The 57,140-nt window shown below is 70.9% G+C and carries 52 protein-coding genes; 20 read left to right on the plus strand and 32 right to left on the minus strand.

Annotated elements, in window-relative coordinates; translation table 11 throughout:
• Positions 1-133: 133 nt before the first annotated feature.
• Positions 134-3,316: a beta strand repeat-containing protein gene (locus H4696_RS34090; RefSeq protein WP_225955873.1), complete on the plus strand. Its 3,183-nt coding sequence runs from the start codon at positions 134-136 to the stop codon at positions 3,314-3,316.
• Positions 3,317-3,522: 206 nt separating this feature from the next.
• Here the strand turns inward: H4696_RS34090 and H4696_RS34095 are convergent, their stop codons facing one another.
• Positions 3,523-4,293, minus strand: coding sequence for a dioxygenase family protein (locus H4696_RS34095; RefSeq protein ID WP_086864091.1), 771 nt, complete (start codon positions 4,291-4,293; stop codon positions 3,523-3,525).
• A 68-nt stretch (positions 4,294-4,361) separates the two neighbouring features.
• The gene (locus H4696_RS34100) at positions 4,362-4,748 is read right to left on the minus strand and encodes a helix-turn-helix domain-containing protein (RefSeq protein ID WP_086864090.1); all 387 of its coding nucleotides are present in this window, start codon (positions 4,746-4,748) and stop codon (positions 4,362-4,364) included.
• A gap of 66 nt (positions 4,749-4,814) precedes the next feature.
• Between H4696_RS34100 and H4696_RS34105 the strand changes: the two genes are divergently transcribed.
• Positions 4,815-5,267: a MarR family winged helix-turn-helix transcriptional regulator gene (locus tag H4696_RS34105; protein ID WP_086864089.1), complete on the plus strand. Its 453-nt coding sequence runs from the start codon at positions 4,815-4,817 to the stop codon at positions 5,265-5,267.
• Here the strand turns inward: H4696_RS34105 and dnaB are convergent.
• From dnaB to H4696_RS34165, 12 genes are all read right to left on the minus strand, one after another.
• Positions 5,264-6,691 carry a replicative DNA helicase gene (gene dnaB, locus H4696_RS34110; protein ID WP_086864088.1) on the minus strand — a complete coding sequence of 476 codons (1,428 nt, stop codon included), beginning with the start codon at positions 6,689-6,691 and terminating at the stop codon, positions 5,264-5,266. The two genes, H4696_RS34105 and dnaB, sit on opposite strands and share 4 nt — an antisense overlap.
• Before the next feature lie 506 nt (positions 6,692-7,197).
• A complete protein-coding gene (locus tag H4696_RS34115) occupies positions 7,198-7,986 on the minus strand; it encodes an ESX secretion-associated protein EspG (protein ID WP_086864087.1) in 789 nt (262 codons plus the stop codon).
• Positions 7,987-8,071: 85 nt separating this feature from the next.
• Positions 8,072-9,415, minus strand: coding sequence for a hypothetical protein (locus H4696_RS34120; RefSeq protein WP_192782682.1), 1,344 nt, complete (start codon positions 9,413-9,415; stop codon positions 8,072-8,074).
• Between the two features lies 1 nt (position 9,416).
• On the minus strand, positions 9,417-10,013 hold the full coding sequence (locus H4696_RS34125) for a DUF3558 domain-containing protein (protein ID WP_086856488.1): 597 nt from the start codon (positions 10,011-10,013) through the stop codon (positions 9,417-9,419).
• Entirely contained in the window at positions 10,010-10,363 is a 354-nt protein-coding gene (locus H4696_RS34130; RefSeq protein ID WP_086856489.1) for a hypothetical protein, read from the minus strand. The genes H4696_RS34125 and H4696_RS34130 overlap by 4 nt, the downstream gene beginning before the upstream one ends.
• Before the next feature lie 128 nt (positions 10,364-10,491).
• Entirely contained in the window at positions 10,492-10,953 is a 462-nt protein-coding gene (gene rplI, locus H4696_RS34135) for a 50S ribosomal protein L9 (protein WP_003098743.1), read from the minus strand.
• A gap of 14 nt (positions 10,954-10,967) precedes the next feature.
• Positions 10,968-11,216, minus strand: a complete 249-nt coding sequence (gene rpsR, locus H4696_RS34140; RefSeq protein ID WP_003098744.1) for a 30S ribosomal protein S18 — start codon at positions 11,214-11,216, stop codon at positions 10,968-10,970.
• 42 nt (positions 11,217-11,258) lie between these two features.
• Complete coding sequence (locus tag H4696_RS34145; protein WP_086856490.1) at positions 11,259-11,771, minus strand: single-stranded DNA-binding protein; 513 nt, start codon at positions 11,769-11,771, stop codon at positions 11,259-11,261.
• Positions 11,772-11,788: 17 nt separating this feature from the next.
• Positions 11,789-12,115 (minus strand): 30S ribosomal protein S6, encoded by a 327-nt coding sequence (gene rpsF / locus H4696_RS34150; RefSeq protein ID WP_176742059.1) that lies wholly within the window; start codon positions 12,113-12,115, stop codon positions 11,789-11,791.
• A gap of 102 nt (positions 12,116-12,217) precedes the next feature.
• Positions 12,218-13,138 (minus strand): hypothetical protein, encoded by a 921-nt coding sequence (locus H4696_RS34155; RefSeq protein WP_086856491.1) that lies wholly within the window; start codon positions 13,136-13,138, stop codon positions 12,218-12,220.
• Between the two features lie 87 nt (positions 13,139-13,225).
• Entirely contained in the window at positions 13,226-14,140 is a 915-nt protein-coding gene (locus tag H4696_RS34160; protein ID WP_192782683.1) for a hypothetical protein, read from the minus strand.
• Between the two features lie 123 nt (positions 14,141-14,263).
• Positions 14,264-15,052 (minus strand): hypothetical protein, encoded by a 789-nt coding sequence (locus tag H4696_RS34165; protein ID WP_086856492.1) that lies wholly within the window; start codon positions 15,050-15,052, stop codon positions 14,264-14,266.
• Positions 15,053-15,167: 115 nt separating this feature from the next.
• On the opposite strand from H4696_RS34165, the gene H4696_RS34170 reads away from it, so the two are divergent.
• On the plus strand, positions 15,168-15,941 hold the full coding sequence (locus H4696_RS34170; RefSeq protein WP_169734820.1) for a deoxyribonuclease IV: 774 nt from the start codon (positions 15,168-15,170) through the stop codon (positions 15,939-15,941).
• Here H4696_RS34170 and H4696_RS34175 read toward each other — a convergent pair.
• A complete protein-coding gene (locus H4696_RS34175) occupies positions 15,938-17,488 on the minus strand; it encodes a glycosyltransferase family 87 protein (protein WP_086856494.1) in 1,551 nt (516 codons plus the stop codon). The two genes, H4696_RS34170 and H4696_RS34175, sit on opposite strands and share 4 nt — an antisense overlap.
• Positions 17,489-17,536: 48 nt before the next feature.
• Positions 17,537-18,595: an ROK family transcriptional regulator gene (locus tag H4696_RS34180; RefSeq protein ID WP_086856495.1), complete on the minus strand. Its 1,059-nt coding sequence runs from the start codon at positions 18,593-18,595 to the stop codon at positions 17,537-17,539.
• Positions 18,596-18,651: 56 nt separating this feature from the next.
• On the opposite strand from H4696_RS34180, the gene H4696_RS34185 reads away from it, so the two are divergent.
• Positions 18,652-19,695 (plus strand): Gfo/Idh/MocA family oxidoreductase, encoded by a 1,044-nt coding sequence (locus H4696_RS34185; protein ID WP_086856529.1) that lies wholly within the window; start codon positions 18,652-18,654, stop codon positions 19,693-19,695.
• Positions 19,696-19,729: 34 nt separating this feature from the next.
• Here the strand turns inward: H4696_RS34185 and H4696_RS34190 are convergent, their stop codons facing one another.
• The 4 genes from H4696_RS34190 to H4696_RS34205 all read right to left on the minus strand — a co-directional run bounded on the left by H4696_RS34190 (position 19,730) and on the right by H4696_RS34205 (position 27,895).
• A complete protein-coding gene (locus H4696_RS34190; protein ID WP_249026847.1) occupies positions 19,730-22,057 on the minus strand; it encodes a transglycosylase domain-containing protein in 2,328 nt (775 codons plus the stop codon).
• A gap of 78 nt (positions 22,058-22,135) precedes the next feature.
• On the minus strand, positions 22,136-24,562 hold the full coding sequence (locus H4696_RS34195; protein ID WP_420831521.1) for a transglycosylase domain-containing protein: 2,427 nt from the start codon (positions 24,560-24,562) through the stop codon (positions 22,136-22,138).
• A gap of 137 nt (positions 24,563-24,699) precedes the next feature.
• Complete coding sequence (locus H4696_RS34200) at positions 24,700-27,432, minus strand: transglycosylase domain-containing protein (RefSeq protein ID WP_169734821.1); 2,733 nt, start codon at positions 27,430-27,432, stop codon at positions 24,700-24,702.
• A gap of 67 nt (positions 27,433-27,499) precedes the next feature.
• Positions 27,500-27,895, minus strand: coding sequence for a DUF5318 domain-containing protein (locus H4696_RS34205; RefSeq protein ID WP_086856498.1), 396 nt, complete (start codon positions 27,893-27,895; stop codon positions 27,500-27,502).
• Between the two features lie 246 nt (positions 27,896-28,141).
• On the opposite strand from H4696_RS34205, the gene H4696_RS34210 reads away from it, so the two are divergent.
• The 4 genes from H4696_RS34210 (at position 28,142) to H4696_RS34225 (ending at position 31,216) form a co-directional block, all read left to right on the plus strand.
• A complete protein-coding gene (locus tag H4696_RS34210) occupies positions 28,142-28,687 on the plus strand; it encodes a PadR family transcriptional regulator (protein ID WP_086856499.1) in 546 nt (181 codons plus the stop codon).
• 72 nt (positions 28,688-28,759) lie between these two features.
• Positions 28,760-29,848, plus strand: a complete 1,089-nt coding sequence (locus H4696_RS34215; RefSeq protein WP_086856500.1) for an inositol-3-phosphate synthase — start codon at positions 28,760-28,762, stop codon at positions 29,846-29,848.
• Positions 29,849-29,939: 91 nt separating this feature from the next.
• Positions 29,940-30,470 (plus strand): RNA polymerase sigma factor, encoded by a 531-nt coding sequence (locus H4696_RS34220; protein ID WP_249026848.1) that lies wholly within the window; start codon positions 29,940-29,942, stop codon positions 30,468-30,470.
• Positions 30,467-31,216 carry a hypothetical protein gene (locus H4696_RS34225; protein ID WP_143264923.1) on the plus strand — a complete coding sequence of 250 codons (750 nt, stop codon included), beginning with the start codon at positions 30,467-30,469 and terminating at the stop codon, positions 31,214-31,216. Before H4696_RS34220 ends, H4696_RS34225 begins: the two co-directional genes overlap by 4 nt.
• On the opposite strand, the gene H4696_RS34230 is transcribed toward H4696_RS34225, so the two are convergent.
• Entirely contained in the window at positions 31,203-31,847 is a 645-nt protein-coding gene (locus H4696_RS34230; RefSeq protein WP_086856502.1) for an HAD family hydrolase, read from the minus strand. The genes H4696_RS34225 and H4696_RS34230 overlap by 14 nt on opposite strands.
• Before the next feature lie 67 nt (positions 31,848-31,914).
• Between H4696_RS34230 and H4696_RS34235 the strand changes: the two genes are divergently transcribed.
• The 5 genes from H4696_RS34235 to H4696_RS34255 all read left to right on the plus strand — a co-directional run bounded on the left by H4696_RS34235 (position 31,915) and on the right by H4696_RS34255 (position 38,230).
• Positions 31,915-32,436, plus strand: a complete 522-nt coding sequence (locus tag H4696_RS34235) for a MarR family winged helix-turn-helix transcriptional regulator (protein ID WP_249026849.1) — start codon at positions 31,915-31,917, stop codon at positions 32,434-32,436.
• Complete coding sequence (locus H4696_RS34240) at positions 32,433-33,650, plus strand: MFS transporter (RefSeq protein WP_086856503.1); 1,218 nt, start codon at positions 32,433-32,435, stop codon at positions 33,648-33,650. Before H4696_RS34235 ends, H4696_RS34240 begins: the two co-directional genes overlap by 4 nt.
• A 141-nt stretch (positions 33,651-33,791) precedes the next feature.
• On the plus strand, positions 33,792-35,855 hold the full coding sequence (locus H4696_RS34245) for a PhoX family protein (RefSeq protein WP_086856504.1): 2,064 nt from the start codon (positions 33,792-33,794) through the stop codon (positions 35,853-35,855).
• Between the two features lie 88 nt (positions 35,856-35,943).
• Positions 35,944-37,539 carry a DUF7850 domain-containing protein gene (locus H4696_RS34250; RefSeq protein WP_086856505.1) on the plus strand — a complete coding sequence of 532 codons (1,596 nt, stop codon included), beginning with the start codon at positions 35,944-35,946 and terminating at the stop codon, positions 37,537-37,539.
• A gap of 13 nt (positions 37,540-37,552) precedes the next feature.
• Positions 37,553-38,230, plus strand: coding sequence for an SDR family oxidoreductase (locus H4696_RS34255; protein WP_086856506.1), 678 nt, complete (start codon positions 37,553-37,555; stop codon positions 38,228-38,230).
• On the opposite strand, the gene H4696_RS34260 is transcribed toward H4696_RS34255, so the two are convergent.
• From H4696_RS34260 to H4696_RS34270, 3 genes are read right to left on the minus strand one after another with little or no spacing between them, the layout of a single operon-like run.
• Positions 38,227-39,534 carry an amidohydrolase family protein gene (locus H4696_RS34260; protein WP_086856507.1) on the minus strand — a complete coding sequence of 436 codons (1,308 nt, stop codon included), beginning with the start codon at positions 39,532-39,534 and terminating at the stop codon, positions 38,227-38,229. The genes H4696_RS34255 and H4696_RS34260 overlap by 4 nt on opposite strands.
• A 23-nt stretch (positions 39,535-39,557) precedes the next feature.
• On the minus strand, positions 39,558-40,211 hold the full coding sequence (locus H4696_RS34265; protein WP_086856508.1) for a response regulator: 654 nt from the start codon (positions 40,209-40,211) through the stop codon (positions 39,558-39,560).
• Entirely contained in the window at positions 40,208-41,995 is a 1,788-nt protein-coding gene (locus tag H4696_RS34270; protein WP_086856509.1) for a sensor histidine kinase, read from the minus strand. The genes H4696_RS34265 and H4696_RS34270 overlap by 4 nt, the downstream gene beginning before the upstream one ends.
• 173 nt (positions 41,996-42,168) lie before the next feature.
• Here H4696_RS34270 and H4696_RS34275 point away from each other — a divergent pair, with 173 nt between their 5' ends.
• Both H4696_RS34275 and H4696_RS34280 read left to right on the plus strand, forming a co-directional pair.
• Positions 42,169-42,870: an ABC transporter ATP-binding protein gene (locus H4696_RS34275; protein ID WP_086856530.1), complete on the plus strand. Its 702-nt coding sequence runs from the start codon at positions 42,169-42,171 to the stop codon at positions 42,868-42,870.
• Positions 42,867-45,116: an ABC transporter permease gene (locus H4696_RS34280; protein WP_086856510.1), complete on the plus strand. Its 2,250-nt coding sequence runs from the start codon at positions 42,867-42,869 to the stop codon at positions 45,114-45,116. Before H4696_RS34275 ends, H4696_RS34280 begins: the two co-directional genes overlap by 4 nt.
• A 39-nt stretch (positions 45,117-45,155) precedes the next feature.
• On the opposite strand, the gene trmB is transcribed toward H4696_RS34280, so the two are convergent.
• The 6 genes from trmB to H4696_RS34310 form a co-directional block, all read right to left on the minus strand.
• The gene (gene trmB / locus H4696_RS34285) at positions 45,156-45,851 is read right to left on the minus strand and encodes a tRNA (guanosine(46)-N7)-methyltransferase TrmB (protein ID WP_086856511.1); all 696 of its coding nucleotides are present in this window, start codon (positions 45,849-45,851) and stop codon (positions 45,156-45,158) included.
• Positions 45,852-45,860: 9 nt separating this feature from the next.
• Positions 45,861-46,412: a hypothetical protein gene (locus H4696_RS34290; protein WP_169734822.1), complete on the minus strand. Its 552-nt coding sequence runs from the start codon at positions 46,410-46,412 to the stop codon at positions 45,861-45,863.
• Between the two features lie 178 nt (positions 46,413-46,590).
• Positions 46,591-47,346, minus strand: coding sequence for a hypothetical protein (locus H4696_RS34295; RefSeq protein ID WP_086856513.1), 756 nt, complete (start codon positions 47,344-47,346; stop codon positions 46,591-46,593).
• Positions 47,343-48,257 carry an ATP-binding cassette domain-containing protein gene (locus H4696_RS34300; RefSeq protein WP_086856514.1) on the minus strand — a complete coding sequence of 305 codons (915 nt, stop codon included), beginning with the start codon at positions 48,255-48,257 and terminating at the stop codon, positions 47,343-47,345. The genes H4696_RS34295 and H4696_RS34300 overlap by 4 nt, the downstream gene beginning before the upstream one ends.
• Before the next feature lie 100 nt (positions 48,258-48,357).
• Positions 48,358-49,107, minus strand: a complete 750-nt coding sequence (locus tag H4696_RS34305; protein ID WP_086856515.1) for an ABC transporter permease — start codon at positions 49,105-49,107, stop codon at positions 48,358-48,360.
• 17 nt (positions 49,108-49,124) lie between these two features.
• Positions 49,125-50,063 (minus strand): ABC transporter ATP-binding protein, encoded by a 939-nt coding sequence (locus H4696_RS34310; RefSeq protein ID WP_086856516.1) that lies wholly within the window; start codon positions 50,061-50,063, stop codon positions 49,125-49,127.
• 197 nt (positions 50,064-50,260) lie between these two features.
• On the opposite strand from H4696_RS34310, the gene H4696_RS34315 reads away from it, so the two are divergent.
• From H4696_RS34315 to H4696_RS34325, 3 genes are all read left to right on the plus strand, one after another.
• Positions 50,261-50,848, plus strand: coding sequence for a TetR/AcrR family transcriptional regulator (locus H4696_RS34315; protein WP_086856517.1), 588 nt, complete (start codon positions 50,261-50,263; stop codon positions 50,846-50,848).
• Positions 50,845-51,756 carry an SDR family NAD(P)-dependent oxidoreductase gene (locus H4696_RS34320; RefSeq protein ID WP_086856518.1) on the plus strand — a complete coding sequence of 304 codons (912 nt, stop codon included), beginning with the start codon at positions 50,845-50,847 and terminating at the stop codon, positions 51,754-51,756. The genes H4696_RS34315 and H4696_RS34320 overlap by 4 nt, the downstream gene beginning before the upstream one ends.
• 229 nt (positions 51,757-51,985) lie before the next feature.
• Complete coding sequence (locus tag H4696_RS34325) at positions 51,986-52,849, plus strand: endonuclease domain-containing protein (protein ID WP_249026850.1); 864 nt, start codon at positions 51,986-51,988, stop codon at positions 52,847-52,849.
• 17 nt (positions 52,850-52,866) lie between these two features.
• Here H4696_RS34325 and H4696_RS34330 read toward each other — a convergent pair whose 3' ends face one another.
• Together H4696_RS34330 and H4696_RS34335 are read right to left on the minus strand one after the other, a co-directional pair.
• On the minus strand, positions 52,867-53,523 hold the full coding sequence (locus tag H4696_RS34330; RefSeq protein WP_086856519.1) for a response regulator: 657 nt from the start codon (positions 53,521-53,523) through the stop codon (positions 52,867-52,869).
• Positions 53,520-54,689, minus strand: coding sequence for a sensor histidine kinase (locus H4696_RS34335; RefSeq protein WP_420831573.1), 1,170 nt, complete (start codon positions 54,687-54,689; stop codon positions 53,520-53,522). Before H4696_RS34335 ends, H4696_RS34330 begins: the two co-directional genes overlap by 4 nt.
• 191 nt (positions 54,690-54,880) lie before the next feature.
• On the opposite strand from H4696_RS34335, the gene H4696_RS34340 reads away from it, so the two are divergent.
• A complete protein-coding gene (locus H4696_RS34340) occupies positions 54,881-56,389 on the plus strand; it encodes a dynamin family protein (RefSeq protein WP_225957661.1) in 1,509 nt (502 codons plus the stop codon).
• A 60-nt stretch (positions 56,390-56,449) separates the two neighbouring features.
• Positions 56,450-57,097, plus strand: coding sequence for a hypothetical protein (locus H4696_RS34345; RefSeq protein WP_086856532.1), 648 nt, complete (start codon positions 56,450-56,452; stop codon positions 57,095-57,097).
• Positions 57,098-57,140: the final 43 nt, after the last annotated feature.

Below are 57,140 nucleotides of genomic sequence, written 5' to 3' on the forward strand. Positions count from 1 at the left end.
GACACGGCGGTGCGCTTTTGTGCGCCCGCAAGAAGTTCCTTCCCCCTCGGGTGCGACTCGGACCCCGTTTCGACTTCGACGAGCGCACCCCCATAAGCCCGCAAGGGAACCCGAAATAAAGGAGAAAAACCCCATGCAGACGTGGGCAAAGCGCGGACTCCAGACCGCACTTGTCACGGGTGGGTTGCTGATGCTGGGTACCGGCATCGCCTCGGCCGACGAGAACGTCAACCCGGACGCCCCGGCATCCCCGCTCGACCTCAACGTGACGGCTCCCATCCAGGAGGCCAACAACGCGGTCGGCACCCCCTTCGGCCAGCTGGACCTGCCCGCCGGGCAGACGGAGCTGAGCACCAAGCCGGTCACCAACGCGGCGAACGAAGCGGCGAAGCAGCTCGACGAAGCCAGCCCGATCAGCCAGAGCACCCTCGGCGGTGTCACCAAGGCCGACGGTGCGGGCGCCTTCACCCCGAGCCACAACAACCTCAAGGGCAACAAGGTCACGGGCGACGTCGTCGTCCCGATCCAGATCGTGGACAACGCGGTCGGCGTGATCGGCGACGCGAACGTCCAGGGTGGCGACCACAGCCAGACCTGGGAGCACAACCAGGACATCGCGACGACCGGTGAGGACTCCAGCCTCGCGGGCAACGCGGTCGCCCTCGACTGGGCCCTCCCCGTGCAGATCGCCGGGAACGGCGGCGGCGTCGCCGGCGGCACCGGCCGGGTGACCGGTGGGTCGGCCAGCCAGAGCACCACCGAGACCGGGAACGTCGACACCAACGGCGACGGCTCGGCCCTCTCCGGCAACGTGGTGGCCGGCCAGTTCGCCACCCCGGTGCAGGTGACCGGCAACGCCGCGTCGTACCTGCTCGGCAACGGCCAGAGCCACGGCTACTCGGCCGACACGGTCGCCACCTCGGGTGGCTCGCTGTTCAGCTCCGGCGACAACAGCGCGGGATCGGGCAACGTGGTCGGCGCGCCGATCGCCCTGCCGGTCAAGTTCAACTGCAACTCGGGCGCCGTGTGGGGCTCGCTGTCGAACTCCGACGGCTGCAACACCTCCGCCGACGCCACGGCCGGGGACACGCGCGAGGGCAGCCTCGGCATCCCGACCTACCTCGAGACGAGCGGCAACGACTCGTTCCTGTCCGGCAACGGCGGGGCGGCCTCGCTGTCCCCGATCGCGAACGTCGCGGGTGTCGCGGGTTCGTGGATCGGCAACGCCTCGGCGGGCATCCCCGAGACCGGCAGCTCCTCCAGCACGGTCGACTCGGGCGGCTTCGTCAAGACCGCCGGTGACAACGCGAGCGGCTCGGGCAACGTCCTGAACCCGTCGGTCGCGCTGCCGGTCGAGGCCTTCGGCATCGGTGGCACCTACATCGGCCAGGCCAACGCCGCACACGACAACACCACCGACGCCAACGCGGGCAACGGCAGCTACACCCGGGGCAACGACTCCGTGCTGGGTGGCAACATCGTCAACACCCAGACCGCGGGCGCGCCCGAGGTCTTCGGCATCGGCGGCAGCCACATCGGCAACGCGACCGGCACGGCGACCGAGGACAAGACGGTCACCGCCGGGGCGTACGACGGCACGCAGGGCAACGACTCGTCCGGCTCGGGCAACGTCGTCCAGGTGCCGGTCGGCCTGCCCGCCGAGGTCTTCGGCGTGGGCGGCTCGTTCATCGGCCAGGGCTCCGGCTCGGCCGAGGAGACCAAGGTCGTTTCCGGTGGCGGCGGTGGCTCCACCCACGACGACAACGGCTTCCTGAGCTCCAACCTGGGCACCGTGCCGGCTTCGCTGCCGGTGCAGGTCGCCAACATCGGCGGCGCGTTCGTCGGCCAGGGCCACGGCAAGGGCTCGACCGACACGACGTCCAACGCGGGCGGCGACGTCACGGCGAACGGCCCCGCGGGCGCCGGCGCCGGCAACATCATCGAGGCCCCGGTCTCGCTCCCGGTGCTGGCCGCCGGCAGCGGTGCCGCCCTCGCGGGCATCGGCACCGGTGAGAACGACAACATCACCGACTCCTCGGCGGGCGGCGACGCCCTCACCGACGGGCAGGACGGTGCGCTGACCGGCAACATCGTGAAGGCGCCGGTCGCCGGTGTCGCGCAGGTCTTCAGCGACGGCGTCGCGGGTGCGGCGCTGGGCCACGGCCTGGGCACCAACGACACCTCGTCGGAGGCCGGCGGCGACGCCACCACCAACGGTGACGGTGGCGCGGTGGCCGGCAACATCGTCGGCGCGGACGCGCTGCCGGTGGCGCAGGTCTTCGGTGACGCGGTCAGCGCCGCGGGTGTCGCGACCGGCACCGGCACCAGCATGACCCAGGTCGAGAACGCGGGCGACGACACCACCTCCGGTGTCGAAGGCGCGATCTCCGGCAACATCCTCGACCTGCCGGTGACCGCGATCGCGCAGCTGTTCGGCGACGCGGTGACCGCGGGCGGCGTCGCGCACGCCGTCGGCGACAACACGCTGACCACGGAGAACGGTGGCGAGCCGACCACCGAGGGTGACGGGTCCAGCCTGTCGGGCTACAACTTCTACCACGACATCGTGGCGCCGGTGCAGATCTTCGGGGTGCCCCTGGAGCTGCTCGGCGTGGCCACCGCCGACGCGACCGACATGACGAGCATCGACGGCGAGGCCACGGAAGCGGCCGACACGATCGCCAACCCGGTCGAAGGTTCGGAGCTGGGCGCGGGCGAGCTGCCCTCGCTGACCGGGCTCGCCAGCGGCCTGCCGACGGCGGGGCTGCCCACCCAGGGCCTGCCCGCGCTGCCGACCGCCGCGCCGCTCGGCGCCGAGCGCGCCGACCTGCCGACCGGTGGGAACCCGCTGGCCGGGCTGACCCAGCTGGCGCACCTGGGCGCCGTCCCGGCGATGCCGAAGCCGGCCCTGCCCAACACCGCGGCGCTGCCCGCGGTGACCGGGCTGTCGGCGCTGGGTGGGGCCCTGCCGGGTCACACCGAGCGGGCGGACCTGCCGACCGCCGGCCTGCCGATCGCGGCCCCGGCCCTGCCGGCCGTGCCGGCCCTGGGTGCCCTGCCGGGTGCCGAGCGTGCCGACCTGCCGACCGGTGGCCTGCCCGTCGCGCTGCCGGCCCTGCCCGCCCTGGGTGGCGTCCCGGCCCTGCCGGTCGCCCTCCCGGTGACCCCGGCGCTGCCGGCCGCCCCGGCCCTGCCGGTGAACGCCAAGCTGCCGGTGCTGGACAGCGCGGCCCCGGCCGCGCAGGTCCCGGCCATGTCGGGTCTCGACTCGACCGGCTTCCTCGCGAAGCTGCTGGGTCTGGTCAAGCGCAAGTAGTTCGGTACTGCCGGGCGGGTTCGGTCAGAGCCCGCCCGGCCACTGACCCCGCTGTCACGGGCAGGCGTTCCACCGCGCCGCGAGGGTGACCTCGCACGGAACGCCCCCACCCGCGATCGCGGTCATCGAAAAGGCTCTCCTTCCCTGGAGAGGACGAACCCCAGGAGCCGACCCGGCCCCTGGGGTTCGTTCGTGTCCGCGGGAAGTCAGGAGAACTGCAGGGAGCGCTTCGCCAGGCCGTGCCAGAAGCCGTCGATCACGGTGCGGCCGGAGCCCTCGTCCGAGCTGGCGCCGAGCGAGACGAACAGCGGCGCGAAGTGCTCGATCCGCGGGTGCGCGAGCGCCGCCGCGGGTGCCTTGTGCCGGAAGTCGAGCAGGGTGTCGACGTCTCCGCTGCTCAGAACCTCGTCGCCCCAGTGGTCGAACTCGGCCGACCACGCCGGCGGGGTGCCGTCGGTGGCGCGGGCCATGCCGCTCAGGTTGTGGGTGAAGAAGCCGCTGCCGACGATCAGCACGCCTTCGTCGCGCAACGGCGCGAGCTTGCGGCCCAGGTCGAACAGCTCCCGCGGGTCGAGCGACGGCATCGAGACCTGCAGCACCGGGATGTCGGCGTCCGGGTACATCTCGACGAGCGGCACGTAGGCGCCGTGGTCGAGGCCCCGCTCCGGCGCGTCGTGCACCGGCGTCTCCGTCGAGCGAAGCAGCTTTCGGACCTTCGCGGCCAACTCCGGTGCGCCCGGAGCCGCGTACTTCACCTGGTAGTAGCGCTCGGGAAAGCCCCAGAAGTCGTACACGAGCGGCACGGTCGTCGTCGCGCCGAGGGTCAGCGGCGCTTCCTCCCAGTGCGCCGACACGACGAGGATCGCGCGGGGCTTCGGCAGGTCAGCCGACCAGTTCGCGAGCTGGTGGGTCCACGTCGTGTCGTCGGCGAGCGGCGGGGCGCCGTGGCTGAGGTAGAGGACCGGGGTGCGGGTCATCGAGCGCTCCAGTTATTTGAAAGTTCAACTACTAGAGTACTCGACGCCGGACGTGCCCGGGATATTCCTCAGGCGAGGTTGGCCGCGCACCGCTCCAGCGTGCGGATTGTCGTGCGGTAGTCGTCGTCGCCGATGCCCGCCATGGACTTCGCGCGGAACTCCTTGATGCGTGCTTCGACGCGGGCGTGGGCCTCGCGGCCGGCCGTGGTGAGGGCGCCGTCTTCGGCGACCCAGCCGCGGGCGCGCAGGTCGGCCACCTTCGGGGCCATCGAGCCCTCGGCGGCGACGAACGGCGCCATGGCCGCGTCGACCTCCTCCGGCGTGCGGGCGCCGAGGGCCATCGTGTTGAGTACCTGCCAGTGCCGCCGGGTCAGCGATTCCGCTTCGAGGACCCGGGCCATGGAGGACTCGAGGAGCTCGTCGAGGTGGCGCAGCCACCAGCCGAGGGGTTTCATGAGGACTCCGATATGTCGTTGAACAACTACATGTAAAAGTACATGTAGTTCGGAGGTGGAGCAACCATGACGGACGCGGTGGCCGACGTCGAGCGCGCCATGATCGCGATCCGCCGCAGCCAGCAGCGGCGGGCCCTGAGCCGGATCGGCAAGGCCAGGGGCCGGGGCGCGCACGATCCGGTGCACGAACTGCTCGACGTCGTCGAGGAGCTCGGCGACCGCGGCGAGCCCAGCACGGTGACGGCCTTGAGCGCGGCGATGGGCGTCGACCAGCCCCGCGCGAGCCGCCTGGTGGCGCGCGCGGTCGAGCAGGGACTGCTTCGCCGCGAAGCCGATCAGCGAGACGGGCGGCGTGCGGTGCTCGTGCCGACCGAAGCCGGCCAGGCGCACCTCGACGAGCTGCACGCCTTCCGCCGCTCGGTGTTCGCCGAGGTCATGGCGGATTGGCCGGACGAGGACCGCGACACCTTCGGCCGCCTGCTCACCGCGTTCGTCCGCGGGTACGGCGCCCTCGGTTAGTCGTGCGAGAGGTCGACGAAACGGCTGTAGTGCAGCTGGTGCGCGACGGTGATCGTCGCCGTCGGGCCGGCACGGTGCTTGGCGATGATCAGGTCCGCCTCGCCGGCGCGCGGGTCGTCGCGCTCCCAGGCGTCCGGGCGGTTGACCAGGATGACGAGGTCGGCGTCCTGCTCCAGTGAGCCGGACTCACGCAGGTCGGACAGCATCGGGCGCTTGTCCGTGCGCTGTTCGGGACCACGGTTCAGCTGGCTGATCGCGATCACCGGGACCTCGATCTCCTTCGCCAGCAGCTTCATCTGCCGCGAGAACTCCGAGACTTCCTGCTGCCGCGACTCGACGCGCTTGCCGGAGGTCATCAGCTGGAGGTAGTCGAGGACGACGAGCTTCAGGTCGTTGCGCTGCTTCAGCCGCCGCGCCTTGGCCCGGATCTCCATCATCGTCATGTTCGGCGAGTCGTCGACGAACAACGGCGCCTCGGAGACCTCGCTCATCCGGCGGGCCAGCCGCGTCCAGTCGTCGTCGGACATCTTGCCACCGCGCATGTCGGCGAGGCGGATCTTCGCCTCGGCCGAGAGCATGCGCATGACGATCTCGGTCCGGCTCATTTCCAGGGAGAAGATGACGCTGGTCAGGCCGTGCCGGATCGACGCCGAGCGCGCGAAGTCCAGGCCCAGTGTCGACTTGCCGACACCGGGACGGGCGGCGACGATGATCATCTGACCCGGGTGCAGGCCGTTGGTCAGCTCGTCGAAGTCGGTGAACCCGGTCGGGATGCCCTGGGACTGGCCGCCGCGCGAGGCGATCGCGTCGATCTCGTCCATCGTCGGCTGCAGCAGCTCTTCCAGCGCGACGTAGTCCTCGCTGGTCCGGCGCTCGGTGACGTCGTAGATCGCGGCCTGCGCGCGGTCGACCACCTCGTCGATGTTCGCGCCGTCGGCCGCGGCCGCGCCGTAGCCGTACTGCACGATCCGGGTGCCCGCCTCGACCAGCCGGCGCAGCACCGCCTTCTCCGAGACGATTTCCGCGTAGTACCCGGCGTTGGCCGCCGTCGGCACCGTCGCGATCAGCGTGTGCAGGTAGGGCGCGCCGCCGACGCGGCCCAGCTCCCCGCGCCGCTCCAGCTCGGCCGACACCGTGATCGGGTCGGCCGGCTCGCCGCGGCCGTAGAGGTCGAGGATGCAGTCGTAGATCGCCTGGTGCGCGGGCCGGTAGAAGTCGTCGGGGCCGAGGGCCTCGATGACGTCGGCGACCGCGTCCTTGGACAGCAGCATGCCGCCGAGCACGGACTGCTCGGCCGCGATGTCCTGCGGCGGCTGGCGGTCGAACCCGCCGCCACCACCACCGCCACCGCCGTCGGGCGGCGGCTCGTTCGGACCCGGGTCGGACTCCGCGTACATCGGACCACGGTCGTCGGTCAGCGCCACCGCCCCGGACACCTCCTCATCGTGTCGAACACCCGTTCGATTATGCCGGATCTTCGCTCTCGAAGCACGCGGCTCGTCCCGTGCTTCCCCATCACCCGGACCTCGTCACCCGATGATCGACGACAACGTCGACCGGCTGGTGCAGACACGCGGAGCGCCACGGTGAGTACAGGCCCGAGGCGGCACGCTAGATCCCCCAGGAGGCGGATGGCAATTCCGGGTGGGGACCCTTCTGTGGACAACCTGGGGATGAATGGGGGTAACCAATCACAGGTGCCGCGAGAGCTGTGGACAAGTTGGGGACAAGCGTGATCGGCTTCGCGGAAACCGCAGGTCAAGGGCTGTGTACAAGCTGTGGAGAAGTGACGCAAAACTCGTGCGGCGTGTCGCGCGAAGTCCGTCGTTCGGCGTGTCGTGGACCAGCTCGGACCCATTGAGCCCCACGGCCTGTGGATGAATATCACGGACAGTAGAGCGGCCACCCGGTGGGCTGAACGGCGCCGGCGTCAGGCCGCGGTGAGCCGGCCCTGTGCGCTGCGTAACCGGTCAGCGAGAACGCGCTGGTCGGCCGGGGTGAAGGCGATCCGGTTCTCCCCACGCCCCGGAATCTCTTCGGTCAGCCACCGGCCTTCCGACGTATCGATGTAGTTCACCGGGCGTTCGATCCGGTGGCGCGCGCCCGTCCGGTTGCGCGCCGCGACGTAGAGGCTGCCGCTGCCCATTCGGCGCAACGCGAGGATCCGGCGGAGCTCGTCGGCCTCCTGCGACCCTTCGGCCGGGCGGTCGTTGCGGAGCACCGCGAACTCGCCTTCGTCGCCCCGGGCGGTTCCTTCGATCTGGCTCTTCGGCACCGCCAGCGGCGTCCCGCGGCCGGGTGCCAGCTTCGGGATCTGGCCGAGGAAGTCGTCGAGCAGCTCGCCGGGCCGGGACGACGCCAGCACGACGGCGTCCAGCTCCTCGTGCTTGGCCAGCACGAACGCCTCACCGCCGGCACTGCCGCCGAGCAGCCGGTAGCTGACCGGCTTGCCCTGGAAGCCGCCGTCGATCCAGCCGTAGTACTCCAGCTGCGGCCGCGCGATCGCCTCGACCGTCGCGACGAAGCCGGGGTGCATGCCGCGCGGGCCGAACAGCCCGGCCTTGGCGAGCTCGGCGTTGACCCGCTCGTCCTCGGCGCGCTGGGCCTCGTCGCTGTACCAGGTCGGCGTTTCCACCAGCACCGTGTGCGGCTCGCCGCCCCGGCGCCGGATCAGGTTGACCAGGGTGCCGGTCGAGATGGTGACTTGCCTGTCCAGCACCGCACTTCCCCCATTGAAGACAGTTGGTGAACCCGAAGGAGCCGGGCGCGCTCATCTTGGCACGCGCCCGGTGCTCCCGCGTGCGCTACTCGCCGATGACCGGCGGCGCGGTGAGTTCGTCGGTTCCGAAGATGTCGTTCGGGTCGTCGCCGAGGAGGTACTTCGACGTGCGTTCCTCGTCGCCGCCGCCCTGGCCCTTGGCGCCGTGGCCCATGCCGCCCATGCCACCCATCCCGGTGGCACCGGCCCGGCCGGCGCCCGCACCGCCCGCGCCCATCGCGCCACCACCGGCGCCGGCACCCATGCCGCCCCGGCCCGCGCTCGCGCCACCGGGCTCGGCCGCACCGGTCGAGCCGCCGGGCCCGAAGCCCACGCCGCCCGGCCCGAAGCCCGACGGGTCGCCGATCCCGCCCGACCCGCCGGGGCCGAAGCCCCCGCCGCCGGGGATCGAGAAGTCGCCTGCGCCGCCCGAACCACCCGGGCCGAACCCGCCGGCACCGGGGATCTTCGGCGGCGTGAAGCCGGACGAGTGGGTGCCGTCGGAGAAGTTCGGCGGGGTGTAGCTGCCGCCGGGGATCTGGGACGGGTCGAACTTGCCGCCGGGGACCTGCGAGGGATCGAACTTCGGCGGGGTGTAGTTGCCGCCGGGGATCTGGGACGGGTCGAACTTGCCGCCGGGCGTGGTCGGCTGGCCGCCGAAGGAGGGCACGCTGCCCGCACCTGGCATGTTCACGCCGGGCATCGAGCCGGTACCGGTGCCGGTGCCGTTGCCAGTCCCGTCGCCGTTGCCGTCGCCGCCCGGCTTCTTCTTGCCGTCCTTGCCGCCGTCGACGTTGACGTTCTCCTGCTGCCCCTTGAGCGCGGAGTACGTCGGCATCTTCTGGCCGTTGTCGTTGCTCGCCTTGTAGTAGGTGTTGAAGGCGTCGACGTTGGCCTGGCCCTTGGCGTTGTAGTCGCGGATCGCCCGGTCGGTGTCGGTCGTCCACGGCGTCACGGCGTTGAGCAGGTTGTTCTTCGGCGGGTCCTTCGGGACCTCCTGGACCTGCGTGTGCACGGTGGTGAAGGCGGTGTGCTGCTCGCCGAGGTACTTGTCGGACTCGGTGAGCTTGGTGCCCGAGTCCTCCATCCACACCCGCAGCGGGTGGGCGCCGGCGTTCTGCGCCGCCTCGGAGCCGCCGCCCGTCCAGGCCGCGTCCATCTCCTTGGCCAGGCTGTCGATGGTGCTGAGCCGCTCGGCGTAGGCGCCCCTGAGCCGGTTCGCCGCCGACTGGCCGTTCGCGATCGAGCCCGCGCCGGGACCGTTGGTGATCTTTTCCCAGATGTCGTAGCAGTCGATCTTCCGGTCGCCCTGCGTCGAGGTGTGGTCGTCGGAGTGCGTGGTGGCCATGTTGTAGGCGGCGAAGCCGCCCAGCAGCACCAGTTCCAGCATCTCAGCCTCCCAGGGTGTGGATCATCGACTCGCCGAACTTCATCGCGACCGAGCACGGGTCCGAAGCGCCGGCGCCGTTGTCGTACTGCACCAGGATGTTGACCGCCAGCTCGTCGGTCACCGCGACGAACAGGCCGCACTTGCCGTTCTTGCGGTCGTCGACCGCGGCGGCGTAGACGCCCGGGTAGCCGGCGGCCTGGGTTTCGCCCCAGTACGCGTCGTTGGCCTTGGTGTCGTAGACGTCCTGGAGGCCGTTCTTGTTCGCGGTCACCGTGGTCACGTCGATCTGGTTGCCCGGGTCGGCCGCTTCGGTGAACGTGCAGCTCGGGCCGTTGCCGGTGGTCCGCGGTTCGCCTTCGCCGAACCCCAGGTCGGAGCGCGCCGACGCCGAAAGCGTCGCGCAGGCGTCCGAGGTGATCGCACCGGTGTTCAGCGGACTGGGCACCCGCGGCGCGGTGTCGGCCACGGAGCGGGTCTCGCTGCTCGATTCGGCGGTCGACGGCGCGGCGTTGGCGGTGCCCCTGGTCTTGCCGGCGCACCCGGCGACGGCGAGCACGGCGAAAGCCAGTGCCGGGACGGCGAGCAGTCGTCGGTTCACGTGGGCTGGTTCCCCGTCTTCGCCATGTCGGCCTGGGTGTCCGACTCCTTCGTGGTGATCTTCTGCTTCGCGGCGGTCAGCGCGTCGATGTAGTTGGTGACGTATTCCTGCATCTTGCGGTTCTGCTCGAGGAAGGCCTTGCCGGACGGGTTCGCGAGCTTCTCCCAGTCTTCGCTGGCGAACTCCTTGCCGGGCGCCTTCACGTTCGCCATCAGGTTGGCGTCGTCGTAGTCGCGCTTCAGGTCGGCCCGCAGATCCTGCCACTTCTTGATGACGGCGTCGATCTTGTCGGCGTCGAACGTGAAGCCACCGCCACCGGCCGGTGCTGACATGTTGACTTCATTGGCCATCCGGATCCATCCCCTTCGCGTCCCCGCCCATTCTCCTCCGACGCCGCCCGCCTGTCCGGGGTTCCCCCCGAAACGCGTGAAGGCGGGCCGCCCACCAGGGACGACCCGCCTTCCAACGAGGTACTGCCTTACTGCGCGACGGCCTTGACCTCGAGCCGCACGTCGACCTTCACGTCCGGGTGCAGCCGGGCGCCGACCGAGTGCTTGCCCACGGTCTTGATGTGGTCGCGGAGCTCGATGACGCGCTTGTCGAGCAGCGGGCCACCGGCCGCCTTGATCGCGTCGACGATCTCGCCGGCGGTGATCGAACCGAAGAGCTTCTTCGAGCCCTCGGCCGCCTTGCCGGTGAGCTGGATGGCACCGAGGCCCTCCAGCGTCGCCTTGATCTCCTTGGCGTGGTCGAGGTCGCGGATGCGACGGCTCTCCTGCGCGCGCTGGATGGTGCGCACGTTCTTCTCCGCGCCCTTGGAGGCCACGATCGCGTAGCCCCGCGGGAGCAGGTAGTTGCGCGCGTAGCCGTCCTTGACCTCGACGATGTCGCCGGGGCCGCCGAGGTTGGCCACGTCCGTGGTGAGGATGATCTTCGCCATTTCAGTGCCCTCCCTTAGCGCGCGGTCGAGGTGTAGGGCAGCAGCGCCATCTCGCGGGAGTTCTTGACCGCGATGGCGATGTCACGCTGGTGCTGGCTGCAGTTGCCGGTGACGCGACGGGCACGGATCTTGCCGCGGTCGGAGATGTACTTCCGCAGCAGGTTGGTGTCCTTGTAGTCGATCAGTTCCGGGCGGCCCTTCTTCTCGGCCTTGCAGAACACGCAGACCTTCTTCTTGGGCTTCCGAATGGGTGGCTTGGCCACTGTCTACTCCTGGAAATTCAAATCTGGTGGATGTGTGCGAGATCAGAAGGGGGGCTCGTCCGAGAAGCCGCCGCCACCGCCGCCGGCCGGCGGGGCCGAACCCCACGGGTCGTCGGCCGGTGCGCCGCCGCCACCGCGGTTGCCACCGCCTCCGCCGCCGCCGCCGAAGTCACCACCGCCGCCGCCACCGCGGCTGACCTTGTTGACCTTGGCCGTGGCGTAGCGCAGCGAGGGGCCGATTTCGTCGACCTCGAGCTCGACGACGGTGCGCTTCTCGCCTTCCTTCGTCTCGAACGACCGCTGCTTGAGGCGGCCCTGCACGACGACGCGGGCGCCGCGGGTCAGCGACTCGGCGACGTTCTCCGCCGCCTGCCGCCAGATGTTGCAGCGCAGGAACAGCGCCTCGCCGTCCTTCCACTCGCCGGACTGCCGGTCGAGGGTGCGCGGGGTGGACGCGACGGTGAAGTTCGCGACCGCCGCACCGGACGGGGTGAAGCGCAGTTCCGGGTCGGACGTCAGGTTGCCGACCACCGTGATGACGGTGTCTCCAGCCATCGGGGTTCCCCTCGGGCTCAGGCCTTGGCGGCAGCGGGCTTGGCCGCGGCGCGCTTGACCTCGCGGCGCATGACCTTGGTGCGGAGCACGGTCTCCTGCAGCGACAGCTGGCGGTCCAGCTCCTTCACCGCGTCCGAGGACGAGTTCAGGTCGAGCAGGGCGTAGATGCCCTCCGCGTGCTTCTTGATCTCGTACGAGAGGCGACGACGGCCCCAGACGTCGACCTTCTCGACGCTTCCGCCCGAAGTGCGGATCACGTTGAGGAACGTGTCGAGGGTCGGGGCGACCGTGCGCTCGTCGAGCGTGGGGTCCAGGATGACCATTACCTCGTAATGGCGTGACACAACCACTCACCTCCTATGGGCTCGCGGCCACGGACTGTCCGTGGCAGGAGGGTTTGTCCAGGTAAGGCTACCTGGGGGTACCGGCGGGACCGGACGGCGGGGTCAGCTCGCGCGCCGCAGGACCCAGGTGCGGACGAGCCCGGCGGTGACGCCGGCCAGCACGATCACGGCCAGCAGCATCGGCAGCTGCACGTCGTTGGAAGCGCCGTTCGAGGCGAGCGACTGCGCGTTGCCGGCGTCGCGGATGTCCGCGCCCTGCCCGCTCTGGTCGCCCGGCCCCGCCTGCGGCGCGGCGGCGTCACCCGGCAGGGTGCCGTTCGCCGGGTACCGCACGCCCGGGGCGACGGCCGTGCCGGCGGTCGCGGTGGGGATGCCGCTGTAGTCGCGCATCGGCGCGCTGCCACCCGTACCGCCGGTGGTGCCGGGGTTCAGGTTGGAGAGGTTGCCCGAGGTGCCGCCGGGGACGGTCCCGGTGCCGCCGCCCGGCTGGGTGCCGGTGCCGCCCGCGCCCGGCGTGCTCGGCGGGGCGTAGTTGGTGGCGACGGTGGTCAGCCCGCAGTTCTTCGCGACGTTCGCCGAGACCGCGTTGAGCACCTCGGTCTTGGTGCTGTCCAGCACGCCGAGACCGTTGGAGCCCTTCAGCGCGGTGGCGACGGCGCCGCCGATCGCGGAGCCCGCGATCGTGCCGCCGGCGGAGTTCGGCACCTGGCCGACCGCGAGCGCGCCCTTGCTCGCGATGGTGTCGGCGATGGTGTTCGGCCACACCGAGAGGGCGGTCCAGAGGTGCGAGTTGACGTAGTCCTGCGCGCCCTTGCGGACGAACTCCTTCACCGACGTGCCCTGCACGGCGACGGTGTCGCCCATGCTGCCGTTCACCGCGCCCGAGCAGGTGCCCGCGAGCGTCGTGGCGGCCGAAGCCGTGCCCGAGGAGAGGAACGCTCCCCCGGCCACGAAGGCGGCGACGGCGGTGACGGTCAGTGCGCGGCGGGTCGTCTGCCAGGTGGGGATCTTCCGCACGAGCACTGTCCTCCAAAGGGGATTACGGGGGCGTCGTTCCGGGCAACACCAGGATCAACGAAGGAGATACGCGAAAGATACTCGGCAGTCGGGTCAATTCGCAGCGGCCATTCGGCGGAGCACCCAGGTGCGGACGAGACCCGCGCTGACTCCGGAGAGTGCCAGGACCGCGATCAGCAGCGGCAGATTCGACCCGTTCGTGAAACCGTCCGATGCGGACGGTAGCGCCTCGGCGCGGCCCGCCGTCTGGACGCCGGAACTGCCGTCGGCCGCGGTGCCGTCCGGGCCGGTGAGGCCGTACTGCGGGGCGTAACCCGGGATCTGGCTGCCGTACCGGATGGCGGGCGAGGGCGTGAACAACCCGGCCGTCGCGAAGGGGATGCCGCTGTAGTCGCGCATCGGGGCGTAGCCGGTGCCGATGCTGAACGGGAAGCCGCCGAACGCCGGGCCGGCGCCGCCGCCGGAGAAGCCGGGGAGCAACGGGCTGTTGGCTTCCGGGATGCCGCCGGAGCCCTGCGGGGTGCCACCCTGCGGCGCGCCTCCGGTGCCGCCGGACGGCGGTTGCTGCGGGTTGCCGCCGGTACCGGGCTGCTGGGGGGCGGGCTGGCCGCCGCCGCCGCTCAACGCCGTCAGGCCCTGCTGGGTCCCGCTGGTCACACCCTGGACGCCCTGGTTGATCGCGCTCGCCGCGGGCGCGCCGACCACCGGCACCGGGGAGACGACGGTGTTCACCACGTTGACCGTGACCTGGCAGAGGGTGCCGAGGATCGCGTTGATGGTGCCGGTCAGGACCTTGGTGCCCTCGGTGACGACGCCCAGGTTGAGCGGAAGCCCGAGCAGCGGGGTGGTGGCCTGGATCGTGTCGCCGGGCTTGGCGCTCACGGTGCTGCCGCACGCCACGGTCTTCGTCTCGGCCGACGCCGTGCCGGGCAGGCCGAGCACGGCCGAACCAGCGAGCACGAACGCCGTCGCACCGACCGCCGTTGCCCTCCGTGTCCGCTCCTGCATGCGCGCCGCCCCTGGTGTCGTGGCCTCTTTCCCAGGACAACGACGTTAGGGCAGACGAGTAACGCCCGCTCGCTCAGAAATGTCCGGCATTCGAGTGGAAGCGGGCGTCACCCTGAGTCAAGATCAGGCGGGCTTGCGGCGGATCCAGGCCCGGACGAGGGCCGCGGCCACGATCGCGAGCGCCAGTACCGCCAGCAGCATCGGCAGTTTCGCCGGCGGCGTGAGTCCCGGCAGGGCCTCCGCCGTGCCGGACCGCTGCGCGTCGACCGTCGGGACCTGCTGGCCCGGGATGATCTGGGCGACCACCGGTGCCTGCACCAGGGTGCCCGGCAGCAGCGCGGCGTTGGTGAAGATGCCCGAGATCGCGTCGCCCGGCAGGCCCGCGTTGCCCGGGCCGGTGGTCACCGGGCCGGTGCTGTCGCCCGGCGGATTCGGCCCCGGCGGCACCGGCGACGGCGGCGCGGGCTGCGGCGGGTTCGGTGCCGGCGGGAGCGGCAGCGGCGGCAGCTCGTCGGCGACGCCTTGGGTGATGTTCCCGACCGTGTTGACCGTGCCTTGCGCGACCGGGCAGACGCCCTTCGCCGCGACGTCGCCGACCACCGGGACGTCGCCGATGCCGAGGGCGCGGACGGTGTCGCCGACCGGCAGCGTGAGCAGCGGCGCGGTGCCGTTCGTGTTCCGCGAGGTCGAGTCGAGCCCGACCGTCAGCTGGTTCGGCGAGTTCAGCGGGGCGCCGGCGTCGAGCACGAGACCGGTCTTCGCGTCGCGGGCCTGGCCGTTCTGCAGCGTGGCCGCGCAGTCGCCGCCGAGGGTCGGACTGGTGTCCGCGCTCGCGACGCCCGGCATCGCCAAGGCGGCCGTGGCGGCGAAAGTGAACCCCAGTGCGGTGATCCGTGCGAGCTGCTTCCCCATCGATGCCCTCCGGCAGTCGGACCGATTCTGGATCACGGAACGCGCTCACGGTACTCCACGAGCGTCACCAACCGGTCCCGCAGGGGAAAGGAGAACCCGGAGTAGCGTGCTCGGCATGCTGATTGGCGCCCATGTCCGTGACGACGACCCGTTGACCGCGGTCGCCGAGCGCAAAGCCGACGTCGTCCAGTTCTTCCTCTCGGACCCGCAGGGCTGGAAGGCCCCGAAGCCGCACCCCCACGGCGAGGCCATCGCGGCCGACCCCGTCGAGGTGTTCATCCACTCTCCTTACCTCATCAACGTGGCTTCGCCGAACAACCGGATCCGGATCCCATCCCGCAAGAACGTCACCCAGCACGCGGACGGCGCGGCGGCGATCGGCGCGAAGGGCCTGATCGTGCACGGCGGGCACGTCGGCGCGAACGACGACGCCGAGACGGGCCTCGACAACTGGCGCAAGCTCTTCGAGCGCGAGCAGGAAAAGGGCGGCTTCAAGGTCCCGATCCTGATCGAGAACACCGCGGGCGGCGAGAACGCGATGACCCGCGACCTCGACGTCATCGCCCGGCTGTGGGACAAGGTCGGCGAGTTCGGTGCCGGGTTCTGCCTGGACACCTGCCACGCGTTCGCCGCGGGCTGGGACCTCGAAACCGCCGTCGAGAAGGTCAAGGCCATCACCGGCCGGATCGACCTGGTGCACCTCAACAACTCGCGCGACGAGTTCGGCTCGACCCGCGACCGGCACGCCAACGTCGTCGAGGGCGAGGGCACGATCGACCCCGAGGTGCTGGTCGAGGTCGCCCGCGCGGCGGGCGCGCCGGTCGTCGTCGAGACCCCGCCCGACGGCCAGGCCGCCGACATCGCCTACCTGCGGGAAAAGCTCGGCTAGACGGCCACGGCCTTCCGGCGGCGCCGCGTGGCGTTCGGGATGATCACGTCCCGGGCGCCGTCGAGGAAGCCGCCGGCCGGGTCGTCGTCGCCGTCCATCCGGACCAGGTCGGCCGACGGGCGGTAGATCTCCCGGACGACCAGCACGCACAGCGCGGCCACGGCCAGGTCGCGCACCACGACCGTGCCGAGGAACCAGCCTTCGGGCAGGCCCTTGTGGTCGACGCCGAGGTAGTAGAACATCCGCGGCACCCAGACCAGCGCGTCGAGGAGCATCCAGCCGAGCAGCAGCCGCCAGCGCGGGATCGCCAGCACCGCCAGCGGCACCAGCCACAGCGAGTACTGCGGGCTCCACACCTTGTTCGTCAGCAGGAACGCGGCCACGACCAGGAACGCGAGCTGCCCGACGCGCGGCCGCCGTGGCGCCGCGAGCGCGAGGTACGCGATGCCCGCGCAGCACGCCAGGAACAGCACGGCCACCGTGAGGTTCAGGTACGCCGGCGTCTGGTTCTTCTGCAGCACGCCGTCGAAGCCGGCCCAGCCCGTGGTGTACGAGAGGACGTTGTACAGCGAGTCCGGGTCCATCGGCCGCAGGGTGCTCATCCGGAAGAACTCCCACCAGCCGCGGGTGGCGGTGAGGATGAACGGCGCGTTCACCGCCAGCCACGTCACGACGGTGACGCCCGCGGTCTTCCAGAACGGCGTCAGCTTCCCGGCGCGCAGGCACAGGAAGAACAGCACGCCGAGCAGGAACAGCGGGTAGAGCTTCGCCGTCGCGCCGAGGCCGAGCAGGAGCCCCGCGAGCAGCGGCCGCTTGCGCGCCCAGGCCAGCAGGCCCGTCGCGGTGAACGCGGTCGCGATCGCGTCGAAGTTGGTGAACGCGTGCACCAGCACCAGTGGCGAGATCGCCACCAGCACCATGTCCCACGGCCGGCGTTTCATGGTCCGCCCGGTGGCCCAGACGGTGACGAGCCAGGCGAGCGCCAGGAAGAACGCCGTGATGTCGAAGTAGATGGCCACCGGCAGCCCGCCGGGCAGCCAGCCGGCCTCGGCGACGTGGTACCAGCCCGCCGCGAGCTTGGCGTTCGCCCACTGGAAGAGGCCGGTGAGCACCGGGTACTCCATGTACCGGGTGCCGTTCTCCGCCGTCTGCGAGTTCTCCTTCCACGACGTGTAGTACGGGAAGGTGCCCGGCCGGTCGAGCCGCTCGGAGCTGTAGAGCGGCACGATGTCGGAGTAGCACATCGCAACGAACGGGCGGCCCGCGCGCCAGTCGAGCTGGGTGGCGCCGCTCGAGTCCTGGTACTGCTGGATGCAGGAGCCCTTGCCGAACCAGCAGAGCATCAGCGCGAGCGTGGCGAGCAGCAGCCCGACGCGCTGGGGCGACCAGAACCAGTGCCTGCCGATCGCCGCGTGCTCACCGAGCGGGCCGCCGACGGGTCTGGTGACCGCCGCCGCGAGTGGCTCGTTCCAGCTCGGGACGACCCGGTCCGCCCGGGTCAGCGTCACGGGGCCGGGGTCCGGCTCGCGCGTGGTCTCCTCTGGCACGAGGCGGATCGTATCGGTGATCGCGGAGCACGGCGGTGAAGCCGGTGATCATGCCGGATTCGCGTAGTACGAGGCCAGGACCTCGGCGGCGGCGCCGCGGGTGACGAGCTCCTCGCCGGAGGTGTCTTCGACGACCTCGATCCGCTGCCAGTGCGGCAGCGGCAGCAGCTCCTCGAGCCGGTCCGAAACGGCGTCGCGGTGCACGCCCGGTTCGTCCCGCACGGCCCGCCCGGCCAGCACGATCCGCTCCAGGTCGAGCACCTGGACGAGGTCGGCGAGCCCGATACCGAGGAAGCCGGCCGCGGCCCGCGTGTCGGGTGCGCGTTTGGCCATGATCTCGACGCAGCCGTGCCGCCCGCAGGCGCAGACCGGCCCGTCGTAGGCGATCGTGGTGTGCCCGAACTCACCCGCGTTGGTCCGCGGGCCGCGGTAGAGCCGCCCGTCGATCAGCAGGCCGACGCCGATGCCGGTGCCGGCGAGCACCACCGCGGTCGCCGTCGGCTCGCCGTGCGGCCACAGCCGGGCGAACGCGGCGGCGTTGGTGTTCTTGTCGAGCGTCACCGGCAGCCCGGTGCGCTTCTCCAGCAGGTCGCGCAGGGGGACGTCGTGCCAGCCGGGCATGTTCGTCGCGTCGCGGACCACTCCGGCGAGGTGGTCCAGCGGGCCGACCGCGCCCAGGCCGAGGCCGAGCACGTCGAAGCCGTCGGCGAGCTCGAGCGCGGCGTTCCCGACGGCCTCGACGGCCTGCTCGGGCGTGAACCCGGGCGGCAGCGGGCCGCCCGCGGTCTCTTCGACCTCGCCGATGAGGTTGGTGCGCAGCACGCGGAACTCGTCGCGGTCGAGGCGGGCGCCGAGCGCGTGCCGGGCGCCGGGCCGGATGGTCAGCAGGGTCCGCGGCTTGCCGACGCCGGTCGACGGCTGGCGCTGTTCGTCCAGCAGGCCGGCGTCGAGGAGTTCGGGCACGATCTTGGAGACGGCCTGCTGGGTCAGCCCGGTGCGTTCGGCGAGTTCGACGCGGCTGAGGCCACCGGCGCGCAGGATGTGCGTGAGCAGCAGGGCGCGGTTGTGCTCCCGCACGCCGCGCAGGTTGACCCCGGTGTCCGCCATGGACAGGATCTTCGCACGTCTGGCCAATTACGCAACAGTGTTGTTTAATGGCGGGCATGAGTGACTTGCGCGTGGGTGTTCTCGGGTACGGCATCGGCGGCCGCGTCTTCCACGCCCCGCTGGTGGCGGCGACGCCCGGGCTCACCCCCGCGGTGATCACGACCTCGTCCAACGCCGCCCAGGCGCGCACCGACCACCCGGGTGCGGAGGTTGTGCCGGACGCCGACGCGTTCTTCGAGCACGCCGGCGACCTCGACCTCGTCGTGGTCAGCACGCCGAACCGTACGCACGTGCCGCTCGCGCTGCGGGCGATCGAGGCAGGCCTGCCGGTGGTCGTCGACAAGCCGTTCGCGCCGACCGCGGCCGAGGCCGAGCGGGTCGTGGCCGCGGCGAAGGCGGCGGGCGTCGGCCTGACCGTGTTCCAGAACCGGCGGCTCGACTCCGACTTCCTCACCGTCCGGAAGGTGCTCGAGTCCGGGAAGCTCGGCGAGGTCTTCCGCTTCGAGTCCCGCTACGACCGCTGGGTGCCCAAGCCGAAGGACAACTGGCGCGAGTTCGGCGACCCGGCCGAGGCCGGCGGCCTGCTCTACGACCTCGGCGCGCACATCGTCGACCAGGCGCTGCAGCTGTTCGGCCCGGTCACCCGCGTCTACGCGGAGACCGACCGCCGCCGGGCCGGCGTCCAGGTCGACGACGACGTCTTCGTCGCGCTGCACCACGCGAACGGCGTCCGCTCGCACCTGTGGGCGTCCGCGCTCGCCGGCACGCAGAACCCGCGGTTCCGGGTGCTCGGCGACCAGGCGACCTTCACCAAGTACGGCCTCGACGTGCAGGAACCGCAGATCAAGGCGGGCATGCGCCCGGGCGACGACGCGTGGGGCGTCGAGCCGGCGTCGGACGCGGGCCAGATCGGCGTCGGCAACGACGTCAAGACCGTCCCGACCGAAACCGGCCGCTACGAGCAGTTCTACGCCCAGGTGCGGGACGCGCTGCGCGGCGAAGGCGACTTCCCGGTCGACCCCGAGTCGTCGGTCGCGGCCCTGCGCGTGATCGAAGCCGCGCACCGCTCCGGCGTCGAAGGCACTGTGGTCGCCCTCTGACCGGCCGTGACCTCGGTGACCCCCAGCTCCGAGGTCACGGCCTCCTTCGGCCGCGCTGCTGGTCCTGTAGTTCCTGCAGCCGCTGCTGGAATTCGCGGATCCGGTCGAGCTGGTCGTTCTGCTGCCGGTTGCCGCCGTCGCCGAACTGGACCGAATCCCGCTGGTCCCGCTGCTGTTGCTGCGGCGGCTGCTGGACCTGCACCCGGTCCTGTGGCGAGCTGATGGCCGCGACGCGGTCGAAGCGCTCGCCCGGCCGTCCGCTCAGGTAGAGCTGCATGAACCGGTCCCAGATCGGGCCGGCGAGCGTCGAACCGAACAGCGGGGCGCCGCCCGGGCCGCGCAGGGCCTTGTCGCCGTCGCTGCCCACCCAGACCGCGGCGGACACCGAAGGCGTGTAGCCCACCATCCACGTCTGGGAGTTCGCGTTCGCCGCCGACGCGGGTTCGTCGTTCTGCGGCGTGTGCTGCTGCGTCCCCGTCTTGCCCGCACACTCGTGGCCGGCCGGGCAGCTCAGCTTGGAGAACGGGATCACCGGTGCCAGTGCCGCCGTCACGTTCCCGGCGATCTGCGCGCTCTTCTGCGTGTCGTTGTCGGCGAACGCGTCGATCGAGCGGAGCTTCGCCTCGTACGCGGTTTCGCCGTTCGCGTTGGTCACCTTCTGCACGAAGTGCCGGTCGCGCTGGACGCCGCCCGCGGCGAAGGTCGCGTACGCCGAGGCCATGTCGGCCGGCGTGACCTGCGTGCCGCCCCCGCCGATGGAGATGTTGTTGTCGCCGGTGAACAGCTCGCTGCGGCCGCCGTTGTCCTTAGTCCGGATGCCCGCCTCGCGCGCGGCTTCCGCCACGCCGCTCGGCTTCGTCACGTTGAGGACCATGTCGTAGAACACCGTGTTCGTGGACCGCTGCATCGCCTCGGAGACGGTGCACTGCTGCGAGCAGCTGCTGCTGTCCCCGGCGTTGCGGATCGGGAGGTCGACGCCGGGGAACGTGCGCGGGGACGTGCCGTCGAACCGCGCGTCGAGGCCACGGCCGAGCTTGAGGAACGCCGCCAGGTCGAACGGCTTCATCGACGACCCGGGGTTGTGCGCCTCGTCGGCCCAGTCGCGCCCGGCGAGGTCCTCGCCGTTCGGGCCCTTCACGATCGCTTCGCCGCCGTAGTAGGCGAGCACGCCGCCGGTCTTCGGGTCGACGGCCACCAGCGCGTTCAGGATCCGGTCGTCGGTCTGGTCCGCCATCCCTTCGGCCACGGCCTTCTCGGCCGACTGCTGCGCCTGCGAGTCGATGGTGGTGAAGACCTGGAAACCGCCCGAGTAGTACTGCTTCTCGTCGATCCCCTGCGCCGCCAGCTCGGCCTTGACCTGCTTCTTGAGGAACGGGTTGAGCGCGCCGGCCTGCTTGCTCTCCCGCAGCGGGATCGGCGTCGGGAACTTCGCGGCGGCGCGCTGGGCCGGCGTCAGGTAGCCGTTCTTGAGCATCCGGTCCAGCGCCGTGGTCCACCGGTTCGTCGCGACGGTCTGGTTTTCCGAGCGGCCCGGCTGCTGGATCAGCCCGGCGAGCAGCGCGGCCTGCGAGTAGTCGAGCTGACCGGCGTCCTTGCCGAAGTACGCCTGCGCGGCGGCCTGGATCCCGTACGAGCCGCGGCCGAAGTAGATGATGTTGAGGTAGGCGGTGATGATGTCCGCCTTGTCGTAGGTCTGGTTCATCTTGAACGACTTCGCGAGCTCGACCCACTTGCGCGTCAGCGTCGGGTCGTCGTCGCCGGAAGCGTTCTTGATGTACTGCTGTGAAATCGTCGAGCCGCCGCCGGGGCCGCCGGTGACCTGGTTGTAGGCCGCGCGCAGGATGCCGCCGACGTCGAAGCCGGAGTTCGTCTCGAACGACGCGTCTTCGGTGGCGATCACGGCTTTCTTGACGACGTCCGGGATCTGGTTCGGTGCGAGGATCTGCCGGTTGCCGCCGGTGGGGACGTCCTTGCCCATTTCGGTGCCGTCGCTGAACAGGTAGGTGACCGCCTGGCCCTGCGCCTGCGCGATCGTCTCCGGCGAGGGGACGTCGACGGCGAGGTAGGTGAGCGCGAAGGCGATCCCGGGGACGACGAAGAACAGTCCCGCGGCCACGTACCCCATCCGCCGGACCCGCCGCCACCGCCGTCGCCGCAGGTCCTGGGCGGTGAGCGGGCGCGGCCGGCGCGGCGGCTCACCGGCCCGCTGCCGGATGATCGGCACGGTCGGCGGCTCGTCCGGCTCGGTCCCGTTGTGCGCGTGGTGGGTGATCAGGTCGGGCTCGCTGCCCAGCAGTCCGGCACGCGGCACGGGCCGCCGGGCGCGACGACGTCGGGGTTCGGGCTGCCGGTCGTGGTTCACGGGCCGTCCTCCACGGTGGGCTGCGGACGCAGTCCTCTCGGGAGGCACACGTACCGCCGCCCACCGTGGTTCAGCCGGTTACGCCGATGGGTCCGGTGTATCGGTCGGAGTTTCCTTCGGGCTCGTCGTCGGCTTCGGGTGCTTCGGCGTGCTCTCCTTCGACGGCGGCTGGTCGCCGTCGTGCCCCGGGCCGTGGCCCTGGTCGCCCGGGTCGCCGTCGGGGTTCTCGTCGGTCGGGGCCGATTCCGTCGTCGTCGCCACTTCGGACGACGGCGGGGGTGCGACCTCGCCGCCGATGCGCTCGACCTTGTCGAAGCGCTCGCCCGGCTTGCCCGTCAGGTACAGCGAAAGGAACTTCTGCCACATCGGGCCGGCGATCGTGGAGCCGTAGATCGGCGAGTTGTTCTTGCCGTGCAGCGGCTTGTTGCCGTCGCCGCCGACCCAGGCCGCCACCGAGACCGACGGGGTGTACCCGACCATCCACGTCTGCGAGTTCGCGTTCGCCGCCCACGCCGGCTCGCCCGCGACCTTCGTGTGCTGCTGCGTCCCGGTCTTCCCGGCACACTCGTGGCCGTTCGGGCACTTCAGGTGCGAGAAGTCGATGACCGGCTTCAGCGCTTCGGTGACGTTGCCGGCGATCTGCCTGCTCTTGTCCGCGTCGCTGTCGAACACGGCCTTCGCGTCGGTGGCGGCCTCCCACGCGACTTCGTTCTGCGCGTTGGTCACCTTCTGGACGAAGTGCCGGTCGCGCTGCTGGCCGTTGGCCGCGAAGGTCGCGTATGCCGCGGCCATGTCCAGCGGGGTGATCTGGGTTTCGCCACCGCCGAGGGAGATGTTGTTGTCCTTGGTGGAGATGATCGACTGGCCGCCGTCCTCCTTGACCTTGACGCCGGCCTCCTTCGCGGCTTCCTTGACCGGGCCCTGCTTGGTGTCGTGCAGGACCATGTCGTAGAAGACGGTGTTCGCCGACCGCATCATCGCTTCGGACACCGTGCACTGCTGCGAGCAGGTGCTGCCCGGGCCGGCGTTGCGCACGACGCGGCCGTCGAAGACGCGGTTGTTGGAGCCGTCGTAGGTGGTGTCGAGGCCCTTGCCCATCTTGAGCAGCGCCGTGAGGTCGAACGGCTTCATCGACGAACCCGGGTTCTGCGGCGTGTCCGCCCAGTCGCGCCCGGCCTGGTCCTGGCCGTTGACCTGGATGATCGGCTTGCCGCCGTAGTAGGCGAGCACGCCGCCGGTCTTCGGGTCGACGGCGACGAGCGCGTTGAGCAGGTTGTCGTCGACCTGGTTCTTCATCGCGTCGGTGGCGGCCTGCTCGGCGGCCTGCTGCGCCTTCGGGTCGATCGTCGTCTGGACCACGAAACCGCCGGCGTAGTAGCGGTCTTCCGGGATGTCGTGCGCGGCCAGCTCGTTCTTCACCTGCTGCACGACGAACGCGGGCGGCGCGCCGGCCTGCTGTTTGCTGTCTTCCAGCGGGATCGGCGTCGGGAACTGCGCCGCCGCGCGGTCGGCCGCGCTGATGTAGTTGTTCTTCACCATCCGGTCGAGCGCGGTGTTCCAGCGGTCGTTCGCGACCTTGGGGTTCTCCGACCGGCCCGGCTGCTGGATCAGGCCCGCGAGCAACGCGGCTTCCGAGAAGGAAAGGTCCTTGGCTTCCTTGTGGAAGAAGGCCTGCGACGCCGCGCCCACCCCGTACGCCCCGCGCCCGAAGTAGATGATGTTCAGGTACGCGGTGATGATGTCCTTCTTCTCGTACGTCTGGTTCATCTTGAAGGACTTGGCCAGCTCGGTCCACTTGCGCGTGAGCGTGGGCGCGTCGTTGTCGGTGGCCTTCTTGATGTACTGCTGCGAAATCGTCGAACCACCGCCGGTGCCGCCGGTGGCCTGGTTGTAGACCGCGCGCAGCAGGCCGCCGACGTCGAAGCCCGAGTTGGTCTCGAACGAGTCGTCCTCGGTCGCGATCGCCGCGTGCTTCATGACGTCCGGGATCTGGTCGGGTGTCAGCAGCACCCGGTTGCCGCCGCGCGGGACGTCCTTGCCCATCGGCGAGCCGTCGGCGTAGAGGTAGGTCACCGCCTGGCTCTGGTTCTGCGCGACCTCGGTCGGCGAGGGCACGTCGACCAGGAAGTACGTGATGACGAACGCGATCGCGGGTACCACGAAGAACAACCCGAAGAACCCGTAGGCGACCCTCCGGATGATCTTCCAGCGGCGCTTCTTCTTCTGCGCCGGGGTCAGGACCGGCTTGCCGTCGCCTTCGGGCTCGACGTCGTCGTAGCCGGACGGCTCCTCGTACGCGTGGTGCGTCATCAGCTCGGGGCCGCCGCTCATCGGCGGCGGTTCGGGCCGGTACCCGCGCGGTGGCGGCTGCTGCGGGCGGCCGGGCGGCGGGGGCACCGGGCGCCGCGGGCCCTGACCGTACGGGCCCTGCGGTGCGGACGGCCCACGACGGCGCGGATCAGGACCCTGGCCCGGCGGCCAGGAGCGGGATCGATCGTCGGGCACGGGGCAGTCCTCCAGGTTCGCGGGCAGCGACAGCCGCCACCCCCTCGAGAAAGGACGCGTGTGACGCCGGTGGGTTGCCGGATGATCACCCCGAAAACGACTCAGGGCCCTCCGCGCGATCGCGGAGGGCCCTGCGGTCAGCCCGGGCCGGCGCCCGGTGGGGCAGCGAGCCCGCCACCACCACCCGCGGTGTTGCCCAGCGGGAACGTCGGGGTTTCGCCCGGTCCGGGCCTGCTCCGGCTCGTCCGGGGCGTGGTCGTCTCCGTGTTCGACGACTCGGTGCTGGGCGGGGTCTCGGTGGTGGACGGCGGCGTCGTCGTCGTGCTCGGCGCCTCCGACGTCTTCGTCGGCGTCGTGGTCACGTCGTTGACGTCCTTGCCGATCGGCGCGACCTTGTCGAACTTCTCCCCCGGTTTGCCCTTGAGGTAGAGGTTCATGAAGTTCTGCCACGTCGGACCGGCGATGGTGGCACCGAAGATCGGCTTGTTCTTCGGGTCGTGCAGCGGCTTGTTGCCGTCGCCGCCGACCCAGACCGCGGCCGACACCGACGGCGTGTAGCCGACCATCCAGGTCTGCGCGTTGCGGTCCTTGTACGACGCCGGGTCGTCGTCCTTGGCGGTGTACTGCTGCGTACCGGTCTTGCCGGCGCACTCGTGGCCGGTCGGGCACTTCAGCTTCGAGTGGTCGATGACCGGGACGAGCGCCTCGGTCACGTTGCCGGCGATCTGCTGGCTCTTGGCCGCGTCGTCGGAGAACGCCGGGTTGGTCTTGATGTTGTTCTCGTCGAACTCGACTTCGTCCTGCTTGTTCGTCAGCTTCGCGACGAAGTGCTGCTCGTGGTAGGTGCCGCCGTTGGCGAACGACGCGTACGCGGCCGCCATGTCCTCCGGCGTCACGGCCGTGCCACCACCACCGAGCGAGATGTTGTTGTCGTCGGTGTAGAGGACGCTCTTGCCCTCCGGCGCCACCCGGACCCCGGCTTCCTTCGCCGCTTCCGCGACCCGCGACGGCTTCGTCACGTTCAGGACCATGTCGTAGAACACGGTGTTCGCCGAGATCTCCATCGCCTTGGCGACGGTGCAGTCCTTGCCGCAGCTGGCGCTGTCACCCGCGTTCCGGACCGTGCGGCCGCCGAGCACCCGGTTGTTCGAGCCGTCGAACGTCTCGCCGAGGCCCTTGCCCATCTTGAGGAACGCCGTGAGGTCGAACGCCTTCACCGACGAACCGGGGTTGCGGGCCTGGTTCGCCCGGTCCTGGCCGATCTGGTTCTTGCCGTTCGCGTCCTTCACCAGCTCCGGCCCGCCGTAGTAGGCGATCACGCCGCCCGACTTCGGGTTGACCGCGACCAGGGCGTTGAGCAGGTTCTCGTCCGTCTGGCCCTTCATGCCCTCCTGGGCGGCCTGCTCCGCCGCGGCCTGCGCCGCCGGGTCGATCGTGGTGTAGATCTTCGCTCCGGACGAGAACAGCTTGTTCTCGTCGTAACCCTTCGCTGCCAGCTCGTCCTTGATCCGCTGCTGGAGCTGGTAGGTCATCTTCCCGGAGTTTTCCTCCTTGTTCGCGTTCTTCTCGATCGGCGTCGGGTACTGGGCGGCGGCGCGCTCGTCCGCGCGCAGCCACTTGTTGGCGACCATCTGGTCCATCACGTACGTCCAGCGCTGCTGGGCGTACTTCTGGTTCTCCGAACGGCCGGGGCCCTGGATCAGGCCGGCCAGCAGCGAGGCCTCGGACGCGTTGAGGTCCTTGGCGTCCTTGTTGAAGTACGCCTTCGCGGCCGCCTGGATGCCGTTCGCCCCGCGGCCGAAGTAGACGATGTTCAGGTAGGAAGTGATGATCTCTTCCTTGGACTGCTGGTTGTTCATCTTGAACGACTTCGCCAGCTCGGTCCACTTGCGGGTCAGCGTCGGGGCGTCGTTCTGCGTGGCCTGCTTGATGTACTGCTGGGAGATGGTCGAACCACCGCCCTGGCCACCGGAAACCTGGTTCCAGACCGCGCGCAGGATGCCGGTGACGTCGAAGCCGGAGTTGGTCTCGAACGTCGCGTCCTCGGCCGAGTACACGGCGTGCTTGACGACTTCGGGGACCTCGCCCGGCTTGAGCAGCTGGCGGTCGCCGCCCGGCGGGAGCTCGCGGCCCATCACCTGGCCACCGGCGTCGTAGTAGGTGATCGGCTGGTTCTGCAGCGACTTGATGCTCTCCGGCGTCGGCACGTCGACCAGGAAGTACGTGATGACGAACGCGATCGCGGGGACCACGAAGAACAGGCCGACGCAGGCGTACGCCACCCGGCGGACGATCTTCCAGCGGCGCTTCTTCTTCTGCGCCGGGGTCAGGACCCGCTTGCCGTCTTCGTCGAGCTCCTCCTGGGGCTCGACGTCGTCGGCGAACTCGTTGAACGCGGCGTCGTCGTAGCCGTCGTCGTACGGGTCGCGCCCGAAGTCGTCGGTGCCGTTGTGCGCGTGGTGGGTGATGAGGTCCGGTTCGCGGCCGGGAGGCGGCACGGGCCGGCCGCCGCGTGGCTGGCGGAAGCCCTCCGGCGGCGAAGCGGGCGGCGGGCTCTGCTGGGGACGCTGGCCGGGCGGCGGGACGGCCCGCCGCGGCGGCATGCCCTGCTGCCCGGCGGGACGCTGCGGCCGCCGGGGCGGCTCTTCGCCCGGCCACTGCGGCCCGCCCTCGTCGCCGGACGGCCACTCGGGCGCGCCACCGCCACCACGCGGGTTGCCGCGAGGCGGGGTGTTGCGCTGGGGGCGGCGGGGGGCTTCTTCGCCGGGCCACGCCGGTCCGGGGTCTTCCCCCGGCCACGGGCCTGACTGGGCACGGCGAGGTGCATCTGGCTCCTGGCCGGGCCAGGAGCGGTTGCGGTCGTCGTTCACGAATGGGCCTCCCAGACCGGCGCCCGGTGGGGCGCCGTTCTGCGCTCTTCAGCGGTTGTGATCCAGCTCACCGGCCTGCGGTCCTTCGTGGACCGGCCGGTTCCCCCGTGCCGAGGACGTACGACCGGACCAGGTGGTTCCAGTGACACGCGCGGCACACTTCGACGTCGTACACGGTGAACTCGGCGAACATGCCGGCCATCCTGGCCAGCTCTTCGGGTGTCCTCGCCGAACCCGCGACGTGCTTGAGTTCGTCACCGTAGACCCAGGACACCAGGGTCAGCGGCTCCTGGCGGCAGATCGGGCAGGGCAGGTCACCGGCCCGGCCGTGGAACTTCGCCGCCCGCAGCAGGTACGGGCTCGCGTCGCAGGCTTCGTAGCTGCCGACGCGCCCGGAGCGGACTTCGGCCAGCAGCGCACGGCGCTGCAGCGCGTAGTCCACGACCTGCCGCTGGTTAATCACCAGGACAGAGTACGGGCTCTTCCTGTGTCGTCCACGCCCCCTAGCGCGGCCGCCTGCCCGACCGGGGTGGACACGCCGGACGTTCGATAACTCTCCGGTGAATTTCGCCCACTGCGGAGTGACCGGGCTCGTTAGCTTCGCCACTTCGATGTATCGGCGCGATATAGTGGCTGAGTAGGTTGGATCGAGGCGACCCGTTCGGAGCAACGCGCGTCGTCCCGGTTTGTTCCCGGAAGGGGGTGCGGTGTGCTGGAGTTCGCGATCCTGGGTCTTCTGCACGAAGCGCCCATGCACGGGTACGTGCTGCGCAAGCGGCTGCACGAGACGCTCGGCACGCTCCGGACGTTCTCGTACGGCTCGCTGTACCCGACCCTGCGGAAGCTGCTGCGGGCCGGGTACCTGGTCGAAGAGCTGGACGAGGCCGACGACCGGGCGTGGTCGCGGCGCGGACGGCGGGTCTACAAGCTCACCGCGGAGGGCAAGGAGCGCTTCGGTGAGCTGCTCGGCGACGCCGGGCCGCAGACCTGGGACGACGAAGGCTTCGGTGTTCACCTGGCCTTCTTCTCGCGTACCCCGGCCGACGTGCGGATGCGGATCCTCGAGGGCCGCCGCCGCCGGGTCGAGGAGCGCCGCGAGGGATTGCGGGCGGCGCTGTCGCGGGCCGAGGAGAAGATCGATCGCTACACCCGCGAGCTGCACCGGCTCGGGCTGGAGACCAGCGAGCGGGAGGTGCGCTGGCTCAACGAGCTGATCGCGCACGAACAAGCCGAACGGCAGGGTCCGGAGACCTGAGCCGCTCGGCCCGGGCCGCAGCGTCGCGGCACCAGACCTACTGAACAGACACGGATTGAAGGAGAAACCCCCATGGGCGAGAACCGCCGCGTACGGGTGGCCATCGTGGGCGTCGGCAACTGCGCGGCGTCGCTGGTCCAGGGTGTCCAGTACTACCGCGACGCGGACCCGGCCACCCGCGTCCCCGGTCTGATGCACGTCGACTTCGGCGGCTACCACGTCCGCGACATCGAGTTCGTCGCCGCGTTCGACGTGGACGCGAAGAAGGTCAGCCGCGACCTCTCCGAGGCGATCTTCGCCTCGGAGAACAACACGATCAAGATCGCCGACGTGCCGCCGCTCGGCGTCACCGTCCAGCGCGGCCACACCCACGACGGGCTCGGCCGCTTCTACCGCGAGACGATCGAGGAGTCCGACGAGGCCCCGGTCGACGTCGTCGCCGCGCTGCGCGAGGCCGAGGTCGACGTGCTCGTGTCGTACCTGCCGGTGGGCTCCGAGGTGGCGGACAAGTTCTACGCCCAGGCCGCGATCGACGCCGGGGTGGCGTTCGTCAACGCGCTGCCCGTGTTCATCGCCTCCGACCCCGAGTGGGCGAAGAAGTTCGAAGACGCCGGCGTCCCGATCGTCGGCGACGACATCAAGTCCCAGGTCGGCGCCACCATCACGCACCGCGTGCTGGCGAAGCTGTTCGAGGACCGCGGCGTCCAGCTCGACCGGACGATGCAGCTCAACGTGGGCGGGAACATGGACTTCCTGAACATGAAGGAGCTCGAGCGGCTCGAGTCGAAGAAGATCTCCAAGACCCAGTCCGTCACCTCGCAGGTCGACCGCGACCTCGGCAAGGGCAACGTCCACATCGGACCGTCGGACTACGTGCAGTGGCTCGACGACCGCAAGTGGGCCTACGTCCGGCTCGAGGGCCGCGCGTTCGGCGACGTGCCGCTGAACCTGGAGTACAAGCTCGAGGTGTGGGACTCGCCGAACTCGGCGGGCATCATCATCGACGCGGTCCGCGCCGCGAAGATCGCGAAGGACCGAGGCATCGGCGGCCCGATCCTGTCGGCGTCGTCGTACTTCATGAAGTCGCCGCCGGAGCAGTACGACGACTCGACCGCGCGCGACGCCGTGGAGAAGTTCATCCGCGGCGAGGCCGAGCGCTGATCCTCCGCTGAGCAGAAGGCCGTCACCGCTGGTGGCGGCCTTCTTCTCGTGCTGGACTAAACCGGTGGGGCGGGGTGCGCGTTGGCGGGGTGTGAGTGCGAGCGTGGGCGAGAGCGCGCCGGGGGACCTGGGCGCGCCGACCTTCCACGACCTGTTCCGGGAGTACTTCGGCCAGATGACCCGGCTGGCGCACCTGCTCGGCGCGGACGACGCGGAAAACGTCGCCCAGGAGGCCTTCGTCAAGCTCCACCAGCGCTGGGACACCCTGACCGACCACAGCCGGGTGGCCGGCTACCTGCGCACGACCGTGGTGAACATGTCGCGGTCGCGGACGCGGCACCTGCGCGTGGTCCGGCGCACCCCGCAGGAGCGGCCGCCGGACGAGCTGTCGGCCGAGGTCAGGGCGGTGGCCAACTGGGAGCACCAGCAGCTGCGCGCGGTGGTCGAAAAGCTGTCGAGAAGACAGCGCGAGGTCCTCGTGCTGAGGTATTGGCTGGACCTCAGCACGGCGGCGATCGCGGAGACGCTCGGCATCTCGCCGGGCACCGTCAAGGCGACCACGCACCACGCGATGGAGAACCTGCGCAAGCACTTGGGGGACGACCTGGGAGGTGAGCGATGACCGACCTCGAACGCAAGCTGGCCGACGCACTGCGTGAAGAGGCCGACAAGGTCACGCCCAACCTCGACGCGGCGTGGGCCGAGCAGTTGCGCCGGCAGCACCGCCCCCGCCGCCGCCGGGGCGCGGTGTGGCTCGCCCCGCTCGCCGCGGCGTCAGCGGTCTTGATCAGCGTGCTGGTAGGTGACCAGCTGAACACGGCTTCACCTCCGACGCCGGCCTCACCCATGAGCCCCGCAACGACGACGGTAACTGTTGCGGCGCCTCAGCACGTCCCGTCTGCCGTACCCTCGATCAACGGTGGGCCGGTCGGACTCATGAGTTTCACAGGGCAGACAGACACCTGGAAGGCTTATGCGTTCACTAGTCACCAAAACCTGAACTGGCCGCTGTTTTGTGTAGCGGCGATGCCCGATGGTCAGCCATTCGACAAGAATGCTCCCCAATTCGGGTTGAGGTCACCGCTTTGTGCCCTCTACCGAACGGATGCAAATCAAGTTATTTTCGCGCAACAAGTAGGTGAAGAGGGGGGGCCGCTGCCGGCCGATCGTGCGATCTACCTCGCCGACTGCACGGTGCGGGAACTCCGTCTTTACAACTCGGAAGGGGATCTGTCCCAAGCGGCGAGGGTTGGTCAGATGCTCGGTATGTGTGTGTTCTTGGCCGACATCACCGCTGGTAAACCGCCGGTACGGTTCGATGCCCACAGTGGTCAGGTTGTCCGCAGCGGCAGTATCAGCGTGGGCTGAGTCCAAGCGCACCCGGCAAGCCGGTGATCTCCGGCACCACCGCCGTCGCCTGGGCGAGCACCTCGGGATCCGGCGGGAAGTGCGGGTTCGGCACCGCGTACACCGCCATCTTCGCCGCCAGCGCGGACCGCAGGCCGTTCGTCGTGTCCTCCACGGCGGCGCAGTCCTCCGGCGCCACGCCCAGCAGCTCGGCGGCCCGCAGGTAGACGTCCGGTGCCGGTTTCCCGGCGCCGACCTGCTCGGACGACACCGCCGCCCCGACCGGCAGGCCGGTCACGTCGAGGAAGCCCTTGATCAGGATCACCGGCGACGAGCTCGCGATCGCCACTGGCCACTTCGCCGAGACTTGCCGCACGACGTCCACCGCGCCCGGGATCAGCGGCGGCTCCGCGGCGTACCGGGCGGCCATCCGCTTGACCACCAAAGTCGCGATCTCCGGTGGCGTGAGCTGCGCGCCGAGCTCCTCCACCAGGTAGCGGGCCCATTCCGGGGTGCTCATCCCCTGCTGCGCGCGGGTCGCCTCCTCGCGCCAGGTGCCGCCGTGCTCGGCGACGACCGCGCGGCGCACCTCGTCCCAGATCCGTTCCGAGTCCACCAGTACGCCGTCGAGGTCGAAGATCACCGCGTCCATGCCCCCGAGCGTAGCTTGTGAGAGGAGTTACTTAGCCACCCTTACTAATTTTTGTTAGCCTGGCTAAGTGAATTCCCCGATCGCCGACCTCGCCCACCGGCTGCGGCCGCTGGTCTTCCGGCTGTATCACCAGGTGCGCCGCCAGACCCCGCAGCTGTCGCTGACCCTCACCCAGGGGTCGGTGCTGAGCGAGCTGGTCAACGGCGGGCCGCGGCGGATGAGCGCGCTGGCCGAGTTCGAGCAGGTCAAGCTGCCGTCGATGACCGACGTCGTCGGCCGCCTCGAACGGCTCGGCCTCGCCACCCGCATGCCGGACCCCGCCGACGGCCGCGCGGTGCTCGTGGACGTCACCGGCGAGGGCCGCCGCTTCTACGCCGAGACGGTGGCCGCCCGCGAGGAGTTCCTCCGCGAGCGGCTCATCGCGATGGACGACACCGACCGCGCCGCGATCGAAGCCGCCCTCCCGGCTCTCGCCAAGTTGCTTTTGGGGGGTCCAGGGGGGCTTGCCCCCCCGGCTGGGGTCTGGGGCCCGGCCCCAGAAGACACAGTTGCTCGTGGACACCAAGAAGGAGGAACTGATCAGCGATGAGCGCTGAACACCACTCGAGCCTGCTGGACGCCGTCAAGGGCCAGCCCAAGCAGGTGTGGATCACCGCGTTCGCCGCGGTCATCGCCTTCATGGGGATCGGTCTGGTCGACCCGATCCTGCTTTCCATCGCCAAGGGCCTGGACGCGACGCCGTCCCAGGTCACCCTGCTCTTCTCGTCCTACCTCGGCGTCCAGGTCATCGCGATGCTGGTCACCGGCGCGGCGAGCGCCAAGTTCGGCGCCAAGCGCACGGTGCTGGTCGGGCTGACGCTGATCGTCGCGGCCACCGCCCTGTGCGCGGCCGCCGGGTCGATCGAGCAGCTCGTCGGGCTGCGCGCGGTCTGGGGCCTGGGCAACGCGTTCTTCATCGCGACGGCGCTTTCGGTGATCGTCGGGGCCGCGACCGGTGGCCAGTCCGGCGCGATCCTGCTCTACGAAGCCGCGCTCGGCGTCGGCCTGTCGGTCGGCCCGCTGCTGGGCGCGCTGCTCGGCAGCATCTCCTGGCGCGGCCCGTTCCTCGGCACCGCGATCCTGATGGCCGGCGCGCTCGTGCTGTGCGCGGTGTTCCTCAAGAGCGACAAGCACGAGAAGCGCGAGCCGATCAAGCTGCTCGACCCGCTCCGCGCGCTGAAGCACACCGGTCTGCTGCGCACCTCCGTCGCCTCGGCGCTGTACACCGCCGCGTTCTTCGCGGTGCTGGCCTGGTCGCCGTTCGTCCTCGGCTGGAGCGCCATCGCCGTCGGGCTGATCTTCTGCGGCTGGGGCCTGTGCGTCGCGGTCGCCGGCGTCGCCCTCGCGCCGCGGCTGGCCGCCAAGCTCGGCGAGCGGCACGCGGCCGCGGCCGCCGTCTTCGGCTACGCCGTGCTGATGCTGGTGCTCGCGGTGCCGAGCAAGCCGGTCCTGGTCGCCGGGATCATCGTCTCCGGGCTGGTGTCCGGGCTGTTGAACACGCTGTTCACCGGTACCGCGATGTCGATCAGCGACGCGCCGCGCCCGGTCGCCAGCGCGGGCTACAACTTCTGCCGCTGGCTCGGTGGCGCCGTGGCCGCGACGCTGGTCGGGCACGTGGCCGAGTGGTTCGGTTCGCCGCAGGCGCCGTTCGTCGTCTCGGCCATCCTGTGCGTCGTCGCCGGTGCGCTGCTCTCGCTGCGGGAGAAGAAGGCCGACCCGCACACCGTGCCGCGGGAAGCGGTGCTCGTCGGCGAAGAGTTCTGAGTTCCGCACCCACCGTGACAGCCCCGGGATCCGTGTCCCGGGGCTGTCGGCTGTACACCCGTTGTTCACCCAGAAGTCCGGAAAGACTGGTTTTGGGCACTTAGGTTCGGTTCGTTCCCGAATCCCCACCATGGAGGCGCTGTGCCCGACCGCCTGCTCCCGTTGTTCGCCGCTCATCCGGGCGGCCGTTCCCCGATCACCTGCGAGTACCGCTGCGGCAACGCGTGCGCCCACCCCGAGGCGAACGACTCCGGGAACGAGTACTTCGGTGACGTCGTCAAGGACATCTCCCGCCGCCGGGTCTTCAAGGCCGGAGCCGTGATGGCCGCCGCCGCGGGCGGGTTCGCCGCGTTGTCCGGTACGGCCGCGGCCTCGCCGCTCGAGAAGCCCCAGCCGTCGCGCCCGGTGCCGGGCACCGACTTCGACCCGGTCCCGCCGAACAAGCTCGACGCGGTCAGCATCCCCGACGCCTACGCGCAGCGCGTCGTCGTCCGGTGGGGCGACCCGGTCGTCGCGGGCGCGCCGAAGTTCGACTTCACCAAGCAGACCGCCGCCGCGCAGGCGAAGCAGTTCGGCTACAACAACGACTTCGTCGGCCTGATCCCGCAGGACGCGCTGGGCCTGACGAACCTGCTCGTGGTCAACCACGAGTACACGACCGAGGTCCACATGTTCCCGGCCGACCAGTACGACCCGGCGAACCCGACCGAGGAGCAGGTCAAGATCGCCTGGGCCGCGCACGGTCTCTCGGTGCTGCTGACCCGCCGCGACCCGGTCCGCGGCGGCCTCGAGGTGGTCCCCAGCCGCTACGGCCGCCGGATCACGCTCGACACGATCTTCGAGGTGCGCGGCCCGGCCGCCGGCTCGAAGTTCCTCAAGACGTCGGCCGACCCGACCGGGCGCAAGGTCCGCGGCACGCAGAACAACTGCTCCGGCGGCGTGACGCCGTGGGGCACGGTGCTCTCCGGCGAGGAGAACTTCGACCAGTACTTCGCGAACTCCGACAAGGTCACCGACCCGGTCGAGGCGGCGCGGCTCAAGCGCTACTCCATCGGCAGCGGCACGAGCACCCGCAAGTGGGAGCGGTTCGACAAGCGCTGGGACGTCTCGCAGGAGCCCAACGAGCCGAACCGCTTCGGCTGGGTCGTCGAAATCGACCCCAACGACCCGGACTCGACGCCGGTCAAGCACACCGCGCTCGGCCGGTTCAAGCACGAAGCCGCGAACGTCAAGATCACCGCGGACGGCCACGTCGCCGTCTACTCCGGGGACGACAGCCGCTTCGAATACATCTACAAGTTCGTCTCGAAGGGCAAGTACAAGCCCGGCAAGAGCGCGCACGCGCGGCGCCACAACTCGGCGCTGCTCGACGAGGGCACGCTGTACGTCGGCCGGTTCACCGGTGACAGCCCGGCCGCGGAGATCGACGGCACCGGCAAGCTGCCCGCCGACGGCGAGTTCGACGGCCGCGGCGAGTGGATCCCGCTGGTGAGCGGCGACAAGTCCTTTGTGGACGGATTCACCGCCGAAGAGGTCTACGTCTTCACCCGCCAGGCCGCGGACAAGGTGAACGCCACGAAGATGGACCGGCCGGAGGACATCGAGCCGAACCCGGTCAACGGCCGGATCTACGCGGCACTGACCAACAACTCCGACCGCGGCGCGACCGGCAAGGCCGGTGCCGACGAGCCGAACCCGCGCGTGGGCAACAAGAACGGGCACATCCTGGAGTGGGAGGAGGACCGCGGCGACGCGGCGTCGACCCGGTTCTCCTGGCGGCTGCTGCTGGTCTGCGGTGACCCGAAGGCGGCCGACACCTACTTCGGCGGCTTCCCGAAGGACCAGGTCAGCCCGATCTCCTGCCCGGACAACGTGGCCTTCGACCGGTACGGCAACCTGTGGATCGCCACCGACGGCAACGCTCTCGGCGCGAACGACGGCCTCTTCTCGGTGCCGGTCACCGGGCCGGAGCGCGGGCACGTCAAGCAGTTCCTCTCGGTGCCGGTCGGCGCCGAGACGTGCGGCCCGGTCGTCACCGACCACCTCGTGCTCGTCGCGGTGCAGCACCCGGGCGAGAACGCGGCCAGCTCGGCGAACCCGACGTCGCACTGGCCGGACGGCGGCACCGCGCAGCCGCGGCCGTCGATCGTTTCGGTGTGGAAGAAGGGCCGCTTCGGGCTGCCCGGCCGCATCGGCGAGCGCTGACATAAACCGGCCCGCACCGGCCGATGTTCACTCTTAAGTGGACGGTTCTCGCCCGGTGCGGGCCGGTGCCACGCGCCATAGTCGAAGCATGGTCCGTTCGGCGCGCGTGGTGGCAGTGGCGGTGGTGGCGCTCTCGGGGACGGTCGTACCCACGGCCGCCGCGGAGCCACCTCCGTCGTGCGGCGGGGTGGCGGCGAACCCGAGTGTCGAGGAGACGGCGCGCAACGGCGCTCCCGACGGGTACGTGTTCACCCCGGCCGCGCCCGTTCCGCCCGGCACGCCGGCCGCGAAGGCGCCCAAGCTGCTGACCGACCAGGCGTACGCCGTCGACGGGCAGCGGTCGGCGGTGATCCAGACGCCGGACGGCAAGGCCAGCACCGCCGTCCAGACCGAGAAGTTCGTTCCCGGCGGCGTCTACACGCTGAGCGTCTGGACCGCTTCGCACGCGCCGGGCAACGGCGCGGCCACCGGCCTGCGGTTCTTCGACGCGTCCGGCGCGCAGGTGCAGGAGAACAAGCTCGCGGTCGACCACAACGCGAGCGACGGCCACCTCGCCCGGCAGGACTTCCCGGCGGCGACGGCCCCGGCCAAGGCCACCGCGGTGAAGTTCTTCGCCGGCACCAGCCTCGAACGGCTGCGCTGGGACTGCGTCGACCTCAAGCTCGCCGCGTACTCGGTGAAGAAGGAAGTGCAGAACCCGGCGACCGGCGCGTGGGGCTCGTTCGCGACGGTCACCGCCGGCGAGACCGCGCACTACCGGATCACCGTGACGAACGACGGCACCGAGGAGCTGACCGGGATCTCGGTGCAGGACCCGTGGTGCCCGGCGCCGTTCGAGCCGTTCGCGCTGGCCGCGGGCGCGAACAAGCAGCTGACCTGCGACCACCCGGACCTCACGGTGGCCGACAACGGGCACGTCAACACGGCGAAGGTCACCGGCGTGAAGTTCGCGGGCGGCACGCTCGGCGACAAGACGGCGTCGGCCACGATCACCGTCCTGCCGCCGCCCGCGATCGCGAAGATCGGCGACTTCGCGTGGAACGACCGCAACCGCGACGGGATCCAGGACCCGGGCGAGCCCGGCGTCGCGGGCGTGAAGGTGACGCTGAAGGACGGCGCGGGCGGCACGGTCGGCACCGCGACCACCGACGCCGGCGGGAAGTACGGCTTCGAGAAGCTGAAGGACGGCACCTACCAGGTCTGCTTCGCCGTCCCGGCGGACTTCACGGTGACCCGCAAGGACGCGGCGGCCGACGACCGCGACTCCGACGCGGGCCCGGACGGCTGCACCGCCCCGCGCACCCTGGGCGGCCCGGGGCGCGAGGACTTCACGGTCGACCTCGGGCTCGCCCCGCCGACCAACCGGATCGGCGACTTCGCCTGGGCCGACACCGACGGCAACGGCTTGCAGGACCCGGGCGAACCCGGCCTGGCCGGGGTCAAGGCCGTGCTGAGCAACGGCGTCAGCGTCGTCACCGGCCCGGACGGCGCGTACGCCTTCACCGGCCTCGAAGACGGCAGCTACCAGGTCTGCTTCAGCGCGGACGGGCGCAAGCCGACGAAGAAGGACGCCGGGGACGACGCCCGCGACTCGGACGCGGACCCGGTGTCGGGCTGCGCGGACCCGCGGACGCTCGGTCCCGGCGCGCGCGACGACCACACCGTCGACGTCGGCTTCGCCTAGTTACGGTGGGGGCATGACGGACTTGCCTCTCGCCCTCGTGACCGGCGCCTCCCGCGGGATCGGCGCGGCGGTCGCGCACCAGCTCGCGCCGACGCACCGCCTGCTGCTCGGCGGCCGTGACGCCGAAGCGCTGTCCGCGCTGGCGAAGGAGCTCCCGGGCGCGCAGCCGTGGCCGGTGGAGCTGACGAACCCGGCGTCGCTCGCCGAAGCGGTCGCGGGCATCGACGCGCTGGACGTCCTGGTCCACTCCGCGGGCGTCGCGCGCATCGCCCGGATCGAGGACGCCTCCGCCGAAGCGTGGCGGGACAACTTCGAGGTCAACACCCTGGCGGTGGTCGAGCTGACCCGCCTGCTGCTCCCGGCGCTGCGCGCGGCCCGCGGCCACGTCGTGGTGATCAACTCGGGTGCGGGCCTCAACGCCCGCCCGGGCTGGTCCCCGTACGCGGCCAGCAAGTTCGCCGTCCGCGCCTTCGCCGACGCCCTGCGCGAGGAGGAGCCGGACCTGCGCGTGACGTCGGTGTACCCGGGCCGCACGGACACCGACATGCAGCAGGAGATCTTCAAGGGCGAAGGCCGCGACTACGACACCTCGCACCTGCTGCGCGCGGACTCGGTGGCGACCGCGGTGGTGACGGCGGTGTCCGCCACCCCGGACGCCCACCAGACGGAGGTCATCCTCCGCCCGCGTTAGGCCCGCAGCCGGGCGGCGGTCTCGGCCACCCCGGCCTGCACCTTCGCCCGGTCCACCTTCACCGACTCGCCCTCGGCCACGACCTGCTCGCCCGCGACCCACACGTCCCGGACCCGCCGCGACCCGGCCGCCCACACCAGGTTCGACAGCAGCTGCACGTCCGGCACGTCCAGGCCGCACGCGAACGCCGGGTCGTCCAGGTCGATGTGCACCAGGTCGGCCCACCGGCCCGCCTCGAGCGCCCCGATGTCGTCGCGGCCGAGCGCCGAGGCGCCGCCGCGGGTCGCCAGCAGGAAGACGTCGGCCGCGGTCAGGACCGTCGAGTCACCCGTCGCCAGCCGGGCGAACATGGCCGCGAGCTGCAGTTCTTCCCACAGGTCGAGGTCGTCGTTCGACGCCGGGCCGTCGGTGCCGAGGCCGACCGCCACGCCCGCCGCGCGCAGGTCCTTGATCCGCGCGATGCCCGAAGCCAGCTTCGCGTTCGAGCCCGGGCAGTGCGCCATGCCGACGCCGTGCGCCGCGAACAGGGCGATGTCGGAGTCCGACAGGTGGATCGAGTGCGCCGCCAGCACCCGGCCGTCGAGCATGCCGAGTTCTTTCAGCAGCGCGGGCACCGAACCGTGCGATTCCCGGACGGCGGTGTCCTCGAGAGCCGCCTCGGCGACGTGGATCTGGATCAGCGCGCCGCGCGAAGCGGCCGACTCCGCCGTAGCCCGCAGGGCTTCCGCCGAGAGCATGTACGCCGAGTGCGGGCCGTAGCCCAGCTCGACGCGGTCGCCGTGGCCGAAGCGCAGGCCGTCGGTGTCGATCCAGCGCTCGATGCCGGCCAGCTGGGCCCGCCAGTCCAGGCCCGGCAGCTCCATCACCGGCGGCGCCACCAGCACGCGGCCGCCGGTCGTGAGCACCGCGTCGACCAGCTGCTCGCCTTCGAAGTACATCTCGGCGCTGGTCGTGACGCCGTGGCGCAGCATCTCGACCGAGCCGAGCAGCATGCCGGTGCGGACGTCCTCGGGCCGCAGCTTCGCCTCCGCCGGCCAGATGATCTCGTTCAGCCACGGCAGCAGCGGCAGGTCGCCGCCCATGCCGCGCAGCAGCGTCATCGGGCTGTGCGCGTGGGTGTTGACCAAGCCGGGCAGCAGGATGCCGGTCAGGGTGGTGACCGGAGCGGCGGACTCGGGGGCGGTGGCCGCCGGTCCGCAGTAGGAGATGCGCCCATCGGCGTCCACATCGACGACCGCGTCACGCAAAAGCGAACAAGACGCGTCGGCGGGGAGAACGACAGGGGCGTGGAAACGGCGTTGCATCTCTGGATACTACGCACCCTGGATTACGACACGACTCCACTCCGCCACGCCCACGCCGCGATCTCGACGCGGTTGCGCGCGCCGATCTTGCCCTGCACCGACGCCAGGTGCGTCTTCACCGTGGACAGCGACAGGAACAGCTCCGACCCGATCTCGGTGTTCGTCAGCCCCCGCGCGGCCGCCTGCACGACGTCCATCTCCCGCGCGGTCAGCGGCTCCGACGGCGGAGCCACCTGCGCCTTCGCCGCGCCGCCCCCGTCGAAGTGCTTGAGCAGCCGGATGGTGATCTGCGGCGAGACCAGCGCGTCGCCGCGGTCGGCCGCGCGGACCGCCTCGATCAGCAGTGCCGGGCCCGCGTCCTTCAGCAGGAAGCCGTGGGCGCCGTTGCGCAGCGCCGTGTGGACGTACTCGTCGAGGTCGAACGTGGTGACCACGACGACCTTCAAGGGATCGCTGACGTCCGGCCCGGCCAGCTGGCGGGTGACCTCCAGCCCATCGAGGCCGGGCATGCGGATGTCGAGCAGGCAGACGTCCGGGCGCAGCTCGCGGGCCTTCGACACCGCCGAGACGCCGTCCGCTACGTCGGCGACGACCTCGATGTCGTCCTGCGCGTCCAGGATCATGCGGAAACCCATCCGCACCATTTCCTGGTCGTCGGCGATCAGTACCCGGATCACTCGTCCCCTTCCCCGGCGGCCAGCGGCAGCCACGCTTCGACCCGCCAGCCGCCGTCCGGGCCGCGCCCGGCCGACAGCCGTCCTTTGAGCAACGCGACGCGTTCGCGCATCCCGACCAGACCGTAGCCGCCCGAGCCACCGGCCGGCCGGTGGCTCGGCTCGCGTCCGTCGTCCGTCACCCGCAGGTGCAGTTCGGGACCCTGCACCTCGGCCACGACGAACGCCTCGGTCGCGCCGGACGCGTGCTTGCCGACGTTCGTCAGCGACTCCTGCACCAGCCGCAGCGCCGAGCGGCCGACCTCGTGCGGCAGGTCCGGCGGCAGGTCGAGGTGCATCGACGTCGGCACGCCATGGTTGGCGCTGTCGACCAGTTTCCGTAGGTCGGCGCCGAGGTCCGTGGTGGCCTGCTCGCTGAACTCGCTCGACCCGGCCGGGGCGTCCCCGCGCATCGAGCGGACCAGCCGCCGCATCGCCGCGAGCGCCTCGACGCCGGCGTTCTCGATCCGGGCCATCGCCTCGACGGCGACCTCCGGCTTCCGCTCGGCCATCATCCGCGCGGCCTGGGCCTGCACGACGATGCCGGTGACGTGGTGGGCGACGACGTCGTGCAGCTCGCGCGCCAGCGCCATCCGCTCGGCCGTCTGCGCGTCGGCCACCGCGGACTGGACGACCGTGGTGCGCTCGGAGTCCCGCGAGCGCAGCATCAGGCCGACGGCGATCGAGATGCCGAGCAGCAGCGCGGCCGCGAAGGCCAGTAGCGACAGGGTCTGCGGGTCGCTCTGCAGGGCCGCGCGCCGGTTCGAGTTGAGGATCGTGCCGAGCGCGACGACCGCCGACAGGACGCCGATCCGCGGCCAGGACTGGCTCAGCCCGCGGGCGCGGGTCACGTTCACGATCACGCCCATCGCGGCGATGACCTGCACGAACGGCACGCCGCCCGGCATCGGGTAGTCGTCGCGCAGGTGCAGGAACGGCGTGACGACCGCGGACACCAGCAGGATCCCGGAGATGCCGAGCAGCGCGTCCGCCGGCCGCCGCGGCGACAGCACCGCGATCACGGCCGCGACGAGCGAGCAGAACAGGATCGGGAAGCCGCGGGCGTTGCTCGAATACGTGTAGCCGAACTCGAACAGCAGCGCGAAGCCGAGCAGCCCGATCAGCGGCCACTGCCCCATGGCCAGCTCGTTCGCCCGCCACAGCTTCCGCGTCCGCGGATCGGCCTTCGGCCGGCGGTCCCGGAGCGTGATGGCCGGCACGACCGGCCCGACGAGCAGCAGCAGGCCGAACACCAGCCCCTGGGTCGCGGTGCCGCCGTCGATGTCGTCGACCCCGCGATACCGGCCGAACAGGGCGACCAGGCCGCCGACGACCAGGAAGCTGACCACGCAGAACGCCACGCCCGCCCGCGCCCGCCGGGTGACGTAGAAGACCATCAGCACCCCGGCCACGACTTCGGTGATGGCGATCTTCGGCAGCACGCTGGAGTACGGCGGGATGTGGAACGCGTGGATGAAGAGGGTGGAGAACACCAGCACCCCGCCACCGGCCACGCCGGCGACGGCCGCGCGCTTCTGGGCCCACACCGCGCACGCCGTCATCGCGAAGAAACCGGGCAGCAGCCCGAAGTCGACGAACCGCGGGCCGTTGTCGTCGAGGGCGGCCTGGGTCGTGTAGACGATGTCGAAGAGCAGGGCGGCGAAGAGGACGGCCGTGGGCACGCCGATGCGCCGCACCAGGGCGGCGGCGCGGGTGTACAGCGTTTTCGGCGGGGGCGCGGCGGTCACAACGTGACGTTAGAGGATCCGGCCGCGTTCGCACCTTGGCCGACCGGCCCGTGCTCCCTCGGCCGATCGGCCGATGCGGGCCGGGCCGTGACTGGCCGTCTGCCCGAAGTGGACACCGCGTGGTTTCGGCGAAGCTCATCGGCACCAAGATCCGAACCGACAGGGAGAACCTCGTGGACCCGAACACTCCACAGTGGACCGGCGGACCGGTGCTGTCCGGCCGTGGGCTGGTGAAGCGCTACGGCGCGCAGTACGCCCTCGCCGGCATCGACATCGACATCCAGCCGCGGGACGCCGTCGCCATCGTCGGCCCGTCCGGCTCGGGCAAGACGTCGCTGCTGCACGTGCTGGCCGGCATCCTGCGTGCCGACGACGGGCAGATCTTCCTGGCCGGGCAGCGGATCGACCACCTCGGCGAGAAGAAGCGCAGCGAGCTGCGCCGCACCGAGTTCGGCTTCGTCTTCCAGTCGGGGATGCTGGTCGCGGAGCTTTCGGCCGAAGAGAACGTCGCGCTGCCGTCGCTGCTGGCCGGGCTCGGCCGCAAGGAGGCCATCGACGCCGGCCGCCAGTGGCTCTCCCGGCTCGGGCTGGCCGGCAAGGAGAAGCGCCGCCCCGGCGAGCTGTCCGGCGGCGAAGCCCAGCGCGTCGCGATCGCGCGGGCGCTGACCCACCGGCCGAAGGTGATCTTCGCCGACGAGCCGACCGGCGCGCTCGACACGCGCACCGGCCGCGAGACGATGGACGCCCTGCTCGGCGCCGCCCACGAAACGGGCGCCGCGGTGATCGTGGTGACGCACGACCGCGAGCTGGCCGAGTCGATGCCGAAGACCGTCGCCATCCGCGACGGGCTGATCGCGACGAGGCAGGCGGCGTGAACTCGCTCCAGATCGCCCTGCGGGTGTTGCGGATCGACCGGCGGACCCGGACGTCGGCGATCCTCACCGCGATCGGGGTGGCCGTCGCGACCGGGCTGGTGCTGCTGCTGGCGACGCTGCCGTTCGCCACGCAGAACCGCGAGCAACGCGCCCTCTGGCAGGGCGAGCACTTCTACAGCCGCGCGACCGACGCGCCGGTCAAGCTGCTGTTCAGCTCTTCGAAGGACTACTTCGACGGGCAGCAGATCACCCGCGTCGACGTCGCACTGCCGCCGGGCGCGACCGCGGCGGGCGTCCAGCTGCCGGCGGGCGTGCCGCAGCTGCCGGGACCGGGCGAGACCGTCGTGTCGCCCGCGCTCGGCCGGCTCCTCCAGGGGCACCCGGCCGACCAGCTCGGCGACCGGTTCGGCAAGCCCGTCGGCGCCCTCGGCGAGGACGGCCTCCGCTTCCCGGAACAGCTCGTCGCGCTCAGCGGGCACACCGCGGACGCGATGCCGGAGAGCGCCAACCAGGTGCCCGGCTTCCCCGCCGGGAAGGCGAGCGCGGACGCCCTGCTCATGCTGCTGTCCTGGGTCGGGATCATCGTGCTGCTGGTGCCGAGCCTGGTGCTGGTGGCGTCGTCGGCGCGGCTGACCGCGGCCCGGCGGGAACGGCGGCTCGCCGCGATCCGGCTGGCCGGCGCGACCCCGGGGCAGGTCACGAACATGGTGGCCGCCGAGACGACGTTGTCCGCCGGCATCGGCGCCCTGCTCGGCCTGCTGATCAGCCCGGCGCTGCACGGCCTCGCGTCGTTCGTCCCGTGGGCGGGTGGCACCTGGCTCGCGGCCGACTTCACGCTGCCGGTCGGCCTGACGGTGTTCATCGTCGTGGCCATCCCGGTGCTCGTGGTGCTGGCCGGCGTCCTCGGCCTGCGCCGCGTGCTGAAGAACCCGCTGTTCGCGACCGGTGGCCACACGAAGAAGCCGCTGCGCTGGTGGCGCCTGCTGGCGCTGCCCGCGGCCGGGCTGTTCTTCCTCGTCGCGGTGACGACGGCGAAGGACTTCGGCGGCATCGGGCTGGTCATGGCGGGCCTGTTCTTCCTGGTCGGCTCGGCCGCGATCGTCGGGCCGTGGGTGACCTCGGCGGTCGGCGGCACGTTCGTCCGGATCTGGCGGCGCCCGTCCGCGCTGCTCGCCGGCCGTCGCCTGCGTGACGACCCGAAGGGCGCCTACCGCGCGTCCGCCGGGATCGTGCTCGCGGTGTTCGCCGGCTCGATGGCGCTGACGCTGCTGCCGACGTTCGAGTCGATGGCCGGCGGCGGGCGGTCCTTCGTCGACTCGGTGCTCTACGTCGACACGGACAGCCACCACGCGGGCAAGATCGTCGACCAGGCCAACGCGTCCCTGCGGAAGTACGGGCAGGCCGACAAGGCGGTCGCGGTCGGCGAGGTCTACCTGGTCAAGGGCGAGGGGAACAACCGCACGGGCCACCGCGCGCTGGTGATGAGCTGCGCCGACGCGGTCAAGCTGACCCGGTTCGGGCTCACCGCCGACAACTGCACGGGCGGGCCGGCCGTCTTCGGTGACTCGGCGCTCGACCTGGCGCAGTACCAGCTCGCCGACACCTGGGAGGGGCAGGCGACGCCGGTCAAGTCGGGGACGCGGGCGGAAGCGATCCACCTGCCCGACTCGGACCTGTCGAGCACGTCGATCATCGACCCGGCCGCGCTGCCGGACGGCTTCACGCCGAAGTACGTCACCGTGGTCGCGCCGACGACCGACGCGAACCGCGAGATCGTCCGCACGGCGCTGGCCGGTCCGGCCGCCGGCGAGGAGATCGGCAGCCGGGACCAGTACCTGTTCAACCAGCAGACCGAGCTCGGCGACCTGCGCCGGGTCACGGTGATCGGGCTGCTCGCCGCCGGGATCCTGGCCGGCTGCAGCGCCGCGGTCGCGACCGCGGGTTCGGTGATGGACCGCCGCCGCACCTTCGGGGCGCTGATGGCGGCCGGCACGCCGGTCCGGGTGCTGGCGAGGGCGCTGCGGATGGAGGCCGCGCTGCCGGCGCTGGTCGCCACCATCGGCGCGGGAATCGTCGGGGTACTGGTCGGTGTTGGGCTCTACAGCATGGTCGACGAGCGGGGCATCGTGCTCAGCCCGTGGCTGCTGGCGCCGGTCGTGCTCGGCGTCGGCGTGGCCCTGCTCGGCGCGTCGGTCTGCACCCCCGCTCTCAAGCGGGTCCAGGCCGAGCCGCTGGCCGACGAATAGGGAGGACGTTCGCCCCTCTGTCGGGGGAGGGGCGAACTCCTACCGCTTTTCGAAGATCAAGTCGTGTGAGACGCGGCCTTCGACGTCCGCGCGCTGTTCGAACTTGGTCACCGGCCGCCACTCGGGCCGCGGCGCCCAGCCGTCGTACCGGTTTTTCAACGCGGGCTCGGCGGAGCAGACCTCGAGCATCTGCTCGGCGTAGTTCTCCCAGTCGGTCGCCATGTGGAAGGTGCCGCCGGGCGCCAGCCGCGACGCCACGAGCGCGGCGAACGACGGCGACACGATCCGCCGCTTGTGGTGCTTCTTCTTCGGCCACGGGTCCGGGAAGAACAGCCGGACGCCGTGCAGCGTGTCCGGCTCGACGTGCTCGGTCAGCAGCACGACGGCGTCGCCGTGCAGCAGCCGCAGGTTCTCGACGCCCAGCTTCTCGGCGCGCAGCATCAGCTGGCCGAGGCCCGGGTCGTAGACCTCGGCCGCGACGTAGTTCAGCTCCGGCGCCGCGGCGGCCAGCTGCGACGTCGTCTCGCCCATGCCGGAGCCGATCTCCAGCATCACCGGCGCCTCACGGCCGAACCACTCGGTGAAGTCCAGCTTTCCGTCGGGCAGCTCACCGACCGTGCGGCCGATCTCCGGCCACAGTTCGTCCCACGCTCGCTGCTGCCCGACGGTCATCCGGCCACCGCGCTTCACGTAACTGACGACGCTGCGCAGCCGGGGCTGGTCCTGGTTCTCCACCCAGCGAGGTTAACGAACGGCTTCGAGCTCCCCGAGACGAGACCGCAGCCCCGCCAGTCCGGCGATCGCGAGCGGGGCCGGTGTCCGGCCGGTGTGCGCCGGCAGGACGTCGATCCAGCCCGGGTGCCGGTCGGTGTTCATCACCGTCGTGGGAATCGCGTGTCCCGATTTCCCGCGTTCGGACGGCATGAACTCCCAGTAGCCGGATTCGCCGTCCGCCGCCCACGGGACGAATTCCCAGCCCGGGCGCCTGCCGAGGAGCTGGGCGATGCGGTCTTCGACGCGGAAACCCTGTTCCCGCGAATCCAGCTTCCCGTCCGCCATCGCGCGGAGCCACCACGGCGCCGGGATCGGCCCCGCCATCCCGGCGGAAGCGCGGAACAGGGCCAGGACGGTGTCTTCGGGCGCGCGGTGCACCCACGCCCGGCGGAGTTCGGCGGGCGACGTGGCCGTCATGGCGGCCTGCGGGAGCTCGATCGCCCGCGACCATTCGAGGTCCAGCATGGGTTCGAGCCGGGGAGCGTCGTCTTCGACGCGGGCTCGCGGAATCGTACTGCCCAATTCTTGACCGGTGTCCACCGTCAAGGATCACCTCCAGGGGAGCTCAGACGGGTCCGGCATGTTCTCTCTTACGAATATTGCCTGGTCATAGCAGTATGTCCGGTGGCTGTGAGAGAAGCCACAGCCGTTTCATCTTCTTTTAACAAAGGTTTTTGAGGTATTGAGACCACGGTCACGCTCAGGCATCACGCCGTGCCGTGACAAGGACACCGGCCACGAACAGGGCAACGGTGATCGCCGCGAAGTAACCGAGGTAGCCCCACGGGCCGAGCGGCGCGGACGGCAGCTGCAGCGGCCCGGCGGCGAACCCGCCCGCCCCGACGAACTCGTCGGCGGCGTGGAACGGCATCCACTGGTAGATGTGCCGTCCGGCGCCCGGGATGAGGATCACCAGGCCCTCGAGCACCTGGGTCCACACCAGCACCACGGTCAGCCCGAAGGCGACGCTGCGCAGCAGGAGCGCGACGCCGACGCCGGCCACCGCGGTGAACAGGAACACCAGGCTCTGGCCGAGCACCGCGCGCCAGTCCGCGGCCGAGTGCAGCGCGAGGTCGGCGTCCGGCTGCACGAGCGACGCCAGCCCCCACGAGCCGAAGCCGACGACCAGCCCGAGCACCGCGCCGAGCGCGGCGAGGACCGCGAGCTTCGCCAGCAGCGCGGGCACCCGGCTCGGCACCGCCTGGAAGGTCAGCCGCATGGTGCCCCAGTTGAACTCCGACGCCGTCGCGAGGATCGCGAGGACGAGCAGCACGGTCCGGCCGTTGCCGCTCGCGAGCTGGGTGTTGCCGACCGTCGCCGGGATCTCCGGCCCGGCCAGCGCGAAGAACAGCGCGGTGAAGCCGAGCGGCGCGACGAACGCGATCGCCAGGCACCACCAGGGCGCCCGGGTGCTGAAGAGCTTGATGCGCTCGGCGCGGAGGAGGTTGGTGATCATCGGGACGCCTCCGAAGCCGGGCCCGCGAACTCGACGGATTCGCGGGTGAGGTCGAGGTAGGCCTGCTCCAGCGAGCCGGTGATCGGGCTCAGCTCGTGCAGTGTCGCGCCCGCGTCGAAGGCGAGCTGCCCGATCCGGTCACTGTCCATTCCGGACACCACGAAGGCGCCGCCGGTTTCGGTGAACTCGGCCTGCCCGGTGAGCGCGGCCCGCAGCTCGTCGGCGTGCGGGGTGCGCACGCGCACGCCGTGTTCGCTCGTCCGCGCGACGAACTCGTCCATCGTGCCCTGGTAGATGAGCCGGCCGCGGCCGATCACCACGAGGTCCTGCGCGGTCTGCGCCATCTCGGGCAGCAGGTGGCTGGACACGAACACGGTCCGGCCCTCGGCGGCCAGCGCGTGCAGCAGCTGCCGGATCCAGGCCATGCCCTCCGGGTCGAGGCCGTTTACCGGCTCGTCGAACATCAGCACACGCGGGTCGCCGAGCATCGCGGCGGCGATGCCGAGCCGCTGCTGCATGCCGAGGGAGTACTGCAGGACGCGGGTCTTGCCGACGCTGGTCAGCCCGACCAGCGCGAGCACCTCTTCGACGCGCTTGTCGCCGATGCCGTTGGTGGCGGCCAGCCAGCGCAGGTGGTCGCGCCCGCTGCGGCCGGGGTGGCGCCAGGTGGCGTCCAGCATCGCGCCGACCGTCCGAAGTGGATCTTTCAGCTTGCGGTACGGGACGCCGTCGACGAGCACTGTGCCCGCGTCGGGGGTGTCGAGGCCGAGGACCAGCCGCATGGTCGTGGACTTGCCGGCGCCGTTCGGCCCGAGGAACCCGGTGACCCGGCCGGACCGCGCGGTGAACGTCAGCTCGTCGACCGCGGTCGTCGTGCCGTACCGCTTGGTCAGCGCCTTCGCTTCGATCATGTGCTCCCCCGTCCCGTCACCGGGAGCCTACTGCGAAACACCGGATCCGGGTCGCCCCCCGACAGCGCGACCCGGATCCGGTGTTTTCCCCTTGTACCCCCTAGGCGTCCCGCTTCTTCGCGACCCCGAGCGCGACGAGCAGGAACACGATCGCGATGCCGGCGAAGTACGCCAGCGCCCACCCCGCGCTCAGCGGCGAGTCCGACGGCGCCGGGCCGTTGACCAGCTCCGAGCCGCGGAGGAACTTGTTGGCCACGTTGAACGGCAGCCACTCGTGGATGGTGTGCCCGATCTTCGGGATCAGCTGCACCAGCTCTTCCACGGCCAAGTAGTAGATGAGCAGCAGCGCGATGGCGCCCGCGCTGTGCCGGATCAGGATGCCGACGGCGACCGCGAGCACGGCGCTGAGCGCGAAGACCGGCCCGATGCCGGCGACGTTCAGCCAGTCCTGCGTCGTGTGCAGGCCGAGGTTGTCGTTGGGCCGCATCAGCACGCCGAGGCCCCACGCCCCGAAGGCGGCGATCTCGCCGAGGACCAGCCCCAGCAGGCCGACGATGACGGCCTTGGCGATCAGCGCCGGCGAGCGGTGCGGCACCGCCTGGAACGTCGTGCGGATGGTGTTGAAGCGGTATTCGGTGGTCACGGCGAGGGCCGCGAGCACCATGACGACGGCGATGCCGAACTGGGAAGCGCCGAACTGGGTGGCGGAGACCGACAGCGAGTCGGCCGAGTCGGTCGCGCCGGCCAGGATGGCCGCGAAGCCGATGGACAGGGCCAGGGTGATGAGCGCGCACCACCACGGCGAGCGGGTGGAGAACAGCTTGATGCGTTCTACCGCGAGCAGGTTCATGGTCTTGGTTTCCCCGTTTACTTGGCGGACTCGAGCACGTGCTGCGCCTCGGCGTCGAGGCCGGTGTGGTACTCGACGGAGTCGCCGGTGATCTGCATGAAGGCCTGCTCCAGCGAGCCGGTCTGCGGGCTCAGCTCGTGCAGGACGATCCGGTTGGCGGCGGCGATCTCGCCGATCTTGTCGCTGTCCATCCCGGACACCACGAGCGCGTTCGCTTCTTCGACGACCCCCGCGCTGGCGCGCTGCAGGGCGTCCCGGAGCTCGGCCAGCTGCGGCGAACGCACCTTCACCGTGTTTTCGGCGGCGCGAGCGACGAAGTCCTGGGTCGACGACTGCGAAATCAGCTGCCCCCGGCCGATCACCACGAGGTTGCTCGCGGTCAGCGCCATCTCCGAAAGCAGGTGGCTCGACACGAACACGGTGCGGCCTTCCTCGGCCAGCCGGTGCATGAACTTCCGGATCCAGAGGATGCCCTCGGGGTCCAGGCCGTTCACCGGCTCGTCGAACAGCAGCACCTCGGGGTCGCCGAGCAGGGCGGCCGCGATGCCGAGCCGCTGCGACATGCCGAGCGAGAACCCGCCGGCGCGCTTGTTCGCGACGCTGGTGAGGCCGACGGTGTCGAGCACCTCGTCGACGCGGGCGTTCGGGATGCGGTTGGACTTCGCCATCCACAGCAGGTGGGCGCGCGCCGAGCGGTTCGGGTGCACCCACTTCGCGTCGAGCAGCGCGCCGACGGTGCGCAGCGGCTCCTTGAGGTCGTGGTACTTCTTGCCCCCGATGGTGACCTGACCACCCGTGGGGTTGTCCAGGCCCAGGATCATGCGCATGGTGGTGGACTTGCCCGCCCCGTTCGGGCCGAGGAAGCCGGTGACCTGACCCGCGGCCACGGAGAACGACAGGTTGTTCACCGCCAGTGTCTTTCCGTACCGCTTGGTGAGGCCGGTTGCCTCGATCATGACTGCTCCTCTTCCGCCCCTCGCTTACGACGCGTTCATCGTCGCGGGTCGGGGGCGGTTCGCGCGTCACCCTGCAGGCCTAACCGCTCCCCCTACCTGAGTAGTACCTTGCTGGCTCTTCGGCCGATGCGCGATCCGTGATGACCCTGAGGTGACCCTGATTCGCGGTGATTAATGAATTGTGGTTCAATAACTGGGTGGCCCGGCCGAGGAGCATCACCGACGAGCGGCTGCTGGGTGCGGCGGAGACCGTGATCGGCCGCTGTGGCCCCGGTTTCACGCTGGCGCAGGTGGCCGCGGAGGCGGGTGTCTCGGTCGGCACGGTCGCGCAGCGGTTCGGCTCGAAGAGCGGCCTGCTGCAGGCGATGAGCCGGCGGGCCACGCGGCGGGCGGTCGAGCAGATGCGGGAGCACGCCGAGCGGGCGGCCGACCCGGTCGACGGCCTGCGCGCCGCGGCGGTGTCGGTCTACGCGGTGCTCGGCGACGCCGAAGAGGCGGCGAACCACCTGGGCCAGCTCGGCGTGGACATCGGCGACCCGGTGCTGCGGTCGCTGCTGGGCGAGCACTTCACGGCGGTCGAGGAAGAACTGCGGCGGCTCGTGCGGGCGGCGGCTCCCTCGCTGCCGCACGCGCCGAGCGTGCCGCGGGCCGCGCGCGCGGTGCTCGGCGTGATCAACGGGGTGTCGATCGACTGGTCGATCCGGCCGCACGGGCGGCTGGCCGACCGGCTGGCGGAGGACGTCGACGCGGTGCTGACCGCGTGGCGGGGACGGGAGGACGCATGAGTTTGCAGGGCAAGGTCGCGGTGGTCACCGGAGCGACCCGGGGTTGTGGCCGAGCGATCGCGGTGGAGCTGGGCCGCGCGGGCGCGACGGTGTACGTCACCGGCCGCACGACGCGCGAAACGACGTCACCGATGAAGCGCCCGGAGACGATCGAAGAGACGGGCGAACTGGTGGAAGCGGCGGGCGGTCGCGCGGTCGTCGTCCGCTGCGACTTCACCTCGGTGTCCGATGTGGACGCTCTGAAAGCCCGCATCGAGTCCGAAGTGGACGGAATCGACATCCTGGTCGACGACGTCTGGGGCGGCGACATGTACTTCCACTTCGACGCGCCCTTCTGGGAGACGCCGCTGGAAGACGCGCTGACCCTGACGCACAACGCGCTGGACACGCACCTCATCGCGCTGCACAGGCTGCTGCCGCTGGTGGTCGCCCGCCGCGGCCTGGTTCTCGAGGTCACCGACGGCGACAACGACGACTACGTCGGCGCGGGCCTGCCGTATTACCTGGCCAAGTGCGGCATCCGCGCGCTCGGCCGGGCGCTGGGCGAGGAGCTGAAGAAGAACGACTGCGTCGGCCTCGCGGTGACCCCGGGCTTCCTGCGCTCGGAGTCGATGCTCGACCACTTCGAGGTCACCGAGGACAACTGGCGCGACGCGGTCGGCAAGCTCGCCCCGGTCGACTTCAAGATCTCCGAGACGCCGTACCTGCTGGCCCGCGGCGTCGCCGCCCTCGCGCAAGACCCCTCCGCGTCCCGCTTCGCCGGCCAAACCCTGGCCTCGTGGACGCTGATGAAGGAGTACGGCTACACGGACATCGACGGCGACCGCCCCGACTTCGGCCGCTGGATCACCGAAGTCCGCAACGCGGGCAAGGACCCAGCAACCACCCCACCGGACACCTTCCGCTAGGCGACCCGCCACTTTCTCTGTGAAAGAGCCGCCTCTGGGGCTCTAAGACGGCACTTTCCCTAGGAAAGATGCAGGGTTGTGGAGGGATTTCGGGGGATGTGGACAAACGGGCCGTAGTTGATCTCCAACGGGACTGGTTGTCGGTCGTGTGACGCAGGTTTGGTGGGTGTTCCGACTTCGTAGCAGTGACCTGGTCGACTTCGCCGAGCCCTTCATCGGGAGCCACGCCGTGGCCGAAGAGGCGTTGACGTTGTGCGACTTGCGGTCTCCGTCGTTCACCCGCTTGTTTCGGAACGTCTACGTCGCCTCGACGACCGAAGTCACGCACGCGATGCGGTGTCGGGCCGCTGCTCTGCTCGCACCGAGCAGAGCTGTCCTGACCGGGTGCTCGGCAGCGGCCATCTGGGGTCTCGACCTGGTCGGTCCGCAGGACTTGGTCGAATTCGTCGTGCCCGAGAACCTGAAGTTCGACCGGCAGGCCGGACTGCACATCCGGCGGACCAGCCGGGTGATCGACAGCGAACCGTGGGGTGACAGCCAGCTCGCCACGCCTCTGCGGCTCGCATTGGACATCGCCACGAACACCAGGCTGCATCGTTCGCTTCCCCGGACCGTCGGCTACCTCGACGTCCTCCTCGGCAGCGGGCTCGTCGACCTGGCCGAGCTGCACCGCTATCTCGGCCCGCGCCGTGACAACGGAATGGTGCGGGCCAGGAAGGCGGTCGCGCTGGTCAATGCGCGCTCGGAGAGTGTGCCCGAGTCCGAGCTGCGGGTGTGGCTCACGGTCGCCGGGCTCAAGCCAGAGGTCCAGGTTGACGTCGTAGCGGCGTCAGGCAGCTTCCTCGGTCGCCTCGACCTGGCATTTCCGGTGCAGAAGCTGGCTGTCGAGTACGACGGCGAGTGGCATCTCGACGGCATCCAGCCGCGCCTCGACGCGCAGCGCCGCGCCGCGATCGAGGCCGAGGGATGGCGCTTCGTGATCGTCACCAAGGCCGACTTGTACGGCGATCCGAAGCGAGTGGTCGCGACCGTCCGATCGTCACTTTCCCTAGGAAAGATGCGCGCGGAGGGCCTCCGCGCGCATCTTTCCTAGGGAAAGTGCAGCTTCCGTCAGGCGAGGCCGGGGCGGGCGAGGCCGGTTTCGTAGGCCAGTACCACGGCCTGCACCCGGTCTCGCAGCTCCAGCTTCGCCAGGATCCGCCCGACGTGCGTCTTCACCGTCGCTTCGGAAAGGAACAGCGCCTCCGCGATCTCCAGGTTCGACATGCCCTTGGCGATCAGCACGAGCACTTCGCGCTCGCGATCGGTCAGCACGTCCAGCTCCGCGGTGTCCCGCATCGGCGTGCCACCGGAGCCGACGAAGCGGTCCAGCAGCCGCCGGGTCACCGACGGCGACACCACCGCGTCGCCCGAAGCCACCGCCCGCAGCGCCGACACGAGGTGGCCGGGCTGGGTGTCCTTGAGCAGGAACCCGCTCGCCCCGCCCTGCAGCGCCGCGTAGACGTACTCGTCGAGGTCGAACGTCGTCATCACGAGCACCCGCGCGGTGCCGGCCGCGACGATCCGCTTGGTCGCCTCGACGCCGTCGAGGACCGGCATCCGGACGTCCATCAGCACGACGTCGGGGCGCAGTTCCTCGGCCATCGCGATCGCCTGTGCGCCGTCGCCCGCCTCGCCGACGACGTCGATGTCGGCCTGCGCGCCGAGCACCATCCGGAAGCCGACGCGCATCAGTTCCTGGTCGTCGACGACCACCACACGGATCACTTGTCCAACCTAACCGGCAGGGCCGCGCGGACCTGCCACCCACCACCCGGAGCCGGGCCCACGTCCAGGGTCCCGCCGTACACGTGCGCGCGTTCGCGCATGCCGATCAAGCCGTTGCCGCCCGGCAGGCGTTGCGAAGCACCGCTCGCGGCGAGCTGCGGGACGCGGCCCGCGCCGTCGTCGGACACCAGCACCTCGACCAGGTCGCCGGTCCGGTGCACCCGCACCGACGCCGTCGCGCCGCGGCCGGCGTGCTTGAGCGTGTTGGTCAGCGACTCCTGGACGATCCGGTAGATCCCCAGCGAGACGCCCGCCGGCAGATCGCCGAGCTCGTTCGTCTCCAGCTCCACCGGCACGCCGGCGGCCCGCATCCGCTCGGCCAGCTCGGCGAGGGCGTGCGCGTCCGGCTGCGGGACGCGCGGCTCGCCGTCCGCGTCGTCGCTGCGCAGCACGTCGAGCAGGCGCCGCAGCTCGCCGAGCGCGCCGCGGCCGGTCTCGGAAATCGTTTGCAGGGCCCGCCGGGCGAGGTCGGGGTTGCTCTCGATCGCGTAGGACGCGCCGTCGGCCTGCACCACCATCACGCTCACCGCGTGCGCGACGACGTCGTGCAGCTCGCGCGCGATCCGGCCGCGCTCCTCCGCCACCGCGATCCGGGTGGCCTGGTCCCGTTCGGTCTCGAGCAGGTGCAACCTGGCCTCCACTTCCACGTCGTAGGCGCGCCGGGCCCCGACGAACTCGCCGAGCGTCCAGCACAGGGCGATGCCGAACGCGAGGAACAGCACCGAGATGACCAGCTCGTCCGTCTGCTCCAGCGCCAGCTGCAGGGCCGACGAGACGACCACCGCGCCGACGAACACCAGCCCCTGCCGCCGCCCGGCGTAGACGACGACGGAGTAGATGCTCATCGCAAGGCCGGCGACGCTGGCGACGCCGAGCTGCAGCGTCGCGTGCACGACGCTGATCACCAGCACGACGTAGGCCGACCACAGCGGCGACTTCCGCCGGAACACCAGCGGCAGCACCATCGCGATGTTCACCGGCACGGCGATGTACCAGGGCGGCAGCTCGGCGATGTCGGCCAGGCCGTCGGCGACGAAGAGCAGCATGTCGATCAGGCCGAGCAGGACGGCCAGCACCGTGTCGCCCGCCATGGGGTGGGCACGCATCCAGAGGCTCAGCCGTCGCACCAGACAACACTAGGTCCCGGAGCGGAGCACGCGCGTCGGTCGGCGGTACCACCTTGGGTGCGACCTCCGGATGAGGGACATGGCACGATTCACGGGGTTGTCGCCTACGACGGGAAGGGCTGGGGGCCGTGACGTCACCGGAGCAGGGCCGGCTCGCGGGTCCGCTGTCGATGTCGGTGGCCAACCTGTGCCACCGCCTGCAGTCGCAGGTCTCCGCGCGCACCGCCGCCGGGTTCGCCGAGGTGCTGCGCCGGCTCGGCGCGCCGCTGCAGGTCGCTGTCGCCGGCCGGATCAAGTCCGGCAAGTCCACGCTGGTCAACGCGCTGATCGGGCGCCGGGTCGCGCCGACCGACATCGGCGAGTGCACCCGGCTGGTGACCCGGTTCCAGTACGGCACGGTGGACCGCGTCGAGATCGTCTTCACCGACGGCCGCAAGCAGGTGCTCCCCTTCGCCGCCGACGGGATGATCCCCGCCGAGCTCGGCGTCGACATCGAAAAGGTGTCGCACATCGAGGCCTACCTGACCAACGCCGTCCTGCAGGGCATGACGGTGATCGACACCCCGGGCCTCGGCTCGCTCGACGCCGCTTCGGTGTCCCGCACCGAGCAGCTCCTGGGTGCCGCGAAGCATGCCAAGGACGACGAAGGCTCCGACGAGCTCGACGACACCTCGCGCAACGCCGTCGCCGGAGCCGAAGCCGTGCTGTACGTCGTCACCCAGGGCGTCCGCGCGGACGACCAGCAGGCGCTCGCCGCGTTCACCGCGGCCACGGCGAGCCGCGAAGCCGGTCCGGTCAACGCGATCGCCGTGCTCAACAAGGCCGACACCATCACGCCCGAGTCGGTCGAAGGCTCCGGCGGCGACGTCTGGAAGGCTGCGACGCTCCTCGCCGAGAAGCAGGCCTCGACGCTGAAGCCGCGCGTCGCCGACGTGCTGCCGGTGATCGGGCTGATCGCCGAGTCGGCCGAGTCCGGCGGCTTCACCTCCGCCGACGCCGAGGCGCTGCGGCAGCTCGCCGGGCTCGACGACGACGTCCTGCAGACCATGCTGATCTCGGCTGACATCTTCACCAGCTGGGAGTGCGACGTCCCGGCGGGCACGCGGCTGCGGCTGCTGGAGAAGCTCGACCTGTTCGGCGTCTCCCACGCCGTCGAGGCCATCCGCAAGGAACCGGAGATCACGGCGGGCGCGCTGCGGCGGTCGCTGCTCGACGCGTCCGGCCTGGAAGCGGTGCGGCAGCGGCTGTCGATCGTGTTCGCCGCCCGCGCCGACGGCATCAAGGCGGCCGCCGCCCTCGCGTCGGTCACCGCGCTCGCGCACGCCTCGGCCGACCCGGCCGAGCGCCAGCGCGTCCACGACGCCATCGAGGTGCTGCTCGCCAAGCCCGAAGCCCACCAGCTGCGGCTGCTCGAAGCGCTGACGCTGGTGGCGTCCGGCGCGGTCGACATGCCCGAGGACCTGTCCGAAGAGGTGCTCCGGGTGGGCAGCAACGCCGACATCGGCGCCCAGCTCGGCAAGCCCGGCGCCCCGCGGCCGGAGCTGGCCGCGCACGCCCTCGAGCGCGCGGGCTGGTGGCGGTCCTTCGCGTCCTTCGGCGCGACGCCGGCGCAGAGCCGCGTCGCGCACGTCGTGCACCGGGCGTACTTCCTGATGTGGCAGCAAGTGCGCGAAGCCTGAGTTTGTTGCTGGTTGCCGACTTTCCCAGGTAGGACCCGTTTCCCGCGTACTGTGGAAAACGTGCGACTGGAAAACACGACATCCTGGCGAGCGGGGTGGAGCAGCGAGACGGACGTCGACGTCGCGCTGTACATCCGTGACGCCCTGGCCCTGTCCGTTTCCGAAGGACAGGTGCTGCCGCCGGTGGAGCCGCGGGTTCCGGTGCACGTCCCGCAAGGGATCGACCGGGCCGCGGTCCAGGAGCAGTGGGCCGCGTGGTGGACCGAGTTGCTGGCGTCGCTGCGCAGCCGCGAGGACCCGGACCCGCGAAGCCCGCGCACCCGGTACGGCCGGCCCACGCTCGAACAGGGCACGGCCATGCGGCAGGCGGTCGACCTGTTCGGTCCCGTCGCGGCCCGCCACTTCGCCAACGCGCGCGGGCCCGCCCTGCGCGGCGCGCACGAGCCGTCCGGCGGCACCCCGTGGGCACCCGGCTTCTACCGGCGCCAGATCGTGGCCGGCGAGCGGCTCGGCCAGCTGGTGCGGGAGGCCGAGGTCAAGCAGGGCCGGCGCGCCTACCCGTTCCGGCTGAACGTCATCGAGATCTCCGTCGCCGGGTCGATCTGGCTGCGCACGGCCGACGACCAGCTGCTGGTCTCCTCCCGGCTCGCCGAAGACGGCCCGGGCCTGGAGGCCGTGCTCCGCGACGTGATCGCCCAGCTGGTCTGACCCGGCTTTCATAAACCGAGCGCGCGGTCTGATAATAGGCGGC

It is taken from the genome of Amycolatopsis lexingtonensis (assembly GCF_014873755.1).
GTDB classification, from domain to species: Bacteria; Actinomycetota; Actinomycetes; order Mycobacteriales; family Pseudonocardiaceae; genus Amycolatopsis; species Amycolatopsis lexingtonensis.

What these genes read in the sequence shown, in the direction of transcription:
- H4696_RS34090 (WP_225955873.1), top strand. Translation starts at nt 134, where the DNA reads ATGCAGACGTGGGCAAAGCGCGGACTCCAGACCGCACTTGTCACGGGT.
- H4696_RS34095 (WP_086864091.1), bottom strand. Translation starts at nt 4,293, where the DNA reads ATGACCCGCACCCCGGTCCTCTACCTCAGCCACGGCGCCCCGCCGCTC.
- H4696_RS34100 (WP_086864090.1), bottom strand. Translation starts at nt 4,748, where the DNA reads ATGAAACCCCTCGGCTGGTGGCTGCGCCACCTCGACGAGCTCCTCGAG.
- H4696_RS34105 (WP_086864089.1), top strand. Translation starts at nt 4,815, where the DNA reads ATGACGGACGCGGTGGCCGACGTCGAGCGCGCCATGATCGCGATCCGC.
- H4696_RS34120 (WP_192782682.1), bottom strand. Translation starts at nt 9,415, where the DNA reads ATGCTGGAACTGGTGCTGCTGGGCGGCTTCGCCGCCTACAACATGGCC.
- H4696_RS34130 (WP_086856489.1), bottom strand. Translation starts at nt 10,363, where the DNA reads ATGGCCAATGAAGTCAACATGTCAGCACCGGCCGGTGGCGGTGGCTTC.
- rplI (WP_003098743.1), bottom strand. Translation starts at nt 10,953, where the DNA reads ATGGCGAAGATCATCCTCACCACGGACGTGGCCAACCTCGGCGGCCCC.
- H4696_RS34145 (WP_086856490.1), bottom strand. Translation starts at nt 11,771, where the DNA reads ATGGCTGGAGACACCGTCATCACGGTGGTCGGCAACCTGACGTCCGAC.
- H4696_RS34160 (WP_192782683.1), bottom strand. Translation starts at nt 14,140, where the DNA reads ATGCAGGAGCGGACACGGAGGGCAACGGCGGTCGGTGCGACGGCGTTC.
- H4696_RS34165 (WP_086856492.1), bottom strand. Translation starts at nt 15,052, where the DNA reads ATGGGGAAGCAGCTCGCACGGATCACCGCACTGGGGTTCACTTTCGCC.
- H4696_RS34170 (WP_169734820.1), top strand. Translation starts at nt 15,168, where the DNA reads ATGCTGATTGGCGCCCATGTCCGTGACGACGACCCGTTGACCGCGGTC.
- H4696_RS34180 (WP_086856495.1), bottom strand. Translation starts at nt 18,595, where the DNA reads ATGGCGGACACCGGGGTCAACCTGCGCGGCGTGCGGGAGCACAACCGC.
- H4696_RS34185 (WP_086856529.1), top strand. Translation starts at nt 18,652, where the DNA reads ATGAGTGACTTGCGCGTGGGTGTTCTCGGGTACGGCATCGGCGGCCGC.
- H4696_RS34215 (WP_086856500.1), top strand. Translation starts at nt 28,760, where the DNA reads ATGGGCGAGAACCGCCGCGTACGGGTGGCCATCGTGGGCGTCGGCAAC.
- H4696_RS34225 (WP_143264923.1), top strand. Translation starts at nt 30,467, where the DNA reads ATGACCGACCTCGAACGCAAGCTGGCCGACGCACTGCGTGAAGAGGCC.
- H4696_RS34230 (WP_086856502.1), bottom strand. Translation starts at nt 31,847, where the DNA reads ATGGACGCGGTGATCTTCGACCTCGACGGCGTACTGGTGGACTCGGAA.
- H4696_RS34240 (WP_086856503.1), top strand. Translation starts at nt 32,433, where the DNA reads ATGAGCGCTGAACACCACTCGAGCCTGCTGGACGCCGTCAAGGGCCAG.
- H4696_RS34250 (WP_086856505.1), top strand. Translation starts at nt 35,944, where the DNA reads ATGGTCCGTTCGGCGCGCGTGGTGGCAGTGGCGGTGGTGGCGCTCTCG.
- H4696_RS34255 (WP_086856506.1), top strand. Translation starts at nt 37,553, where the DNA reads ATGACGGACTTGCCTCTCGCCCTCGTGACCGGCGCCTCCCGCGGGATC.
- H4696_RS34260 (WP_086856507.1), bottom strand. Translation starts at nt 39,534, where the DNA reads ATGCAACGCCGTTTCCACGCCCCTGTCGTTCTCCCCGCCGACGCGTCT.
- H4696_RS34295 (WP_086856513.1), bottom strand. Translation starts at nt 47,346, where the DNA reads ATGATCACCAACCTCCTCCGCGCCGAGCGCATCAAGCTCTTCAGCACC.
- H4696_RS34300 (WP_086856514.1), bottom strand. Translation starts at nt 48,257, where the DNA reads ATGATCGAAGCGAAGGCGCTGACCAAGCGGTACGGCACGACGACCGCG.
- H4696_RS34305 (WP_086856515.1), bottom strand. Translation starts at nt 49,107, where the DNA reads ATGAACCTGCTCGCGGTAGAACGCATCAAGCTGTTCTCCACCCGCTCG.
- H4696_RS34310 (WP_086856516.1), bottom strand. Translation starts at nt 50,063, where the DNA reads ATGATCGAGGCAACCGGCCTCACCAAGCGGTACGGAAAGACACTGGCG.
- H4696_RS34320 (WP_086856518.1), top strand. Translation starts at nt 50,845, where the DNA reads ATGAGTTTGCAGGGCAAGGTCGCGGTGGTCACCGGAGCGACCCGGGGT.
- H4696_RS34335 (WP_420831573.1), bottom strand. Translation starts at nt 54,689, where the DNA reads ATGCGTGCCCACCCCATGGCGGGCGACACGGTGCTGGCCGTCCTGCTC.
- H4696_RS34340 (WP_225957661.1), top strand. Translation starts at nt 54,881, where the DNA reads ATGTCGGTGGCCAACCTGTGCCACCGCCTGCAGTCGCAGGTCTCCGCG.